The 56374-nt window shown below is 67.3% G+C and carries 53 protein-coding genes and 1 pseudogene (1 of these 54 cut by a window edge); 22 read left to right on the top strand and 32 right to left on the bottom strand.

What is annotated here, in order from left to right:
* The 8 genes from Q0X16_RS01395 to hslU form a co-directional block, all read left to right on the top strand.
* A protein-coding gene (locus Q0X16_RS01395; RefSeq protein WP_297829855.1) for a S9 family peptidase crosses the window boundary here: on the top strand, positions 1-1789 show its 3' portion. Its footprint begins 323 nt before the window's first position; only the last 1789 of its 2112 coding nucleotides appear in the window; the start codon falls outside the window, past its left edge; it ends in the stop codon at positions 1787-1789.
* Positions 1790-2152, top strand: coding sequence for a YbaN family protein (locus Q0X16_RS01390; RefSeq protein WP_297829853.1), 363 nt, complete (start codon positions 1790-1792; stop codon positions 2150-2152).
* 37 nt (positions 2153-2189) lie between these two features.
* A complete protein-coding gene (locus Q0X16_RS01385) occupies positions 2190-2354 on the top strand; it encodes a lipoprotein (RefSeq protein WP_297829851.1) in 165 nt (54 codons plus the stop codon).
* Positions 2355-2361: 7 nt separating this feature from the next.
* A complete protein-coding gene (dapF, locus tag Q0X16_RS01380) occupies positions 2362-3195 on the top strand; it encodes a diaminopimelate epimerase (RefSeq protein WP_297829849.1) in 834 nt (277 codons plus the stop codon).
* A 2-nt stretch (positions 3196-3197) separates the two neighbouring features.
* Positions 3198-3881, top strand: coding sequence for a DUF484 family protein (locus Q0X16_RS01375; RefSeq protein WP_297829883.1), 684 nt, complete (start codon positions 3198-3200; stop codon positions 3879-3881).
* 30 nt (positions 3882-3911) lie between these two features.
* A complete protein-coding gene (xerC, locus tag Q0X16_RS01370) occupies positions 3912-4781 on the top strand; it encodes a tyrosine recombinase XerC (protein ID WP_297829847.1) in 870 nt (289 codons plus the stop codon).
* An 81-nt stretch (positions 4782-4862) separates the two neighbouring features.
* Positions 4863-5414: an ATP-dependent protease subunit HslV gene (gene hslV, locus Q0X16_RS01365; protein ID WP_297829845.1), complete on the top strand. Its 552-nt coding sequence runs from the start codon at positions 4863-4865 to the stop codon at positions 5412-5414.
* 102 nt (positions 5415-5516) lie between these two features.
* Positions 5517-6890 carry an ATP-dependent protease ATPase subunit HslU gene (gene hslU / locus Q0X16_RS01360; RefSeq protein ID WP_297829843.1) on the top strand — a complete coding sequence of 458 codons (1374 nt, stop codon included), beginning with the start codon at positions 5517-5519 and terminating at the stop codon, positions 6888-6890.
* A gap of 20 nt (positions 6891-6910) precedes the next feature.
* On the opposite strand, the gene Q0X16_RS01355 is transcribed toward hslU, so the two are convergent.
* The 11 genes from Q0X16_RS01355 to Q0X16_RS01305 all read right to left on the bottom strand — a co-directional run bounded on the left by Q0X16_RS01355 (position 6911) and on the right by Q0X16_RS01305 (position 21194).
* Positions 6911-7519 (bottom strand): YbhB/YbcL family Raf kinase inhibitor-like protein, encoded by a 609-nt coding sequence (locus Q0X16_RS01355; RefSeq protein WP_297829841.1) that lies wholly within the window; start codon positions 7517-7519, stop codon positions 6911-6913.
* Between the two features lie 76 nt (positions 7520-7595).
* Positions 7596-8366: a lysophospholipid acyltransferase family protein gene (locus tag Q0X16_RS01350; RefSeq protein WP_297829839.1), complete on the bottom strand. Its 771-nt coding sequence runs from the start codon at positions 8364-8366 to the stop codon at positions 7596-7598.
* Between the two features lie 43 nt (positions 8367-8409).
* Complete coding sequence (locus Q0X16_RS01345; protein WP_297829881.1) at positions 8410-8787, bottom strand: hotdog fold thioesterase; 378 nt, start codon at positions 8785-8787, stop codon at positions 8410-8412.
* A gap of 82 nt (positions 8788-8869) precedes the next feature.
* Positions 8870-9484 carry a DUF1232 domain-containing protein gene (locus Q0X16_RS01340; RefSeq protein ID WP_297829837.1) on the bottom strand — a complete coding sequence of 205 codons (615 nt, stop codon included), beginning with the start codon at positions 9482-9484 and terminating at the stop codon, positions 8870-8872.
* Positions 9485-9596: 112 nt separating this feature from the next.
* Positions 9597-11585, bottom strand: coding sequence for a phospholipase D family protein (locus Q0X16_RS01335; protein ID WP_297829835.1), 1989 nt, complete (start codon positions 11583-11585; stop codon positions 9597-9599).
* A 4-nt stretch (positions 11586-11589) separates the two neighbouring features.
* Positions 11590-12063: a histidine phosphatase family protein gene (locus Q0X16_RS01330; protein ID WP_297829833.1), complete on the bottom strand. Its 474-nt coding sequence runs from the start codon at positions 12061-12063 to the stop codon at positions 11590-11592.
* 204 nt (positions 12064-12267) lie between these two features.
* The gene (locus tag Q0X16_RS01325; RefSeq protein WP_297829831.1) at positions 12268-14217 is read right to left on the bottom strand and encodes a cytochrome c/FTR1 family iron permease; all 1950 of its coding nucleotides are present in this window, start codon (positions 14215-14217) and stop codon (positions 12268-12270) included.
* 135 nt (positions 14218-14352) lie between these two features.
* Entirely contained in the window at positions 14353-16476 is a 2124-nt protein-coding gene (locus Q0X16_RS01320) for a hypothetical protein (protein WP_297829829.1), read from the bottom strand.
* Between the two features lie 166 nt (positions 16477-16642).
* Positions 16643-18478: an ATP-binding protein gene (locus Q0X16_RS01315; RefSeq protein WP_297829827.1), complete on the bottom strand. Its 1836-nt coding sequence runs from the start codon at positions 18476-18478 to the stop codon at positions 16643-16645.
* The gene (locus tag Q0X16_RS01310) at positions 18475-19128 is read right to left on the bottom strand and encodes a response regulator transcription factor (protein ID WP_297829825.1); all 654 of its coding nucleotides are present in this window, start codon (positions 19126-19128) and stop codon (positions 18475-18477) included. Before Q0X16_RS01310 ends, Q0X16_RS01315 begins: the two co-directional genes overlap by 4 nt.
* Positions 19129-19277: 149 nt before the next feature.
* Entirely contained in the window at positions 19278-21194 is a 1917-nt protein-coding gene (locus Q0X16_RS01305) for a hypothetical protein (RefSeq protein WP_297829823.1), read from the bottom strand.
* 129 nt (positions 21195-21323) lie between these two features.
* On the opposite strand from Q0X16_RS01305, the gene Q0X16_RS01300 reads away from it, so the two are divergent.
* On the top strand, positions 21324-21620 hold the full coding sequence (locus Q0X16_RS01300) for an I78 family peptidase inhibitor (RefSeq protein WP_297829821.1): 297 nt from the start codon (positions 21324-21326) through the stop codon (positions 21618-21620).
* A gap of 9 nt (positions 21621-21629) precedes the next feature.
* Here the strand turns inward: Q0X16_RS01300 and Q0X16_RS01295 are convergent, their stop codons facing one another.
* Positions 21630-22223, bottom strand: a complete 594-nt coding sequence (locus tag Q0X16_RS01295; protein ID WP_297829819.1) for a DUF2239 family protein — start codon at positions 22221-22223, stop codon at positions 21630-21632.
* A 30-nt stretch (positions 22224-22253) separates the two neighbouring features.
* Positions 22254-22856 (bottom strand): GTP cyclohydrolase I FolE, encoded by a 603-nt coding sequence (gene folE, locus Q0X16_RS01290; protein ID WP_297829817.1) that lies wholly within the window; start codon positions 22854-22856, stop codon positions 22254-22256.
* Positions 22857-22952: 96 nt separating this feature from the next.
* Between folE (Q0X16_RS01290) and Q0X16_RS01285 the strand changes: the two genes are divergently transcribed.
* Positions 22953-24470 carry an acetyl-CoA hydrolase/transferase family protein gene (locus tag Q0X16_RS01285; RefSeq protein WP_297829815.1) on the top strand — a complete coding sequence of 506 codons (1518 nt, stop codon included), beginning with the start codon at positions 22953-22955 and terminating at the stop codon, positions 24468-24470.
* 9 nt (positions 24471-24479) lie between these two features.
* Here Q0X16_RS01285 and Q0X16_RS01280 read toward each other — a convergent pair whose 3' ends face one another.
* From Q0X16_RS01280 to Q0X16_RS01265, 4 genes are all read right to left on the bottom strand, one after another.
* The gene (locus tag Q0X16_RS01280; RefSeq protein WP_297829814.1) at positions 24480-26108 is read right to left on the bottom strand and encodes an acyl-CoA dehydrogenase family protein; all 1629 of its coding nucleotides are present in this window, start codon (positions 26106-26108) and stop codon (positions 24480-24482) included.
* 110 nt (positions 26109-26218) lie between these two features.
* Complete coding sequence (gene rmuC / locus Q0X16_RS01275; RefSeq protein ID WP_297829812.1) at positions 26219-27730, bottom strand: DNA recombination protein RmuC; 1512 nt, start codon at positions 27728-27730, stop codon at positions 26219-26221.
* Between the two features lie 68 nt (positions 27731-27798).
* Positions 27799-28509 carry a VIT family protein gene (locus tag Q0X16_RS01270; RefSeq protein ID WP_297829810.1) on the bottom strand — a complete coding sequence of 237 codons (711 nt, stop codon included), beginning with the start codon at positions 28507-28509 and terminating at the stop codon, positions 27799-27801.
* A 52-nt stretch (positions 28510-28561) separates the two neighbouring features.
* A complete protein-coding gene (locus Q0X16_RS01265) occupies positions 28562-29731 on the bottom strand; it encodes a class I SAM-dependent rRNA methyltransferase (RefSeq protein WP_297829797.1) in 1170 nt (389 codons plus the stop codon).
* A gap of 209 nt (positions 29732-29940) precedes the next feature.
* Here Q0X16_RS01265 and Q0X16_RS01260 point away from each other — a divergent pair, with 209 nt between their 5' ends.
* Positions 29941-30900, top strand: a complete 960-nt coding sequence (locus Q0X16_RS01260; RefSeq protein WP_297829795.1) for a TerC family protein — start codon at positions 29941-29943, stop codon at positions 30898-30900.
* Between the two features lie 19 nt (positions 30901-30919).
* On the opposite strand, the gene Q0X16_RS01255 is transcribed toward Q0X16_RS01260, so the two are convergent.
* A complete protein-coding gene (locus Q0X16_RS01255) occupies positions 30920-31780 on the bottom strand; it encodes an ion transporter (protein ID WP_297829794.1) in 861 nt (286 codons plus the stop codon).
* Positions 31781-32042: 262 nt separating this feature from the next.
* Here Q0X16_RS01255 and Q0X16_RS01250 point away from each other — a divergent pair, with 262 nt between their 5' ends.
* The 3 genes and pseudogenes from Q0X16_RS01250 to Q0X16_RS01240 form a co-directional block, all read left to right on the top strand.
* Positions 32043-32840 (top strand): rhomboid family intramembrane serine protease, encoded by a 798-nt coding sequence (locus tag Q0X16_RS01250; RefSeq protein ID WP_297829792.1) that lies wholly within the window; start codon positions 32043-32045, stop codon positions 32838-32840.
* Between the two features lie 458 nt (positions 32841-33298).
* On the top strand, positions 33299-33610 hold the full coding sequence (locus tag Q0X16_RS01245) for a hypothetical protein (RefSeq protein ID WP_297829790.1): 312 nt from the start codon (positions 33299-33301) through the stop codon (positions 33608-33610).
* Positions 33611-33778: 168 nt separating this feature from the next.
* Positions 33779-34681: pseudogene (locus Q0X16_RS01240) on the top strand (patatin-like phospholipase family protein); the annotation flags it as partial.
* A 204-nt stretch (positions 34682-34885) separates the two neighbouring features.
* On the opposite strand, the gene Q0X16_RS01235 reads toward Q0X16_RS01240, so the two are convergent.
* Genes Q0X16_RS01235 through folE (Q0X16_RS01220) form a run of 4 tightly spaced genes read right to left on the bottom strand, consistent with a single transcriptional unit; the run spans position 34886 to position 37034 of the window.
* Positions 34886-35314 carry a DUF2231 domain-containing protein gene (locus Q0X16_RS01235; RefSeq protein ID WP_297829788.1) on the bottom strand — a complete coding sequence of 143 codons (429 nt, stop codon included), beginning with the start codon at positions 35312-35314 and terminating at the stop codon, positions 34886-34888.
* Positions 35311-35655 (bottom strand): hypothetical protein, encoded by a 345-nt coding sequence (locus tag Q0X16_RS01230; protein ID WP_297829786.1) that lies wholly within the window; start codon positions 35653-35655, stop codon positions 35311-35313. Before Q0X16_RS01230 ends, Q0X16_RS01235 begins: the two co-directional genes overlap by 4 nt.
* Before the next feature lie 33 nt (positions 35656-35688).
* Complete coding sequence (locus tag Q0X16_RS01225) at positions 35689-36387, bottom strand: RNA polymerase sigma factor (protein ID WP_297829784.1); 699 nt, start codon at positions 36385-36387, stop codon at positions 35689-35691.
* Positions 36384-37034 carry a GTP cyclohydrolase I FolE gene (folE, locus tag Q0X16_RS01220; RefSeq protein ID WP_297829782.1) on the bottom strand — a complete coding sequence of 217 codons (651 nt, stop codon included), beginning with the start codon at positions 37032-37034 and terminating at the stop codon, positions 36384-36386. Before folE (Q0X16_RS01220) ends, Q0X16_RS01225 begins: the two co-directional genes overlap by 4 nt.
* Positions 37035-37185: 151 nt before the next feature.
* On the opposite strand from folE (Q0X16_RS01220), the gene Q0X16_RS01215 reads away from it, so the two are divergent.
* Positions 37186-38685, top strand: a complete 1500-nt coding sequence (locus Q0X16_RS01215) for an FAD-dependent oxidoreductase (RefSeq protein ID WP_297829780.1) — start codon at positions 37186-37188, stop codon at positions 38683-38685.
* 21 nt (positions 38686-38706) lie between these two features.
* On the opposite strand, the gene Q0X16_RS01210 is transcribed toward Q0X16_RS01215, so the two are convergent.
* Positions 38707-39183, bottom strand: a complete 477-nt coding sequence (locus Q0X16_RS01210; protein WP_297829778.1) for an Lrp/AsnC family transcriptional regulator — start codon at positions 39181-39183, stop codon at positions 38707-38709.
* A 131-nt stretch (positions 39184-39314) separates the two neighbouring features.
* Here Q0X16_RS01210 and phhA point away from each other — a divergent pair, with 131 nt between their 5' ends.
* From phhA to Q0X16_RS01175, 7 genes are all read left to right on the top strand, one after another.
* Positions 39315-40205 carry a phenylalanine 4-monooxygenase gene (phhA, locus tag Q0X16_RS01205; protein ID WP_297829776.1) on the top strand — a complete coding sequence of 297 codons (891 nt, stop codon included), beginning with the start codon at positions 39315-39317 and terminating at the stop codon, positions 40203-40205.
* Between the two features lie 133 nt (positions 40206-40338).
* Entirely contained in the window at positions 40339-41379 is a 1041-nt protein-coding gene (locus Q0X16_RS01200) for a class 1 fructose-bisphosphatase (RefSeq protein ID WP_297829774.1), read from the top strand.
* 30 nt (positions 41380-41409) lie between these two features.
* On the top strand, positions 41410-43224 hold the full coding sequence (locus Q0X16_RS01195; RefSeq protein WP_297829772.1) for an SLC13 family permease: 1815 nt from the start codon (positions 41410-41412) through the stop codon (positions 43222-43224).
* A 162-nt stretch (positions 43225-43386) separates the two neighbouring features.
* The gene (gene cls, locus Q0X16_RS01190; RefSeq protein ID WP_297829770.1) at positions 43387-44826 is read left to right on the top strand and encodes a cardiolipin synthase; all 1440 of its coding nucleotides are present in this window, start codon (positions 43387-43389) and stop codon (positions 44824-44826) included.
* 72 nt (positions 44827-44898) lie between these two features.
* Entirely contained in the window at positions 44899-45153 is a 255-nt protein-coding gene (locus Q0X16_RS01185; protein ID WP_297829768.1) for a hypothetical protein, read from the top strand.
* A gap of 10 nt (positions 45154-45163) precedes the next feature.
* A complete protein-coding gene (locus tag Q0X16_RS01180; RefSeq protein ID WP_297829766.1) occupies positions 45164-45922 on the top strand; it encodes a pyridoxine 5'-phosphate synthase in 759 nt (252 codons plus the stop codon).
* Between the two features lie 48 nt (positions 45923-45970).
* Entirely contained in the window at positions 45971-46255 is a 285-nt protein-coding gene (locus tag Q0X16_RS01175; RefSeq protein WP_297829765.1) for a hypothetical protein, read from the top strand.
* Between the two features lie 11 nt (positions 46256-46266).
* On the opposite strand, the gene Q0X16_RS01170 is transcribed toward Q0X16_RS01175, so the two are convergent.
* The 9 genes from Q0X16_RS01170 to dnaA all read right to left on the bottom strand — a co-directional run.
* The gene (locus Q0X16_RS01170; RefSeq protein WP_297829879.1) at positions 46267-46647 is read right to left on the bottom strand and encodes a biopolymer transporter ExbD; all 381 of its coding nucleotides are present in this window, start codon (positions 46645-46647) and stop codon (positions 46267-46269) included.
* Positions 46648-46679: 32 nt separating this feature from the next.
* Positions 46680-47111, bottom strand: a complete 432-nt coding sequence (locus Q0X16_RS01165; RefSeq protein ID WP_297829763.1) for a biopolymer transporter ExbD — start codon at positions 47109-47111, stop codon at positions 46680-46682.
* 25 nt (positions 47112-47136) lie between these two features.
* Positions 47137-47889, bottom strand: coding sequence for a MotA/TolQ/ExbB proton channel family protein (locus Q0X16_RS01160; RefSeq protein WP_297829761.1), 753 nt, complete (start codon positions 47887-47889; stop codon positions 47137-47139).
* Positions 47890-47991: 102 nt separating this feature from the next.
* Complete coding sequence (locus Q0X16_RS01155) at positions 47992-48660, bottom strand: energy transducer TonB (RefSeq protein WP_297829759.1); 669 nt, start codon at positions 48658-48660, stop codon at positions 47992-47994.
* A gap of 151 nt (positions 48661-48811) precedes the next feature.
* Positions 48812-49945 (bottom strand): hypothetical protein, encoded by a 1134-nt coding sequence (locus Q0X16_RS01150; RefSeq protein ID WP_297829757.1) that lies wholly within the window; start codon positions 49943-49945, stop codon positions 48812-48814.
* A gap of 246 nt (positions 49946-50191) precedes the next feature.
* Positions 50192-52645, bottom strand: a complete 2454-nt coding sequence (gene gyrB, locus Q0X16_RS01145) for a DNA topoisomerase (ATP-hydrolyzing) subunit B (RefSeq protein WP_297829878.1) — start codon at positions 52643-52645, stop codon at positions 50192-50194.
* Between the two features lie 144 nt (positions 52646-52789).
* Positions 52790-53872, bottom strand: coding sequence for a DNA replication/repair protein RecF (recF, locus tag Q0X16_RS01140; protein WP_297829755.1), 1083 nt, complete (start codon positions 53870-53872; stop codon positions 52790-52792).
* Positions 53873-53926: 54 nt separating this feature from the next.
* Complete coding sequence (gene dnaN / locus Q0X16_RS01135; protein WP_297829753.1) at positions 53927-55027, bottom strand: DNA polymerase III subunit beta; 1101 nt, start codon at positions 55025-55027, stop codon at positions 53927-53929.
* A gap of 276 nt (positions 55028-55303) precedes the next feature.
* A partial coding sequence (gene dnaA / locus Q0X16_RS01130) for a chromosomal replication initiator protein DnaA (RefSeq protein ID WP_297829751.1) occupies positions 55304-56374 on the bottom strand: 1071 nt, incomplete at its 5' end.

Below are 56374 nucleotides of genomic sequence, written 5' to 3'. Positions count from 1 at the left end.
CCGCAAGGACGGCCCGGACGTGGATGCATTGTCAATCCTGCAGGCCAACGACCGGGGCGATTTCGCGGGCGAACAGGTGCTGCTGGACGTCAACCGGCTTGCCGCCGGCAAGGACTACTGCAGCGTCGGCGGTTTCGAGGTTTCGCCGGACAACGCGATCCTGGCCTGGGCCGAGGACGACACCGGCCGCCGCCAATACACGATCCGCTTTCGCGATCTCGCCACCGGCGCCGATTTCCCGGAAACGATCCCCGGCGTCTCCGATGATCTGGTCTGGGCCGACGACAGCCGCACCCTGTTCTACATCGAAAACGATCCGGAAACCCTGCTGACCGTGCGGGTGAAAAAGCACGTGCTCGGCACCGACCCGAAGGACGATCCCGTCGTCTACGAGGAGCCGGACGACAACTTCTACCTGTCCATCGACCGCACCCGCGACGAGCGCTACATCGTCATCGCCATGAGCAGCACGGTGTCCGACGAACGACGCTACGCGCCCGCCGCCGATCCGCGCGAATTCAAGGTGCTGGCCGTGCGCGAACGTGACGTCGAATACGGCGCCGACCATTTCGGCGGACGCTGGGTGATCCGCACCAATGCCGACGGCGCCACCAACTTCAAGCTGATGACCGCCGCAGACGCGGCGACCACGCGCAGCGACTGGCGGGAATGGGTGGGCCATCGCGACGACGTGCTGATCGAGGATTTCGAACTGTTCGACACCTTCACCGCGATCGCGGAGCGCTCCGGCGGGCTGGAGCGCGTGCGCCTGCTGCGCGCCGACGGCAGCGAGCAGCACGTCCACGCCGACGAGCCGGCCTATTCGATGGGGCTGGACGTCAACAGCGAGCCCGGCACCGAGTGGCTGCGCTACGGCTACACCTCGATGACCACGCCGGCCACGGTCTACGAATGGAACACGCGCACCGGCGAGCGCCGCCAGCTCAAACAGCAGCCGGTGCTGGGCGACTTCCGCCCGGACCACTACGCGACCGAACGCCTGTGGGCAACGGCGCGCGACGGCACCCGGATTCCGGTTTCGCTGGTCTACCGCAGAGGCTTCGAAAAGAACGGCCGCGCCCCGCTGCTGCTGTATGGCTACGGCAGCTACGGGCTGTCGATGGACCCCGGATTTTCGATCAGCACGCTGAGCCTGCTCGACCGCGGCGTGGTCTATGCCATCGCCCACATCCGCGGCGGACAGGAGATGGGCCGGCGCTGGTACGAGGACGGCAAGCTGCGGAAGAAGATCAACACCTTCACCGACTTCATCGACGTCCGTGATTTTCTGGTTGGTGCAGGCTATGCCGCGCCGGATCGCGTCGCCGCGCACGGCGGCAGCGCCGGCGGGCTGCTGATGGGCGCGGTGGCGAACATGGCGCCGGACAAGTTCCGGGTACTCCTGTCGCAGGTGCCGTTCGTCGATGTCGTGACGACGATGCTGGACCCGACCATCCCGCTGACCACCAACGAATACGACGAGTGGGGCAACCCGGAGCAGCGCGCGTTCTACGACTACATGCTGTCCTATTCGCCCTACGACAACCTGCACGCCACCACCTATCCGGCGATGTACATCGGCACCGGGCTGTGGGACTCGCAGGTGCAGTACTGGGAACCGGCCAAGTACGTGGCGCGCCTGCGCGACCTCAATACCGGCACCGCGCCGGTGGTATTCCGCACCAACATGGACGCCGGCCACGGCGGCAAGTCCGGCCGCTTCCGCCGCTACCGCGAGCAGGCCGAGATGTACGCGTTCCTGCTGTGGCAGCTTGGCGTTTCGGAATAAATGACCCGTCACCTCTGGGCATTGCTGGCCTGGACCAGCCTGATCCTCGGCATCATCGGCGCCTTCCTGCCGATCATGCCCACGGTGCCCTTCATCCTGGTCTCGGCGTTCGCCGCCTCGAAAGGCTCGAAACGGCTGCGCGGCTGGCTGCTGGCGCATCCGAAGTTCGGTCGGGCCATCATCGAATGGGAGCGCGACGGCACCGTCCGTCGCGGCTCGAAATGGCTGGCGACGGCGATGATGGCCGCCTCCTTCGTCGGAATGCTGGTGTTCTCGCCGCTGTGGTGGGTGCCCGCCATCGCCGGAACGATCATGGCCATGACGGCGGTCTGGCTGTGGCTGCGGCCGGAACCGGCGTCCTGAGGGCGACGTAAGCGCGGGACGCGGGTACACTTCCGGCATGAGCAAACGCGTCTTTTATCGCATCGTCCTGACCGGCTTCGCGCTGGTCCTGCTCTCCGCCTGCGGCAACAAGGGGCCGCTGGTGATGCCGGACAAACCCGATGCGGCGACCGCGCCGGCACCCGCGCCCGCGGCGGACGTCCCACCCGATTCGCAGCCCTGAGCCGGCCATGCGTTTTTCCAAGATGCACGGCGCCGGCAACGATTTCGTCGTGCTGGACCTGCGCCACGGCGCGCCTGCGCCTACGCCGGCGCTGTGCGCGCAGATCGCCGACCGCCACTTCGGCGTTGGCTGCGACCAGATCCTGACAATCGAACCTGCGCGCAGCGCCGCATCGGTGGCGTCCTACCGCATCTGGAACGCCGACGGTTCGCCTTCCGGCCAGTGCGGGAACGGCGCGCGCTGCATCGCGGCCTGGCTGGTGCGCGACGGCAGCGCGCCGGCCGCCGGGGACTTCAGCATCGAAAGTCCGGCCGGCCTGCATCCGGTGGCACGCGCAGCGGAAGGCGGTTTCGTCATCGATATGGGCGTGCCGCGGTTCGAACCGCCCGAGATTCCGCTGGCCGGCCTCGGCCGCGCCCGGGACGAATACACGCTCGACGTCGACGGACGCCCCCTGCGCTTCGGCGCGGTCTCGATAGGCAACCCGCATGCGGTTCTGGAAGTCGAGGACGTCGATGCCGCCGACGTGGCGGGCATCGGCGCGCTGCTCCAGCGCAGCGCGGCATTCCCCGAATCCTGCAACGTCGGCTTCGCGCAGGTGCTTGCGCCCGACCGCATCCGCCTGCGCGTGTACGAGCGCGGCGCCGGCGAGACCCTGGCCTGCGGCAGCGGCGCCTGCGCGGCCGCGGCGGTGCTGGCCCGGCGCGGCCGTGTGAATACCATCGCCGGCGTGGCGGTCGAACTGCCCGGCGGCCAACTGCATGTCCGGCAGTCGCCCGATTCCGGAACCATCTTCATGGGCGGCCCGGCCGCCTTCGTCTTCGAGGGAGAGTGGCCTTGAGCATGATTCACGATGACGGCACCGAAAAACTCGGCGCCTCCCAGGTGGCGGCCTGGCTGCGCCGGCATCCGGATTTCCTGCTGCAGTTCCCGGACCTGGCGCAGTCGCTGGTGCTGCCGCGCGAGAACGGGCAGGCCGCCTCGCTGGCCAGCTACCAGCTGGAAATCCTGCGCGAGAAGAACCGCGAACTCGGCCGCCGCCTGCACACGCTGGCCGCCAACGCGCAGGACAACGAACGGCTGGCCGTGCGCACCCACCAGCTCGCGCTGGCGCTGATGAAACAGACCAGCGCCGCCGACACCCTGCGCGCGATGGCCGCCACCTTGACCGAGGATTTCCAGGGCGATCTCGTGCGCATCGTCGGCTTCCGGGAGATTCCCGGGCTGGAGGATGCCGACTGGTACCAGCACGTCCCCGCCGACAGCCCGCGCTTGGCCGGCTTCCGCGCGCTGCTGGACAGCGGCGAGCCAGTCTGCGGCCGGCTGCACCCCGACAAGAACGCGCTGCTGTACGGCATGCGTGCCGAAGAGGTGCAAAGCTCGGCGCTGCTGAGCCTGGCCGGCACCGGACTGGTCGCGGTGGGCAGCTTCGACGGCAACCGATTCTTCCCCGGCATGGGCACGCTGTTCCTGCAGATGATGGGCGATTCCCTGCGTGCGGCGCTGCAGCGGTACGACGGGAAGTAGCCGAGGACGATCGGTGGCAGGATAGGCCGCATGTCGCACGTCGTTGCCTTCCTCGACCATCTTGCGGTGGAGCGGCAGAACTCCACCCACACGCTGGATGCCTACCGGCGCGATCTGTCCGCACTCGCCGACTTCGCGCAGGAGCGCGATCTGCTGGATTTGCACAGCGACGACATCCGCGCCTTCATCGCCCGCGAGCATCGGCGCGGGCTATCGCCCAAATCCCTGCAGCGTCGCCTGTCGGCCTGCCGCAGCCTGTACCGCTGGCTGCTCAAGCAGGGTTTGATCCAGGCGCTCCCCACCGACGGCGTGCGCGCGCCGAAGGCGCCGCGCAAGCTGCCGCAGGTGCTCGACGTGGACGAAGCGTCGCAGCTGGTCGAAGTGGCCGCCGACGCCCCGCTGGGCCGGCGCGACCACGCCATGCTGGAGCTGTTCTATTCCTCCGGTCTGCGCGTCTCGGAAGTCTGTGCGCTGCGCTGGCGCGACCTGGATTTCGAGCAGGGGCTGGTCAGCGTCCTCGGCAAGGGCAGCAAGCAGCGGATCGTGCCGGTGGGCTCGCACGCGCGGCGCGCCCTGCAGGACTGGCGGCAGGAATCCGGCGCGGACGCCGCGGCCTTCGTGTTCCCCGGCCGCGCCGGCAAGCCGATCAGCGCGCGCGCGATCCAGCTGCGCTTCAAGCAGCTCGCGCTGCGCCAGGGCGTGCTCAAGCGCATCCACCCGCACCTTCTGCGGCACAGCTTCGCCAGCCACGTGCTGGAATCCTCCGGCGACCTGCGCGGCGTGCAGGAACTGCTGGGCCACGCCGACATCGCCACCACCCAGATCTACACGCATCTGGATTTCCAGCACCTGGCCAAGGTCTACGACGCCGCCCACCCGCGCGCGAAGCGCAGGCGCTGAGCGGAGCGCAATGGGCTCGGCGGGTGTCGGCTTGAACATCCCGCAGCGCATCCCCACATCGGAGATTCAACGGAGATTCCGATGGACCCCAGCCAGAACCCCAACGTCTTCCACGCCACCACCATCTGTTCGGTGCGCCGCAGCGGCCAGGTGGTGATCGCCGGCGACGGCCAGGTGACGCTGGGCCACACGGTGATGAAGGCCAACGCCCGCAAGGTGCGCCGGCTCGGCAAGGACGGTCGCGTGCTGGCCGGCTTCGCCGGTGCCGCAGCCGATGCGTTCACCCTGTTCGAGCTGTTCGAGGCCAAGCTCGAAAAGCACGGCCAGCTCGCCCGCGCAGCGGTGGAGATGGCCAAGGATTGGCGCACCGAGCGCCGCTTCGGCAAGCTCGAAGCCCTGCTCGCCGTCGCCGACGCCGACACCTCGCTGGTGATCTCCGGCACCGGCGACGTGATCGAGCCGGAGGATGGCCTGATCGCGATTGGTTCCGGCGGCATGTACGCACTGTCCGCCGCACGCGCGCTGCTGTCCCACAGCGAACTCGACGCCCGCACCATCGCCGTCGAGTCGCTGAAGATCGCCGGCGACATCTGCATCTACACCAACCGCAACATCGTGGTCGAGACGCTGTAATCCCGCAGGCGCCGTGCCGGGGACAGACCGATCAACAAAGCGAGTATCGGGGAGCGACTTGATCGGTCTGCCCCCGGTGCGGCACCGCCAAGGAACCAGACCATGACCGACTCCTCCACCATGACCCCGCGCGAGATCGTTGCCGAGCTCGACCGCCACATCGTCGGCCAGCAGGCCGCCAAGCGCGCCGTCGCCATCGCCCTGCGCAACCGCTGGCGGCGCGCGCAGCTTGCGCCCGAACTGCGCAACGAGGTGATGCCGAAGAACATCCTGATGATCGGCCCCACCGGCGTCGGCAAGACCGAGATCGCGCGCCGGCTGGCGACGCTGGCCAACGCACCGTTCGTGAAGGTGGAGGCGACCCGCTTCACCGAGGTCGGCTATGTCGGCAAGGACGTCGAGCAGATCATCCGCGACCTCGCCGATACCGCCGTCAAGCTCTATCGCGGCCAAGCCAAGGCCAAGGTGCGCACCCAGGCCGAGGAGCGCGCCGAAGAGCGCATCCTCGACGCCCTGCTGCCGCGCCGCGAGGCGCCGACCGGTTTCGGCTTCAACCCGGCAAGCACCACCACCATCGACATCGCCGCCGAACCGCCCTCGCAGGAATCGGCGACCCGGCAGAAGCTGCGCAAGCAGCTGCGCGCCGGCGAGCTGGACGAGCGCGAGATCGAGCTGGACTTCGCGATGAACGTCGGCGTCGACATCATGGCGCCGCCGGGCATGGAGGAAATGGGCCAGCAGCTGCGGCAGATGTTCTCGCAGCTCTCGGGCAGCAAGACCCACCGCAAGACGATGACCATCCGCGCCGCACGCCCGCTGCTGGTCGAAGAGGAGGCGGCCAGACTGGTCAACGAGGACGACGTGCGCGAGGCCGCGATCGAGGCCTGCGAGCAGCACGGCATCGTCTTCATCGACGAGATCGACAAGGTCGCCAAGCGCAGCGAGGGCATGGGCGCGGATGTCAGCCGCGAAGGCGTGCAGCGCGACCTGCTGCCGCTGGTGGAAGGCAGCACCGTGAGCACCAAATACGGCGCGGTGAAGACCGACCACATCCTGTTCATTGCCTCCGGCGCGTTCCACCTCGCCAAGCCCAGTGACCTGATCCCGGAGATGCAGGGCCGCTTCCCGATCCGGGTGGAACTGGGTGCGTTGGGCAAGGACGACTTCGTGCGCATCCTCACCGAACCCAAGGCCGCACTGACCAAACAGTACGTCGAGTTGATGCAGACCGAAGGCGTGACACTGGCGTTTGCGCCCGAGGCCATCGACCGCCTCGCCGAAATCGCCGCACACGTCAACGAACGCCAGGAAAACATCGGCGCGCGCCGCCTGCACACGGTGCTGGAGCGGCTGCTGGAATCGCTGAGCTTCGACGCCCCCGACAAGGGCGGCAGCGTGGTCATCGATCGCGCCTACGTCGATGCCCACTTGGGCGAGCTGGCGCAGGACCCGGATCTGAGCCGCTACATCCTGTAGCCGACGCGGCTGGCCGCGCCTCAGCCGTTCAGGCTGTAGGTGCCGTACAGGCTGGCCTCGTCCAGCACGTGGCCGTGCATGGCGCGTAGGACGTCGGCGGCGGTGAACGCCTCCGGCAGCGGCAGCCGATCGCAGTCGAGCGCGAACAGGCGGAAGAAGTAGCGGTGCACGCGCAGGTCGTGCGGCGGCGGGTAGGGGCCGTCGTAGCCGTGGTACTGGCCGGCCATCGCGGCATCGCCGGCAAACCAGCCGGTGTAGTCGTTCAGGCCGCGCTCCCCGCCGGCATCCTTGCCCGCAGGCTTGCCATGGACGGTCAGCCCGTCGCTGCAGCTGCCGGCGGCAATCTCGCGCACGGCAGCCGGGATGTTGGCCACCGCCCAGTGCACGAAATCGCCGCGCGGATGCGCCACCGGAATCGGGGTGGACGCGTCGGCCACCAGCGCGCCGTCGGTGGGGGCGTCGGTGTCGATGCACAGCAGGGCGAACGAGCGCGTGCCATCCGGCACCCCGTCCCAGGACAAGTGCGGGTTGTGGTTGCCGCCCAGCCCGTCCTTGCCGTCCCTGGCGCCGAGGGCGAACTCGGGCGGAATCGGTTGGCGGTGCTGGAAGCTGTGGCTGTGGATCTGCATGGCGTGCTCCGAAGGTGCTGTCGAATCGCTGCAACGCGAAGCGTACACGCCCGGCGGCGCCGACCAAAGCGCAGCCTCAGTCCGCCGTCATCGCCGCGCTGACCCGCGCCTGCGCCATGTCGGCGATCCCCCGCCGGCCATCGAATTGCTCCGGCGGGATCGGTTCGAGGAAACCCACCCGCACCGTGCGCGCCGGTTCGCCGAGCACGCGGAAGAAATTGCCGAGAAAGCGCTCGCGTGGCGCAAACGCCATCACCGCCTGCGCGCTGGCCTTCGGCCCGTACGCCACCGCCACCGGCTGCACCGTCGCCTGCGCCTCCACCGCCGCCGCGAAGATGCGGGCGTGAAACACGATCTCGCCCTTGCCGCTGCGGGTGCCGCCTTCCGGAAACACGCCAATCGCGCGACCGGCGCGCAGCCGCTGCGCCATCTCGGCCACGACCTGCCCCAGCGAATCGCCATTGCCGCGCTGCAGGAAAATGCTTTCGCCCTGCGCCGCCAGCCAGCCGATCAGCGGCCAGCCGCGAATCTCGGATTTGGCGATGAAGCCCATCATCCGCTGCGAATGCAGCACCACGATGTCCATCCAGCTGACGTGGTTGGCGACGAACAGGATCCCGCCCGGAAGCGGCGTTCCTTCGCGCCGCACCCGCAGGCCGAACACCCGAGTCAGCCCGCCCGCCCAGAAGCGGATGGCGGCGTGCGACAGCCGTCCGCCGCGACCCAGCGCGATCAGAACCAGGGTGATCGGCAGACCGATCAGCAGATGCAGCAGCAACAGCGGCAGCCGATAGCCAAGGCGCAGGCCGCGCAGCAGGGTTTCGACGGCGGGGGACGTCGTGCTCATGGGCCGGAGTGTGGGCGTTTGCGCTGGAGCAGTCAGACTAAAATCAGGGCCGCGACGACGCGGGAGGCTTCGGCAGCACCGCCAGGGTGATCCGCCCGACGCACACCGCCTTCCCCGCCTCGTCCTCGATTTGGTATTCCCAGACCTGGGTGCTGCGGCCAAGGTGCAGCGGCCGGGTGGTGCCGGTGACGGTGCCGCTGCGCACGGCGCGCAGGTGATTGGCATTGATTTCCAGCCCGACCACCGCCGCATCGCGGCCGGCCATCAGCGCACCGGCGCTGCTGCCCAGGGTTTCGCCCAGGGCCACCGAAGCGCCGCCATGAAGCAGGCCATAGGGCTGGTGGGTGCGGGCATCGACCGGCATGGTCGCGCGCAGGTAGCCGTCGCCCAGCTCGGTGAAGACGATGCCCAGGGTTTCCATCAGGGTGCCGGCCGAACGCGCGTTGAGCAGCTCGACCGTCGCCTCGTCCGGCCAACGGAACGCCGTGGCGGTCACGACTGCGTCAGCCGACCCGGAACGAGCCAGGACGCCAGGCGCGCACGTACGATTGGCGACGGTCGGCATAGCCGCTGCTGCGACCGTAGCCCATGCCGACGTCGCGCTCGCGGCGATCGTGCATGCGCTCGAACAGCTCTTCGCGGCGCCCGTCCATCCACGCCTCACGACCCAGCGTGCTGGGATCCACGCCGCGACGCTTGGCTTCGCGCGCGCGGAAATCGCAGAACTCGTCGTAGGCGTCGATTTCGTGGGACAGCTGGGCGACGGCCAGTTCGACCATCACCGCATCGTCGAAGAAGCCCAACGGCCCGGCGTCGTCGGGAATGATGTCGTTGGGATCGGCGAAATAGGTCAAGGTGTCGATGACCCGCTTGCGATCGCCCTCGGGCATGCTCCAGCCCTGGTCGCGCACCATCGCGATCATGTCGTCCAGGCGCAGCAGTCGATGCAGGATGAACTCCGGTACTCCGGCCTTCTGGGCCTTTTCGAGAATGCTGGTGGCGGCGGCGACGATTTCCTCGCCGCTCTTGCCCTCGGCCGCCTTGCGCGAACGCTCGGCTGCCGCGTGGAAGTGCTCGAGATCCTTGTCGTTGAGCTCGAAAGTCAGGGTGATCGGCATGAACGTGTTCCGTGGAATGGGTCGGCTGCAAACCCCCAGACTAGGCGGGTCGACGCGGCCCGTCAATCAGCACTCCGCGGCCGTCCAGCCCCCGTCCTTGGGGATCGCGCGCTCACAAGATCGGGGACAGTCCGGAACCGAAGGCGGTGAACAGGCGCACGCCCAGCCACTTCAGGCCGAGATCGACCTCGGGAAAATCGCCGGCCGGGTGGTTGCAACGGTGGAAATCGGGGTCGAACGGATCCTGTGCCTGGCCGGTCGCGGGGCAATCCGGCCCGACCCTGTAGTCGTAGCTGGTGGCGTATTTCATCGGCCACAGGTCGAAGATCGGCATGTGCTCGGACAGCCGCGCCAGGTGGTATTCGATGCGCGGCAGAATCGGCGACGGTTCGCGGCGGGCAATCGTCCAGGCGTTGCCCGGCGCCATGTCGCGGCGGATGCTGTCCGCCAGCGCCTCAGCAAAGGCGGGGTCGTCGATCACCACCGCGCTTTCGGTATTGAGGGCTTCGCCGCGCGGGTCGAAATTGTGGGTTCCCACCACCCCGATGCGCTCGTCGATCACCAGCGACTTGGCGTGCAGGCCAATGCGCATCCCGGCGCTTTTCAGCCGTACCGGCAACCCGCCCGAGGAAGCGAACGGCGAGGGCCGCCCCGATTCACTGCCCGGCTCGGTCGTCAGGCCACGCGCGGACAGCCTGCGTTCCCGCCGTGTCACGGCGGTCCGGCCATCCGTCGGGTTGTTCGAATCGGGGTCCGGCACGTCTCCCGTGGCGTCGTCCCCGCCCATCAGATCGGCGCCGGTGGCGCCCAGTTCGAACGGCGCATCGGCTGGAAACGGCTTGAATTCGTGAATCATGAAGCCGAAATCGCGCAGGTAGCGGCGCTTGTACTTGTACGACACCGCGTAGGCGATGAAGGCGTCGGTCGAAGCCAGGCTGTTGGTCGAAACCAGGACCTGCGGCGGCTCGTCCCGCTGATGCAATGTCCGGAACAGCTGCTGGGCGGGCTTGGACAGGACGAGATAGGGCGTTTGCAGCAGGATTTCCCGCTGCGCGCCGCCGATCAGGTCGAGCAGGCCGGTGCCGGTGCCGGTCGGACGATCCGATGCCGTCTCCGCGACGTCCGGCGCGTCGCGCCGATGCTTTGCCGGCAGATCGGCGAGGAAGCGCACGCCGCGCACGTCCAGCGCCGGATCGACGAAGCGCATGCGCATGGTCTGGGGATCGGCCACGTCGGCCAGAAGGGTGCGCACCCGCTGCGGACGCCGATAGGGATGGTGCGGCGCCGGCGGCGGCCCGTGCGCGCGCAGATAGCGGGCGACGTCGCCGACGCGCGCGGCGGGCACGCTGCGGCGGGCGTCCCAGAAGGCGTTGAAATTGGCCTGCATGTCGGCGACCACCGGGCCGGCGACCAACAGGTCGCGGTCGCGGAAATTGAAGTCTTCGCCCCAGTCGTAATAGTCGTCCTGGTAATTGCGGCCGCCGATGATGCCGATGTCGCCATCGATCACCAGAAGCTTGTTGTGCATGCGCCGGTTGAGCCGGCGCAGGCAGCACAGCGCCGCCACCGCGTACATCGGCGCCGACAGCCGGGCGCGGTCGAGCACCGGGCTGTAGAGGCGGATCTCGAAGTTGGCATGCAGCGACGACAGCGCGGCCAGCGTCTCCACCTTGCGCAGCGCGGCGAGCTGGTCGATCAACAGCCGCACCTTGACCCCGCGGAAGGCGGCCGCCTGCAGCTCGTCGAGCACCAGCTGGGCGGCATCGTCCTCGTCGAAGATGTAGGTCTGCAGTTCGATGCTGCGCCGCGCGCTGCGGATCAGGTGCACGCGCGCCAGCAGCGCGTCCGGGCCGTCGTCGAGGATCAGGACGCGGTGGCGCGGCTGCTGCGGGGTCGAGGCCGCCTGCTCGGCACGCGCCATTTCCATCAGCGGCGAATCCAGCGCGCAGGCATCGGCGCGGGTGCAATCGACGACCTCGCTGCGGGCCGCATTGGCGATCCGCTCCGCATCGTCGCGCTGGGCGTTGGGCAGACTGGCGCAACCCGCCAGCAGCAGGGCAAGCAGGATTCCCGTCAGGCGTGCCGTGACGCCTTCCGCCATCGCCTCAAGGCCACCAGAACCGGGACAGGCGCGCGGACCCGGGCTCCGGGGTGGCACCGTCCTCGAACTCCAGCACCGCGACTCCGGCCGGCGGCATCCCCCGGTACTGGCCGGAGCTGCCGCTGTGCAGCAGGGCGACCAGCTGCTCCAACCCCGGATTGTGACCGACCAGCAGCAGCCGCGACGCATCGCGGTGGGCGTCGACCAGCTCGATCAGGGTGCCCGGCGTCGCCTCGTAGATCGCGGCCTCCTCGCGCACGTCGCAACAATCCAGCGCGCCCAGCGCGTCCAGCGTCTGGCGGGCGCGCACGGCCGGCGAACACAGCACGCGGCTTGGCTGCAGCGCGTGTTCGCGCAGCCAGTCTCCGGCCGTCGCGGCTTCGTCGCGTCCGGTGGCGGACAGCGGGCGATCGATGTCCGCCTGCCCCGGTTGCCCGGATTCGGCGTGCGCGTGTCGCAGCAGCATCAGTTGGCGCATGTGCCCTCGCTTCCTTTGTCGTGCTCAATCCGCGCGCCGCAGCCAGTACGACAGTGGTTCCAGTCGTCCTGATGCCCCCGGACCTGCGTCGAATGGCGGTCGAACAGACGATCCAGCCCGGCCGACACAGGACAACCCGATTGCAGGGTACACGCGAAACAGTGCCATCGCACCGGGATTCCGGCGGCGTGTTCGCGAAAGGCTTCAGACGCGACGCGCCACGGCCCTGCCGCCGCGTAGGTTGATCCAGAACCCCAGCGCAGCCACCGCGGCCACCACCAGCTGCGCCAGCAGGGTCTGCCACGAAGGATAGACGCCGAGCAAGTCAATGCGCGGCGCCTGCACCATGCCCAAGCCGATCCAGCCGGCTTCCTGCAGCGCCGCCACGCCCTTGCCGACCAGCACCACCGCCAGCACCGCGATCAGCGCCGAACTGATCGCGAAGAACTTGCCGATCGGCAACCGCATGCCCAACCGCAGCAGGGCGAAGGTGACCAGCGCAAGCCCCGCCGCGCCGACGGCCAGCCCGGCGACAATGGCGCCGGCGTCGCGCGGGTTCCACATCGCGGCGTAGAACAGGATGGTCTCGAACACCTCGCGGTAGACCGCGACGAACGAGAGCACGAACAGGAAAACCATCGAGCCGCGCCCCAGCGCTGCCGACAGCCGTGCGTTGAGGTACTGCTGCCAGCGCCCGGCCAGGCTCTTCTGGTGCATCCAGATGCCGACGCTGAGCAGCACCACGGCGGCGAACAGCGACGACAGCCCCTCGGTCAGTTCGCGGTTGGCGCCGCTGATGTCGATCAGCCAGGTCGCCGCCGCCCAGGTCAGGCCACCGGCGGCCAGCGCGCCGACCCAGCCGGCGTGCACCCATTTCAGCGCCTCGCGCCGTTCGGCCTTGCGCAGGAAGGCGATGATGCCGACCACGATCAACAGCGCCTCCAGCCCTTCGCGCAGCAATATGGTGAGACTGCCGACGAAGGCGGCCATCCAGCTGCCGCTGCCGCCCTGCAGGGCGGCATCGGCGCGCTCGAACAGCGCCAGGGCCTGATCCGCATCGGACTCGACCTGCGCCAGCGGCACGCCATTGCCGATGTCCGAGCGCAGTTTGGCCATCGCCGATTCGATCGCCCGCAGCAGTTCGGGATCGCGCGCGGTGATCCCGGGTTCCACCGGCTCGACGCCATCCAGGTAGGTTGACAGCGCCAGCGCCGCCGCCTGCCTGCGATCATGGTTCGCGTAGGCGGCCAGCGTGTCGCGCAGCTTCGACCGCGCCAGATCCAGCGAGGCCGGAGTGGTCGCCGACGCCGCGTCGGCCAGCGCCTGCGGACTGGCGCGCAGGTAGGCGAGGATGGCCTGCGCCTGCTGCATGTCCATCTGCTGGGCCAATTGCGCCGGGCTGGCGTGCGAAAGCGCTTCCAGCGTCGGCAGCGTCGCGTGCAGGCTCGGGGTGGCGTTCCACAGCCGCTCCCCTTGCGCGCGCTGGGCATCGCCCATCGCCAGTCCGCCGACGTAGAACGCCAGCGCCCAGCGCTCGTCCTCGGACAGCTGCGGGAAGCCCGGCATGGCGGTGCCGGCCACGCCCTGGCTGATGGCCTCGTACAGCGCCAGCGGGCTGCGCTGGGCGGCGCGCACGGCGTCGGTGAAGGCGATCGGCGGAGGATCGAGCGCGGCCGCGTGCGGCCCGTCGGCGCGTCCGGCCGCGCCGTGGCAGGCGGCGCAGTCACGTGCGTAGAGCCTCTTTCCGACAGCCAGATCCGGCGTCTTGAGCGGCGCGGCGGCCACACCGTAGGCGGCGAGCAGCGCCCCTGCCAGCGCATGCGCGCGGTCGGCCACCTCGCCCGCGCCGGCCTTGCGCTCCACCAGCGCGATCAAAGCTTCGGCCTGCGCGAGCAGATTCGCCCGCTGCGCATTCTCGGGCAGCGCCGCGATGCGGCTGCGGGTGGTCGCGGAAAACTCGCGCATTTCGGCATATTCGCCATCGCTGATCACTTTGCCGCCCTGCACAGCGCCGGCGTAATCCACGCCGATGTAGTCGAGCAGCTGCCAGGCCTGGCGAACCTCCGCCTGTGCTCCGGGCGCGGCGGCCGTGGCCAACCCGCTGCAGGCCAGCAGGAAAATCAGTGCAAGGTGTCGAAAACAGCGCAGGGCCATGCGGGCGAGTCGGAAGGCGGGTGGGGCAGTTTACCGCATTTCTTGCGGATGCGAATCATTCGCGGCTGAGCCCCCACCTGCAACAATATCGAACCTCCATGCCTTCAGCCGTGCGCCGTACTTCCGCTCCCAGGCTTACAGGTCGATGCCGAAACCGCCACCGACGCTGCTCTCGCCGTGGGCGAAGCTGGCGCCCAGCGAGAACGAGCCACGATCGCCGATGCGCCGACCGTAGCCGATCGACACCGCACCCTGGCCACCCTGCGCGCCGACGCCAATCGCGATCCGTCCGCGCCGGCTGTTGCTCATTGCCGCATTCACCGCCATCTGCGTCATCGCCGTGCCCATCGCCCCGATCCGGTCGATCCGCTGGTCGGTCTGCGCAAAGCGCCGGTCGACCTGCTGCTGGTACTGGCTGAAGGTGTCGTTCCAGGCCGCGAAGCGCTGGTCGGTGTAGGCGTTGGCCGAAGCCAGCGTGGCCGCGTCGCCTGCCGCCATGTCGCTGCGGATCGCCGTCTCGCGCTGGTCGGTGTAGGCGTTGGCGCTGTCCACCGCCGCGCCGGCCGCCGCCAGCGCGGTGTCCGCCGTCGTCTGCGCCGTCGCGGCATTCGCGAGCGCGGTGTCGGCGGTGTCCTGCGCTGCCTCCGCCGTCGCCTGCGCCGTGGCGGCATTCGCCAGGGCGGTATCCGCCGTCGCCTGCGCATTCGCCGCCGCCGTGGCCGCGCCGTCCGCCGTCGCCTGCGCATTGGCCGCATCCGCAACCGCCTGATCGGCGGTGGTCTGGGCGTTGGTCGCCGCCGTGGCAACGCTGTCCAGCTGGCCCTTGTTCACCGCGTCGCTCGCCGCCACGCCGTCGGCCACACCACCCACCACGTTGCCGCCCATGTTGATGATGGTGTTGTTGACGATGGTGAAATTGCCGCCGCCGCCACCCACGGTCAACCCGAAGAAGGTCGGGGTGTTGCTGAAGCCGTAGGTGATGGTGTTGCCGGTGCGCGTGACGGTGAGGTTGCCGTTGGGGTCGTCGGCCTCGAAATCGACGGTTTCACCGTTGCTGATCGCTTCTGCCGCACCGCCGTTTGCGCTCAGGTTCCAGCCGCTGTCGGCGATGGCGGACTGGAGCTGGCGCAGGTTCACGGCATCGAAATCCTCGGTGCCGTCGGCGACGTGGATCAGCTGGCGCTCGCTGCCGGCGCTGCCGATGGAAACGCTGTAGTCGCGGTCGGCAACGGCCTGGAAGCCGATGGCGGTGCTGCCCACGTTCAGCGCCGCCGATCCGTATCCAAACGCATTGCTGAAAATGCCGACGGCGGAATTTCTGTAGCCAAACGCGCTGCTGTAATCACCGCTGGCGATGTTGGCGATGCCGAACGCACTGCTGGCGTAGCCACCGGACACATTCAGGAGTCCGAATGCGTTGCTGGCCCTTCCGTTGGAGACGTTTCTGCGGCCGATCGCGTTGCTGTCCATGCCGGAAGCCGTGTTTTCCATGCCCATCGCGCTGGACGAGCTGCCGCTGGTGGTATTGCCGTTGCCCACGGCAACGCCGTTGAAGGCGCCTGCGGCGACCGTGTTCCGGTAGCCGAAGGCAGTGCTGGCATCCGCCAGGGCACTATTGGTAAACCCGACCGCGGAGGCATTGATCGCATCGACCATGTTGCGCAGACCGAACGCGCTGCCGCCCTGGCCGAGGGCGGTTACGATGTTTTCGAATCCGAACGCGGTGCCGGCGTAGCTGTCGGCCGTGTTGTAGAGTCCGAAGGCGCTGCTGTATTGGCCGCCGGCGTGGTTGCTCATGCCGAATGCCGCGCTTATGTACCCGGAAGCCGTGTTGTCCCGCCCGAAGGCGTTGGTGAAATCGCCGCTGGCGTGATTGCCCTGGCCGAACGCCGCGCTGCCGATCCCGGTGGCCGTGTTGTCGCGTCCGAAGGCATCGCTGGCCCTGCCGCTGGCCGTGTTGAGATAACCAAAGGCGTTGCTGTCCATCCCCGAGGCGACGTTCAACATGCCGAATGCGCTGCTCCAGCTTCCGCTGGCATTGTTCCTCCATCCGAACGCGGTTGCCGTGGTTTCACAGGTCGCATTCTCCTGACCGTTCTCGGTGCCGACATCGGTGCTGCCGGCTTTCGGGCTGCCGTCCGGATTCACGCACCCCGGATCGGCTGCCCAGACCGGCAGGGCGGTCGCACCGAGCAGCAGGGCGAATGCAAGCGCCAGCGGGCGGCGCTGCAACTGACGTGATGTGGATGGGTGGCGCATGACGGTGTCCCCTTGTGGATGGATAGGAGCACGCTATGCACCACGCTGCGGTTTGGGTATCCACGAAATCAGGTAATGGGCGGCCTGAACAACCCCGCCGTTTCCGCAAAGGCGGAGCCGGCCGGGGTTGGCAATGGTCGTGGCGGCAGGGCGCGCTCGCACCGCCCTACGCCGCCAGCGGCATGTCCAGCAGTAGGCGGGTACCGGGAGCGGCGGATTCGATGTACAGTTCGCCGCCCAACCGCTGCGCGCGCAGTCGCATGCTGGCGAGGCCCGCGCCGCCGCCTCCGAGGCGCAACACGTTGTCGGTGGCGAGCGGCAGGCCCACTCCGTCGTCGGCAATGTGCAGGCGCAACCGCTCGCCTTCGCGCGCAATGTGCACGTCGACGCGCCGCGCGCGGCTGTGCTTGAACACATTGGTCAGCGCTTCCTGCAGCAGCCGCAGCAGGTCGAGGCTGCGCGCCGGCTCCAGATGCAGGCCGTCGAGCCCGTCCATCCGCCAGTGGGCGTCGATGTCGGCGGCTTCCAGCAGGCGGCTGGTGCGATGCCGCAGCGGTGCCATCAGCGCGGCCAGGTCGGCCTGCTCCTGCGCGGTGGTGTCGATCACCAGCCGCAGGTCGTCGCGCATCTCCTTGAGCACGTCGATGATCTGCGCCTTTGGCGTGTCCTCCGGCGCCTGCTGCAGGCGCGCGATGGTGCCGACCAGGGTGCCGCCGAAGCCGTCGTGCAGGTCGCGCACCAGCTGCAGGCGCTCGCCGGCGCGGCTGTGCGCCAGCTCCAGCGCATGCTGCCGGTTCAAGGTCGTGGCCAGCTGCGCGGTGGCGGCCTGCACTTCTTGTTTCAATTCGGCGTTGAACCCTTCCACCCGGCGCATGGTGGTGGCAAAGCGGTGGGCGAGCACGAACCCCATGCCCAGCAGCACCAGCGGCGAGCCGAACGAACCGATGAAGGCATTGGCGTGGATGTAACCCAGATAGGCTCCGGCATCATGCAGCGCGGTCAGCAACGGTACGAAAATGCACAGCCCCAGCACTTTCTGGTCGAGCCGACCACGACGCAGCGCCCAGAGCACGAAGCCCACGCTGGCGGCATACGACAGCGCCATCATCGGCAACAGGTAGAGGTTGCGATGCGGGCCCATCCAGTCCGGGAACAGCAGGGCCATCACGAAAGTCAGGCCGGCCATGGCCAGCAGGACGCGCTCCGCGCGCGGCCAGCGGCGATCGGCGAAGCGCAGCAAGAAGACCTGATAGCAGGACACCATGGCGACGAAACTGCCGCCGATGAAGGCCTGCCAGCCATCGGTGGTGGGAAACGGCCACGGACTGTCGTGCACCCAGTTCAGTCCATACAGCAGCCCGAACAGGCCGTTGAGCGCATACCAGCCGTACACCGTGTCCTGGCGTCGCAGCAGCCAGAACATGCCGAACAACGCGGTGAGCACCGCGCCGATGGCGGTGTCCAGCATCTGCAGATCGAAGCGGTGCAGGCGTTCGCGGCGGTATTGCGCCTCCACCTGCAGCGGGTCACCCACGCGCACTGCGCCCAGCCCGGGCTGGTAGGCGGCCCGGCCGGAGACGCGCACCAGCAGATGGTTTTCACCGGGCTGGAGCAGGGATGCCGGCAACAGGACGTAATGCGGCATGATCCAGGCCCGCGACAGCGGTTCCACCAGCGAGCGGTCGCGCGCCACCAGCTGCCCGTTGACGTACACCGCGCCGGCCAGGCTCAGGTATTCCAGCAGCAGGCCAACCGGCTGTCGCGCATCGGCCTGCTGCCAGCGCAGGCGATACCAGACCACGCCGTCGTGATCCGGCCAGCGCGCCTGCCACAGGTCCATCAGGGTCACCGGCGCCCAGCCCTCGCGGGGCGGGGCGGCGTCGTGCCACTGGCCGCGCACGGCCTCCGCCTGGGTGATGACCAGCGGCGCCGGCTGCGCAACGGCGCGCCCGCACAGCAGCAGGCCGAGTACGAACAGCAGCGCGGCAACCGATCGCCTCAATGCAACAGGCCCAGCGAATGCGCCTCGAACACGGCTTCGGTGCGCGAGCCCACGTCCAGCTTGCGGTAGATGTTCCGGGTATGGGTTTCGATGGTGAGCCGCGACAGGCCGGTGCTGCTGGCGATCTCACGATTGGTCAGCCCGCGCGCCACCATCTGCAGGACCTCGGTTTCACGCGCGGACAGGTGGATCGCCTCGTCCGCAGGCGGAGCCGGCTGCGCCTGCGGCAACAAGGCCAGCAGGCGGCGGGCGATCACCGGATCGATGGCCGCACCGCCGCGCTGCAGGCAGCGCAACTGCATGGCCAGTTCCGCATCTTCGGCGCTCTTCAGCAGATAGCCGATCGCGCCGTTGCGCAACGCGGCCAGGATGGTGCCCTCCTCCGCCCAGCTCGACACGATCACCGCCGGCAGCAAGGGCCGGGCGACGCGCAGCCAGCCGATGAATTCGACGCCGTTGCCATCGGGCAGCTGCACATCGATCCATGCCAGTCCATAGGCAGCCCCCCGTTCGACCAGCCGGCGGGCGTCGCCGAGGCTGCCGGCGACGTCGATGCGCAGATCGCCTGCAATGCTACCCCGCAGCAGCCGACAGGCGCGCTTCTGCGCGGCGCTGTTGTCTTCCAGCACAAGTACGGCATCCGGCGTCATTCGTGCCTGCTTTCAATCAGTCCAGAGCATGATACGCAGGAACGCCTGCCCGGTAGAACACTGCGGCGACACCGCCTCCGGGTTCCTGTTCGCCCGGCACGGGCAGCAACGCCCGCTTGCGCGGGCGTCGTTGCGCTCGGTTGTCGCGCTTATTTTCTCGCAGTCAGGATCGGCGTCAGATAGTCGGGCCTGCCTTCGATGCGCTCCAGATGCGGGTAGCGCAGGCCGTCGTGGTAGTCGATTCTCACGGTGCGGTAGCGGTCGAATTCCTTGACCAGCAGCTCGATCGGCGCGGTCGTTCCCTTGGCCGCCTTGACCGCATCTTCCAGCACCTCCTGCGAATAGGCCTGGCCGTTGACGGCGATCACGCTGGTGCCGCTGCCGAGGCCGGCGTTGAAGGCCGGGCTGTCCCAGCGCACGTCCATGATGCTGCCGTCCTTGCCGATCATCAGGCCCAGCGAATAGACGAAATCGGCGCCGCCCCAGCGCGGGCTGGCGCTGCCCTTGGCATAGGGGCTGGGCGTGTCCTTGAACACCAGCCGCCAGCCGGCCGCCTCGATGCCGCCGGTCAGGCCCTTGCGGCCGTCGAGCCGTTCGCGCAGGAAGCTTGCCCAGTCGTGCGGATAGATGCCGTTGAGGGTCGCGACCACGTCGTCGAAGGTGTAGGTGGCTTGCACCTTCCATTCGCCGTCGTTGTCGCCGAAGAAGGCGCGCGCGAAGTCGTCCAGCGACTTCCGGTTGCCGGTGCCGGCGCGAATCAGGGCGTCGGCTTCCAGCCAGATCATCTGGCCGCCGGAGTAGTAGTCCTCGCTCATCTGGTAGTTGCGGTAGGCGCGCGGGGCGCGGCTGGCGATGATCGGATCGTTGGTGGTGTCCTGGATGCTGCGCCAGTCCAGGCCCGGACGGTTTTCGGCATAGGTCGCCGCCACCAGCGCCAGCGCGTCGAGCGAGGCCGGCAGCGGGCGCATGCCGCTGCGCGCGGCCAGCACGTTGCCCCAGTACTGGGTCTGGCCCTCGTACACCCACAGCAGGCTGTCCTGCATCGGCACGTTGAAGTTCGGCGTCCACAGGTCGGCCGGACGGCGGTACTTGCCGTTCCAGCTGTGGGTGAATTCGTGCGCCAGCAGGTCGGTGAAACCGATCTTTTCCTTCCAGTCGGTGAAGTAGCCGGTGCCGACGCCGTTCTCGCTGGAGCGCTGGTGTTCCAGCCCGTTGCCGCCCATCTGGTCGGACAGCGAGAACAGGAACTGGTAGTGGTCGAAGTGCTGGGCGCCGAACAGCCTGAACGCCTGCTCGACCATGACCTTGTGGACCTTGACCTGCTCCGGCTTGGCTTCCAGATACTTGGCCGCGTCGGCCACGACGCCCAGCCGCACCGGGCGCTGGCTGCCGGCCGGGGTCAGGTCGATCTGGCGGGTGTAGCGTCCGGCATATACCGGCGAATCGGCCAGGATGTCGAACGGCACGTCTTCGTAATTGACCGTGTTGCCGCTGCGGCCTTCTTCACTGAGCGCGGTGAACGCGGTCCAGCCGGCCGGATAGGTCACGCGGGTGTCGAACATGATCCGGTGCATGTAATGCCCCGCCGGATACAGCGCGGTCGAGATGAACTGCAGGTTGAGCATGTTCGGCGTCATCACCACGCGGCCCTGGCCCGGCGCGGTCGGGGTGAGGAAATCGAATTCGACCACGACCTCGGTGGCGCCTTCCGGCACCGTGACGTGGAAGGCGGACACGTCCAGCGGATCGCGCTTCCAGGTCAGGCGCTGGCCGTTGGCATGGAAGGTGATGCCGGCGACCTTGTCGATCGCGCCGCGCGGCGTGTGCCCGCCGGGGATCCACATCGGATACAGCAGGGTCAGCTCGCCGGGCTGGGCCGGGATCGTCTCGCGAATCTTGAAGATGCGCTGGTTGAGGTTGGTGGCATCGACTTCGAGCCGGATCGTGCCCGGATAGGGGGTGTCCTGCGGCGGCTGGATGCCGCTGGACGCATGCTGGGCATGGGCACCGACGCTGCCGGCCATCAGCAGCGGCAGGGCAAGGGGCAGCAGGCATTGGCGAATCATGGACGGCTCCAGGTCAGACTCAGGCCTCCATCCTAACCGCAGCCCATCCGGCGCCCCTCTGCCGAAAGCCATGCAAGCGCGGTTCACGTTGGCGCCGGCAGGATGGGACACCCCACTCAGGAGATGTCCGTGCGCGCCCTGTCGCTGTGCCTCCCGATCCTCCTGCTGTCGGCCTGCGCCGGGCAGCCTGCGGCGGATTCGCCGGCCGTCTCACCCGAGCGGCAGGCCTGCAACGCCGACGCCGCCAGCAGCCTGATCGGCCAGCCGGCCACGCCCGCCAATGTCGAAGCGGCCCGGATCAAGGCTGGCGCCGCCAGCGTCCGCGCCTACGGCCAGAACGATCCCGTCACCATGGACTACCGCTTCGACCGCCTGAACGTCGTCAAGGACGCGGGCGGGAAGATCGCGCGGATCAGCTGCGGATAGATTGCCGGCTCACGCCGCAAACGCATCCGTCGCCAGCCAGAGGGCGTGTTCGCGCACGTCTTCCGGCCACCGCAGCAGCAGGCTTTCGAAGCGACCGGCTTCGCCGGCGTAGAGGGCGCGGGCGATGTCCCCGAATGCCGGCCCGCAGTCGGACAGGGTGTCGAGGAAGCGATAGGTGGCCTCCTGCGCCGCGTGCCTTCGATCCAGCGATGGGTCGGCAAGGCGCGCCGCGTCGATCAGGCGCCGCAGCGCCAGCGAGGCGCCGCCGGGCTGTACCGACAGCCAGTCCCAGTGCTGCGGCAGCAGGGTCACCTCGCGCGGCACCACGCCCAGCCGCGGGCGGCCCGGACGGCGCCTGGGCCGCGCCGCGGCCACGCCCTCCGCCGACGGTTCGGACTGTTCGATCAAGCGCAGCAGATCGGCCGCCGGCAGATCCAGCGGCAGTTCGATCAAGGCCGCACCGGCGTCCCCGAACACCCGCAGCGGCCGCCCCGGATGGGCGTCATGCGCCTGCTTGGCCTTCATCGCCACATGCCGCAACTCGCCGCTGGCGATGCGGGTGACGCCGGAAAAAGCGGTACAGCGCAGGGACGGGTTGAACATGATCGCGATCGCGCCGGTTGCCGCCGCCGCTCAGCCGACGCGGCCGGACTCGACCGCGATGAACTGCAGGAATTCGGTGCGGGTGCGCGCATCCTCCTGGAAGCTGCCGAGCATGCGCGAGGTCACCATGCCGACGCCGCGCTTGTGGATGCCGCGGGTGGTCATGCACTCGTGCGAACCGATCGCCACCACGCCCACCCCCAGCGGCTGCAGCGCGCGCTGGATGCAATCGGCGATCTGCGCGGTCATCTTCTCCTGCACCTGGAAGCGCCGCGCGTAGGCCTCGACCACCCGCGCCAGCTTGCTGATCCCGACCACCTTGCCGTTGGGCAGGTAGCCGATGTGAACCCTGCCGATGATCGGCGCCATGTGGTGCTCGCAGTGGCTTTCAAACTGGATGTCGCGCAGCACCACCATGCCGTCGTAGCCGCCGACGTGCTCGAAGGTCCGCCGCAGGTAGTCGTCCGGGTCGAGCTGGTAGCCGGCGAACCACTCGCCGTAGGCATCGACCACGCGGCGCGGGGTGTCCAGCAGGCCTTCCCGCGCCGGATCGTCGCCGGCCCAGCGCAACAGGGTACGCACGGCATCTTCTGCCTGCGCGCGGGTGATGTCGTGGCGGATCTCGTCGGACATGGTGACTCCGGAAAACGTTGAAAGGCGATCGAGGCACGCGCGCAACCGCGCCCGGGGTGGACAATAGCAATTCCAGCCGCAACGGCGCGTGGTGGCATGAACAACGATCGAATCCAACCGGCTTTCCTGCGTCGGCGCGTGCTGGACGCCGCGCCGGCGGCAGCCTTGATCCAGCCTGGCGAAACCGTGGCGATGAGCGGCTTCACCGGCTCCGGCTACCCGAAGGCGGTGCCGCAGGCGCTGGCCGCCCACATCGCCCAGGCGCACGCGCGCGGCGAAGCGTTCCGCATCCAGCTGCTCACCGGCGCGTCCACCGCGCCGGAGCTGGACGGCGCGCTGGCGCAGGTGGACGGGCTGGCGATGCGGATGCCGTTCCAGAGCGACCCCAACGCGCGCAGGCAGATCAACGCCGGCAGGCTGGATTATCTGGACATCCATCTCTCGCACGTGGCCCAGCACGTCTGGTTCGGCTTCTACAACCAGATCGACACCGCGGTGGTGGAAGTGGCGGCGATCCTCGAAGACGGCTCGCTGGTGCCCACCACTTCGGTCGGCAACAACAAGACCTGGCTGGACCTGGCGAAGAAAGTCATCATCGAGGTGAACGCGTGGCAGACGCCCGACATGCTGGGCATGCACGACATCTACTACGGCACCGCGCTGCCGCCGCATCGACAGCCCATTCCGATGCGGCATGGCGACGACCGCATCGGCCAGACCACGCTGCGCTGCGACCCGGACAAGATCGCCGCGGTGGTGCTGACCGACGCGCCCGACCGCAACAGCCCGTTCAATCCGCCCGACGCCGACAGCCGGCGCATCGCCGGCCACCTGATCGATTTCCTCAGGCACGAAGTGGCGCGCGGCCGCCTGCCGGCCAATCTGCTGCCGCTGCAGTCGGGCGTGGGCAATATCCCCAATGCGGTGCTGGCGGGGCTTGGCGAGAGCGGTTTCCGTGGCCTCGAGGCTTACACCGAGGTGATCCAGGACGGCATGCTGGACCTGCTCGAATCCGGCGTGCTGCGCTATGCCTCGTGCACCGGATTCGCGCTGAGCCAGGAAGCCAACGAAGAGTTCCGCCGCAACCTCGACTTCTATCGCTCGCGGATCATTCTGCGCACGCAGGAAATCTCCAACCATCCGGAACTGGTGCGCCGGCTGGGCTGCATCGGCATGAACGGGATGCTCGAAGCCGATCTCTACGGCAACATCAACTCCACCCACGTGATGGGCTCGTCGATCATGAACGGCATCGGCGGTTCCGGCGATTTCGCCCGCAACGGCTTCCTGTCGATCTTCCTCAGCGCATCCACCGCCAAGCGCGGCAGCATCTCCACGATCGTGCCGATGGTCAGCCACGTCGACCACACCGAACACGACGTGGCGGTGATCGTCACCGAGCAGGGCCTGGCCGACCTGCGCGGGCTCTCGCCCAAGCGGCGCGCGCGCGAAGTGATTGCCCGCTGCGCCCATCCCGACTACCGCGATGCCCTGCAGGATTATTTCGACCGCGCCTGCCGCGACAGCTACGGCAAACACACCCCGCACCTGCTGCCGGAAGCGCTGTCCTGGCACCAGCGCTGGCTGGACACAGGAACGATGCGGATTCCCTGAGCCGGCAGGTCAGGTGCCTGCGCGCGCCAGCGCAGCTTCGATCGTTGCCGCGGACGCCAACGTGCCAAGTGTGGACGCATGCGCAAGATCGAGACGGCTGGCGCACCAGTCGGATGCCAGGGGATGGTCGGCACGGAGCAGGGTGGCGCCTTGCAACAGCAGGGCCAGGCGCTCGGCGAGGCGGCGCGCGTCGGCCTGCTCCACGCTGCCTTCCAGCATCGTCATGCCGGTTTCGAGCGCGGCATCGAAATGCGCGTCCAGGCCTTGCGCTTCCTGCAGCTCGGCGCGCAGCGCCGTCACGGTGTCCGGTTCGCGCGACAGCGCGCGCAGCACGTCGAGGCACTGGATATTGCTGCAGCCTTCCCAGATCGCATTGAGCGGCGACTGCCGGAACAGCCTTGGCATCAGCGATTCCTCGATGTAGCCGATCCCGCCAAAACACTCCTGCGCTTCGGCGGCCACCAGCGAAGCGCGCTTGCACACCCAGAATTTGCCGATCGCGGTGGCCACCCGCGCCAGCGCGGCCGAATGCGCGTCGCGCGGCGCGCGATCGACCGCCCCGGCCACGCGCAGCGCCAGCGCGGTCGCCGCCTCGGATTCCAGGACGAGATCCGCCACGACGTTGCGCATCAGCGGCTGTTCGACCAGGCGCTTGCCGAACGCGCTGCGATGGTTGACGTGGTGCAGCACGCGACGCAGCGCCATCCGCATCAGGCCGGCCGAACCCAGCATGCAATCCAGCCGGGTGAACATCACCATTTCCAGAATGGTGGCCACGCCGCGACCTTCTTCGCCAATCCGACAGGCCCACGCGTTTTCGAATTCGACTTCGGACGAGGCGTTCGACCAGTCGCCCTGCTTGTCCTTCAGCCGCAGCAGGCGCAGCGCGTTGACGCTGCCATCCGGCCGCCAGCGCGGCAGCAGGAAACAGCTCAAACCGCCGGGCGCCTGCGCCAGCACCAGAAAACCATCCGACATCGGCGCCGAGAAGAACCACTTGTGCCCGACCAGCGCGTATTCGCCGTCCGCCGCCAGCGACGTGGCGCGCGTGCTGTTGCTGCGCACGTCGCTGCCGCCCTGCTTCTCGGTCATGCCCATGCCAAGGGTGATGCCCTGCTTCTGCGCTGCCGGAACGAAGCGCGCGTCGTAGTGCGGCGCGGCGGCCTTCGCGGCCCATTCGTGCAGCGCCGGCTCGCGCTGCAACACCGGCACCGCGGCATGAGTCATGGTCAGCGGGCAACTGCTGCCGGGTTCGGCCTGATAGTGCAGATAGCTCAGCGCCGCCCGCGCCACGTGCGCGCCAGGCTGCGGCTGGGCCCACGACAACCCGGCCACGCCGTGCGCAATCGCGCTGCCCATGACCTCGTGATAGGCGGCATTGAATTCGACCCGATCCTGCCGGCGGCCATAGGCGTCATAGGCAACGAGGCGCGGCCGATCGCGGTGGGCGTCGTCGCACAGCCGCAGCAGGCGACCGCCGGCCAGCGCGCCGTAATCGTCCAGTCGATCGGCGAAGGCCAGACCGCCTTCGCGCACCAGCGCTTCCCGCAGGCCAGTATCGTCCGCCCAGAGGTTGCATTCCGGAAGGAGCGGTGGCTGGTTGTCCACATGGTGGGTTTCGAAGTTGGCGACAGGCATCGCGGACCTCCCATTCTTCCAAGGCATTGTGCCCCGTTCATGCGAGTGCCGCTGGCAACGTCCCGCCGTGCGCCAATCCTGGCGGATAGCGCGAACACCTACGCCCGGTTTCAAGATGCGCTGGGGAACTCGTCTTGATCCGGCTGCAACTCGGCGGGAAGCGCTTTCTTGCCCCTTGCTCCCAGCTCGACCAGACGGCGCGCACGTGGAAAAAGTGCCCGGTTGGACTCACTCAGTTTGCCACGGGCGTCATTGAAAGCCGTCCGCGCGTCATCCAGCTGGCGGCCAACCCGATCAAAATCCTCCTTGAAGTTGATTAACGCATCCAGCACCAGCCCGCCGGTTTTGGCGATTTCCGACGCCTCGCGCTGGATCTTGTCTCGGGTCCACAGCCGTTCGACCACCCGCAGCAGCGCCATCAGGGTGTTCGGCGAAGCAAATACGATTTTCTGTTCGAATGCGTAGGTTTGCAGGGAAGCATCGAACCCGAGTGCAGCCGACAGGGCCCCTTCGATCGGAACGAAGGCGATGGTGATTTCCAGTGCGTTTTCACCAATCGTCTTGGGATAGTTCTTGCCGCCCAGATCCTTGACGTGCTGGCGCAAACCGACTGCATGGCGGCGCAGCGCATCCTGCTGGGCTTCAGGAGTCTCGGCGTTCATCGCTTCCTGCCAGGCAATCAGGTTGACCTTGCTGTCAACCACGATTCGGCGCTCGTCCGGCAGGTTGATCACGATATCGGGGCGCTGGCGCTCGCCTTCGTCAGTCGTTCCCGTCTGTTGTCGTTGATAATGCTCGCCTTCGACCAGTCCGGAGCCTTGCAGCACGTTTTCCAGCATCAGCTCGCCCCAGTCGCCGCGCACCTTTGCATTGCCACGCAAAGCCGTTGTTAATTCATTCGCGCTCTGCGCCATGTTTTGGTTGAGCGTCTTGAGCTCATCGATCTTGCCGACGAGAGTCGCTCGTTCTACGGACTCCTCCTTGTGCAGGACATCCACCCGCTGCCGGAATTCCGCCAGCGTTTCCGCAAACGGCTTCAGCAGCAATTCCATGCTGTTTTTCGACTGCAGCGCCGCCTGCTGCGTGCGTTCGTCAAACGCCTTGCCCGCCAGTTCCGCAAACGCGCCAGCAAGCTGTGTCCGGGCATTCTCAAGAAATTGCCGCATCTCCGCTTTGCTGCGTTCACTGTGGCTCAAGTTGGCGGCAAGATTGGCGCGTTCGTCCCGCAGCTGTTCCAGCAATTTGGCCAACGCATCGCGCTGGTCTTCTGCTTCCCGGCAGCGTTGTTCGGCCTGTTCTCGCGCTTTTGCTTGCACCGCAAGATCAGCCTGCAATCCAGCGGCAGCGCTTTGGCTCTCCTGAAGGGACATGCGAATCGTGGCTAATTCCTGCGCAGCCTTCTCCAATGCCACGACCCGCTCTTCCAAGCGCGCCGCCTCGGCCACGGCCATCTGGCGTTCGCTGCGTTCGCTCTCCAGCGCCATCGCCAGCCGGTCGCGCTCCTCTCGGAGCGCTTCCTCTGCGCGGCGGTCCGGCTTGCGCAGCAACAGCAGCATCAACACTGCCACGACGGCAGCCAGCAGCAACAGCAGCAACAGCAGCAAGAGGGTTTGCGTCTCCATTGCGCCAGTGTAGCCGCGCGCGTCGCAAATCCCGCGACGGGCGCACGGTGGATTGGGCCTGCGGCGCCCTAAACCACCGACACCCGGAACAGCCAGCCGATCAGGGCGGTGCCCGCCTGCGCCAGCGTTCCCCAAAGCAGCACGCGCGCGGCGCCCTTCCAGCCACCGCCGCCGGCCACGCGCTCGGCGACATAACCCAGCACCGCAAGCAACACCAGGGAACTGGTCACCATCGTCGTGGCCATGCCGGGCCCGCGCCACAGCCAGCCCAGCAGAACCGGCGGCAACGCGCCTACCGTGAAGGCGGCGGCAGAAGCCAGCGCCGCCTGCACCGGCCGCGCGCGATGGTTGTCGTGGATCCCGACCTCGTCGCGCAGATGCGCGCCCAGGTCGTCGTGCGCGGTGAGCTGCACCGCCACCTCGTGCGCCAGTTCCGCGGTCAACCCGCGCTGAACGTAGATGTTGGTCAGTTCCTTCAGCTCCAGGTCCGGATGTTCCCGCAGCGCGCGCGATTCGATCCGCATGTCCGCATGTTCGGCATCGACCTGGGAACTGACCGACACGTATTCGCCCGCCGCCATCGACAGCGCGCCGGCCACCAGCCCGGCCAGTCCGCTGAGCAGGATGGTGGAAGAGTGCGTCTGGGCCGCCGCCATGCCCAGCATCAGGCTGCTGGTGGAAATCAGGCCATCGTTGGCGCCCAGCACCGCAGCGCGCAGCCAGCCGCTGTTCTGGCTGCGGTGGGGCTCGTGGTGGTGGTAATGGTCGTCGTGGTTCATGGGTATCGCCTTTCGCTTCGAGAGAGCAGGAACCGCGCTTGCCGCGCGCTCCTCAATCCAGCACGCGGCAGAACACCGCCTTCAGGTAGCGCGATTCCGGCACCTGCGCCAGCCACGGGTGGTCCGGGCCGGCGCCGGCCACTTTGAGCACCTGCACGGTGCGGCCGGCGTAGAACGCGGCGCGACGCAGCATGTCGAGGAACTGTTCCTCGCTGACCAGACCGGTGCAGCTGAACGTCGCGAACAGCCCGCCCGGCTTGACCACACCCAGCGCCAGCTTGTTCATGTCGAGGTATTTCTTCAGCGCGTTGATGACCTGCTCGCGGTCGCGGGTCATCTTGGCTGGGTCGAGGATGACCACGTCGAACCGTTCGCCGGCCGCCGCGGCGTCGCGCAGCCACGGGAAGATGTCGGCCTGCACGAAGCGCGGCTTGACGTGATTCAGATACGCATTCTGCCTGGCGATCTCGATCACCGCCGGATCGATGTCGATGCCCACCACTTCGCTGGCGCCGCGCGCCGCCGCATACACGCCGAAGCCGCCGGTATTGCAGCACAGGTCGAGCACGCGCTTGCCTTCGCATTGCAGCGAAAGCCACTGGCGGTTTTCGCGCTGGTCGGCGAAGAAGCCGGTCTTGTGCGCGCCGGCCGGATCGGCGCGGAACTTCACGCCGTATTCGGTGACGATGGCCGGCTCGGTGCCCTGGGTGTCCTTGTAGTCGAAGCTTTCCTGCTTCTGCACGTGCTCGTCGGCGAAGCTGTGGAAGCGGTAGCCGGGGAAGTGCGCGCGCAGCGCATCGAAGATGCTGCTGCGGTGGCGCCAGGCGCCGGCGCTGAAGAACTCGACCACCAGCAGGTCGTCGTAGCGGTCCACCACCAGCCCGCTGATGCCGTCGCCCTCGCTGTGGACCACCCGCCAGGCGTTGCTGACTTCATCCAGCTTGAGGATCTCGCGGCGCAGGCGCACCGCCTCGCCGATCTTGCGCACGAACCAGTCGGCATCCACCGCCACGTCGGGGTCGCGCTCCAGCATCCGCAGGGCGATCCGCGAATGGCCGTTGTAGAAGCCTCGGCCGATCCAGACCCCATCGACGCCGACCACATCGACGATGCTGCCGGGCTTGGGCCGCTGCGCGGGCTTTTCTACCAGGCGCTGGAAGATCCACGGGTGGGTGGAATTCCAGGCGTTTTTCAGGTGGACTTGCGGCAGGGGGGCGGCCATCGCGGCGTTCATCTTTTTCGCGGAATATTCGTGTATTGTCGCCCAAGAAGGGGAGTAACCCCACGCGCAGGCGTCGTCATCACGGGCCACCGGCCCCGGCGCTGCGGCAGGCCGACCGCCTGCGGGTGAGACCTTCGCCGACTGGCGAAGCGCGCTTCCCTTCATGCGTCCTGCATGAACGCCTCCGTCGCTCGAATGGAGAGCGCAGCTTGGAAACGATCGGAACCCCTTCACTGTGGCTGGTTTTCGCGGGCGTGGTGATCCTCGCGCTGCTGGCCGATCTGGTGCTGATGCGCCACGGCGGCCCGCACAAGGTCGGCTTCAAGGAAGCGGCATGGTGGAGCCTGGGCTGGGTCGCGCTGGCGCTGACCTTCAATGCCTGGCTGTGGTGGCACACCGGCCAGCGCTTCGGTGCCGAGGCCGGCAATGAAATCGGCATGGAGTTCCTGACCGGCTACCTGGTCGAGAAGGCGCTGGCGGTCGACAACATCTTCGTGTTCCTGATGCTGTTCGGCTATTTCGCGGTGCCCGAGGCACAGCGCCAGCGCGCGCTGGTGATCGGCATCCTCGGCGCCCTCGCGCTGCGTGCGCTGCTGATCTTCGCCGGCGCCCTGCTGCTGGCGAAGTTCCACTGGATCCTCTACCTGTTCGGCGCGTTCCTGCTGCTGAGCGGCATCAAGATGTGGCGGTCGGCCGGCGAGGAGCCGAACCTCGACGACAATCCGGTGTTGCGCTGGCTGACCGCGCACGTGCCTTTCCTGCGCCGCTATGTGGGGAGCGCGCTGTGGGTCGGCAGCGGCAGTCGGCGCAAGTTCACGCCGCTGTTCATCGTCGTGGTGATGCTCGGCATCATCGACGTGATCTTCGCGGTGGATTCGATCCCGGCGATCTTCGCCATCACCACCGATCCGTTCGTCGTGCTGACCTCCAACGTGTTCGCGGTGCTGGGCCTGCGGGCGATGTTCTTCCTGCTGCAGGGCATGGCCGAGCGTTTCCACCTGTTGCCCTACGGGCTGGCGCTGGTGCTGGCGTTCATCGGGGCGAAGATGCTGCTGATCGACCTCTACAAGATCCCGATCCTGGTTGCGCTGGGCGCGGTGGCCCTGATCATCGGTGCCACGATCGCACTCAGCCTGCTGCAGCCGGCGCGGCGGGAAGCCGACAGATAGCTGTCCTGGCTGCCCGGACTCACTCCGATCCAGACCGGTGCGTCGCCAGAGCGCCGATCAGATCCGTGCGCAGGCCGGCGATTTCGTCGCGCAGCCGGGCAATCTCGGTGCGGACTTCTTCGATCTGCTCCCTGTTGGCCTCGATGCCGGCTTCGGTCTCGCTGGTGATGTTCGTCTCCAGGCCGTTGACCAGCACGCCGACGAACAGGTTGAGCATCATGAACGAGGTCAGGAGGATGAAGACGACGAAATAGACCCAGGCGTAGGAGTTTGCCGCCTCCAGCGGCTCCGCGACGTCCGGCCAGTTTTCCAGCGTCATCACCTGGAACAGGGTCAACAGGCTGGCGCCGATGCTGCCGAAACGCTCGGGCGAGACCTCGCCGAACAGGTGCGTGCCCATCACCGCGCTGATGTACAGGATCAGCAGCAGCAGCACCGTCACCGAGCCCAGGCCGGGAATGGCGCGCAGGAACCCTTCCACCACGCGCCGCAGCGACGGCACGCTGGACAGCAGCCGGCTGACGCGCATGACGCGCAGCGCGCGCAGCACCTGCAGCGGGCCCTGGGTGGGCAGGACGGTCAGGCCGACCACGATGAAGTCGAACCAGTTCCAGCCGCCGCGGAAGAAGGCCAGCCGGTGCGCGGCGATGCGCAGCGCCAGTTCCACCACGAACACCCAGACGATGATCCGATTGGCGGTCCGGATCGCGCCCAGCCATGTCGGGGGCAGGGCGTCGATCGTTTCGACGCCGAGCAGGATCGCGCTGATGACGATCAGTGTGGTGATCGTTCCCTTGAACTTCGGGGCTTCGACCAGTGTCTGGAGGGCGGCCTGAAACGGTGGGGGCGTGCGCGTCCCCGTGCCTGCGTCAGGTGTCATCGCTAATCGTTTCCGAAGAAGAGGCAAAGCCATGCCGGTAATCGAATCCTGCCGAGGATGACGGCGCCGGACAAGCATTGCGGTCTTGACCAGCGCTTCGCTACCGGTCTTGCAAGGCGGCATTCCACCTGTGCCCGGGAGCGTGTCCACCACGCCATGAACGAGGCAAACATGTGCTCGTGGGCCGTGAATCGTGCCGAACAAGACCTTGAAACAGCCTGCCAAGGCTTGCATTCGGCCCCCATCCCCCTACCTTGGAACGATGCAGGAACTTCCTTCCCGCGAGGCCCAGCGACAGCTTGACCGCATGCGGCTGCGCCGTGCGCTGGCCTCCAGCGCGGGTTTCGTGCTGCTGCTGTGGGTGTGCTTCGGGCTCCAGCAAACGTTCGATTGGCGCTCGCTCACCGTCACGCCGGGCAGCACGGAAGGCCTGCTCGGCCTTCTGACCGCGCCGCTTCTGCATGGCTCCGTCCAGCACATCCTCGCCAACAGCGGCGCGTTGTTGCTGCTTGGAACGCTGGCGGGCATGGCCTATCCGCGCGCCGCGCTGCGCGCCCTGCCGCTGCTGTGGCTGGGCTCGGGGCTGGGCGCGTGGCTGCTGGGCGAGCCCGGATCCCACCACCTGGGCGCCAGCGGGATCGGCCACGGACTGATGTTCCTGGTCTTCGCGCTCGGCCTGCTGCGCCGCGACCGCGCGTCCATCGCGGCGGGAATGATCGCGTTCTTCCTTTACGGCGGCATGCTGCTGACGGTGTTTCCGCGCGAGGCCGGGGTGTCCTGGGAATCGCACCTGGGCGGCGCGCTTGCGGGAATCCTGGCCGCCTTCCTGTTCCGCCGCAGCGACCCCATGCCCGAACGCAGGAAATACAGCTGGGAACTCGAGGAGGAAGTGGAGCAACGGCGTGTGCAGGACGGATTCGATACCTACGAAACCCGGGCGCCGGATGACGTGCCCGTGCTTTGGCAGCGTGATGACGGACCTCGGGAAGAACGCGCCAAGGTGCTGCCGTTCCGGCCCCGCCGCGGCGACGATGTGCCGCCGCCGGCGGACGGGCCCTGAGCCCGGGAACCTTTTCCGCATCCCCGCTTCTGCCTTGGCAAGGCCGGTTTCGCCGCGCCTTCCATCCAATCCGAAGGGACAACGACCATGAACAGCCACGCCCGCACGCACACACTTGCCAAGGCTGCCGCGCTCGCCCTGCTGTCGGGGCTCGCGTTCGCCACCATCCCTGCGCTGGCCCACGACGCGCCCACACCGCCCACGCCCAGCATGCGCCCGCCCTGCGCAGCGCCAGCGCCAACGCCCTGCACGACGCCATGCGCGCGCTGTGGGCACAGCACATGGAATGGACCTACGCCGCCGTGACCGCCTACGCCACCGAAGCGCCGGCCTTCGACGCCACCGCCGCCCGCCTGATGCAGAACTAGGTCGACATCGGCAATGCCATCAAGCCGTTCTACGGCGAGGCCGCCGGCAACGAGCTCACCCGCCTGCTGCAGGCCCACATCACCGGCGCGGTGGCGGTGGTCAAGGACGCCAAGGCCGGCGACAAGGCGGCGCTGGACGCCTCGGTGGCCGCCGCCTACGCCAACGCGCAGGAAATCGCCGATTTCCTCGCCAAGGCCAACCCGAACTGGCCGCAGGCCTCGGTGCGCGACATGCTCAAGGGCCATATCGACACCACGCTGGTGTACGCCACCGCCCTGCTGCAGGGGAACTTCGCCGAAGGCATCAGCGCCTACGGCAAGGCCGAGGCGCACATGATGATGCTGGCCGACCAGCTCAGCGATGGCTTGGTTGCCGCGTTCCCGGATCGGTTCCGCAACTGAAGCCGGCACCCGGTGGTTTGCTTGCAGGCCGGCCGCGAAAGCGGCCGGTCTTTTCGTGTGCATCGTTCCGCTTCCGTTGCAACTGCATGGCTTAGCCTGTCACGCCTTCCGGGTCACCAGATCACCATGCGTTCGTTCCGCCACCTTTGGGTTTTCTTGCTGGCCGGCATGCTGGCCGCCTGCGCCTCGTCGCCGAAAGCGCCGGAGGCGGCGGCGCCTGCGCCTGCTCCAACCCCCACGCTGCCGCCGCTCCGCATCGGGCTGGCGCTGGGCGGAGGCGCGGCCAAGGGCTTCGCCCACATCGGCGTGATCAAGATGCTGGAAGCCAACGGCATCAAGCCGGTGGTCGTGACCGGCACCAGCGCCGGAAGCGTGGTGGGTGCGCTCTATGCCAGCGGGATGGACGCCTACGCGCTGCAGGAGCGCGCGGTGGCGCTGGACGAGGCGCAGATCCGCGACGTCAGCCTGTTCTCGGGCGGGCTGGTGAAGGGCCAGAAGCTGGAGGACTATGTCAATGCGCAAGTCGACCACCGACCCATCGAGCGCCTCCCCGTTCCGTTCGCCGCCGTGGCCACCCGTCTTGAAGACGGCCAGCGCACGGTATTCCGGCGCGGCAACGTCGGCCAGGCGGTGCGTGCATCCAGCTCCGTACCCGGCGTGTTCGAGGCGGTGACGATCGGACGCTGGCACTACGTCGACGGCGGCGTTGTCAGTCCGGTGCCGGTCGATGCCGCGCGCGAACTGGGTGCCGACTTCGTGATCGCCGTCGATATCGGCAGCAAGGCCACCGGTGACGGCTACGACCCGCGCAGTCTGCTCGGCAACGTCAACCAGAGCATTCGCATCATGGGCCAGCGACTGGCCAGCGAAGAACTCCAACGCGCCGACGTGGTGATTCGGCCGGCGGTCAACGATATCGGCCCAACCGATTTCAGCCAGAAACAGCGCGCCATCCTCGAAGGCGAACGCGCCCTGCAAGCCGCCCTGCCGCAGATCCGCGACCGCCTGTCCGCCGTCCTGTCCGCGCGCGCCGAAACGGCGCGTGCGCAGGAAGAAGCACGGCGCCAGCGAAACGCACCGCCACCGCCGGTGCCCTGCATGACCGAACGGCGCTGGATCACGCCCTGGAAACGCAGCTGCAAGGGCAACTGAAGAGCAAACGCACTCGCATCGACCGGTAGCCTGCTTTCAAAGTTCGAACGGACGCACCAGGGCCAAGTCAGGCCCCTGGGGATTGCGTTTCTTCGCGTCGGATCGTGCCCGAGGACCAGATCGCTAGCCTTCGCGCCTGCCCACCCCGACGCCATGCACATAGACCAGCGTGCCGCCCAGCCAACCGGTTGCAAGTACGCCGACCAAGCCTGCGCCATCCAGCGCGAGCACCAGCGCGTCGGGGGGCAATGGCGTAACGCCGCGCATGCGCACGACAAGACTTCCGGCAAACAGGCACCAGGTCGTCAGCGCCAGCGTCATGTGCCACATTGCCGTCCTGCCGGCCGGGTGCTCGCCGTCGAGTTTCGTCAGCTCGAGCATGCCGGCGCCTGCCGCCAGCAGGCCCAGGATGCAGCCCAGTGCAGCCAGGCCCGCCGATACGGGCCACAGCCATTCCGGATGCCATCCCAGCCCGCCAAAATCCGCGAGCGACGCCAGCACCCAGCAAGCGATCGGGAAATGCACCAACGCCGGATGCAGCGGGTGCTTCATTGCCATAGCACCGCAATCAGGAGCACGACCACGCTGGTCACCGCAAAGCTGGCGTGGGCCAGAACGCACTTCTTCATAGCCACCTTCTGGTCGAAGTGCAAGGAAGCAAGGAAGAAACCGAGCATCGCGGTGATCAGGAACAGGCCCAGCGCCACCAGCGGCAGCGCGCCGAGGTTATCAATCAGCACCGCGACGGCCAGCAGCACCAGGCCGGTCGCGCCCAACATGGCATGCAGCAGCGACACCGCCCACGGCGCGAAACGCCCGCGCAGCACGAACGAGGCCAGCACCAGCCCGCCACAGGCTCCCACCAGGAACACCAGTAGCGCGTACAGCAACATCGAACACCCCCTTGTCGGTCGATCAGGAACAACTCACGGCAGGCGGCCGATGCGCGCCATCACCTCGGCGGTGATTCGCGCGCAGCGCTCGCCCATGAAGCTGAAGGCGTCACCGCTGGCCGCGCAGATTTGCTCGGCCAGCGCTGCGCGCAGCTGTTTGCGCGCGCGGTGCAGGCGGGTCTTCACGGTTTCCTCGCGCAGCGACAGGGTGCGCGCGGTCTCTTCGACCGAGCAGCCTTCGACCTCGCGCAGCAGGTAGACCAGGCGGAAGCCTTCGGGCAAGGCATCGATCGCACGTTCCAGCAGGCGGCGGAGCTGACTGCGTTCGGCGCTCGCCAGCGGATCCTCGCCAGCGCCCGGGCCGGGGAATGCCACCACGTTGCTCACGACGTCCTCCGTCAGGTCCATGTCGTCGATATCCACGGTCGCGCGCCGACGGCGCAGGCGACCGTAGGCCTCGTTGAGGGCGATCCGCCCCAGCCAGGTCGCCAGCGAGGCCTCGCCGCGGAAGCGCGCCAGGTGTTGGTAGCCGTGCACGTAGGCTTCCTGCAGCACGTCCTCGATGTCCGCCTCGTCGCGCAGCACGCCGCGCACCACCCGGTAAAGGCGCTGGTTGCAGCGCTGGGTGATCTGGCGGAAGCCCTCGCGGTCGCCGGCCAGCACCCGCGCCACCAGCGCCGCGTCGTCCAGTGCGGCGTAGTCCACCGCGGCGCTTGCACTCTTGCCGTTCATCGTGGGCCTCGATCGTCCGCCAGAAGCTCGAGGATATCGCTGCGGTACGGCTCGGTTCCGAAGGCGCCGAGCAGGCGGCGGGTGACCATCGCCCCGCCGTGCATGTTCACTCCGCGGCTGGTCATGCAGCCGTGGCTGGCGCGCACCACCACCGCCACGCCGCGCGGCTGCAGCTCGCGCTGCAGGGCGTCGGCGATCTCCACCGTCAGCCGCTCCTGGATCTGCAGGCGGCGACCGAAGGCGTCCACCAGCCGCGCCAGCTTGGACAGGCCCACCACCTCCTCGCCCGGCAGGTAGGCGACGTGGACGGAGCCGGTGATCGGCGCCATGTGGTGCTCGCAGGTCGAGCGCAGCGGGATGTCGCGCAGCAGCACGATGTCGTCGTAGCCGGAGCGCTCGAAGCGGCGGCCGAGGATCTTCACCGGGTCCATGGCGTAGCCGCCGAACCACTCTTCGTACGCGCGCGCCACCCGCGCCGGGGTGTCGCGCAAGCCCTCGCGCGCCGGGTTGTCGCCGGCCCAGCGGATCAGGGTGCGCACCGCCGCCTCGGCCTCGGCGCGGCTGGGACGCGATTCCGGACCGCTCCCGGTATCTTCGAAAGCGGCGCGGGCGATCGGGGTCACGCAGTGCAGAGCTTGTTCGAGCATCGTGGCGTCCTTTCTTGGTCTCACTGCGGCGGATGCATCCCGCGCAAAAAAGGTTCCCGTCTCGAAAAATCCTTCCGGGGAACCGTTTTCACGTCGAGTGCATCCCTGTCGTGTGCATCCTCGAACTTCGACATCGCATCCGGAGGGCCCCGTGTCCGCACTTACCGATACTGATTTCAGCCAAGGCATTGCCTTGACCGACATTCCCGAGACCGGCGTCGTGCGCGGCCATGTCGGCGACGCGGCCGTCCTGCTGGCGCGCGTGGACGGTCGATTGCATGCGGTTTCGGGCAGTTGCACCCACTACGGCGGCCCCCTGGCCGAAGGACTGCGGGTCGGCGATGAAATTCGCTGCCCCTGGCATCACGCCTGCTTTAGCCTGCGCACCGGCCAGGCGCTGAAGGCCCCGGCGTTCGCGCCGCTGGCCTGCTGGAAAGTCGAGATCGAGGGCGACAGGGCCTTCGTGCGCGGCGCCCAGGATCCGTTGCCGGCTCCGACTCCGGCTCCGGTCGCATCGGTTCCGGACCGCGTGCTCGTCATCGGCGGCGGTGCGGCCGGCTTCGCCTGCGTCCAGCGGCTGCGCGAACGCGGCTTCGCGGACAGCATCACCGTGCTCAGCGCCGACGGCGATCCGCCCTGCGATCGGCCCAACCTGTCGAAAGACTATCTTGCCGGCACCGCCGACGAAGAGTGGATTCCGCTGCAGGCGCCCGAGTTCTATTCCGAACAACGCATCGATCTGCGCCTGAATTGCAGGGTGACGGCCATCGATCCGGCCGCGCGGCGGGTGACCACCGCCAGCGGTGAGCATTTCGATTACGACGCCTTGCTGCTGGCCACCGGCTCGGAGCCCAATCGGCTGCCGCTGCCCGGCTTCGACGGGACCAACGTCTATTCGCTGCGCTCGCAGGCCGACTCGCGCGCGCTGCTGGCCGGCATCGAACACGCCCGCTCGGTTGCCCTCGTCGGCGCCGGTTTCATCGGGCTGGAAGCCGCCGGCGCGCTGCGTTCGCGCGGGCTGGAGGTGCACGTGATCGCGCCCGAGGCCCTGCCGCTGTCGCGCATCGTCGGCGAGGAGCTGGCCCGTAACCTGCTCCAGCGACATCGGGACCAGGGCGTGCAATTCCATCTGGAGGCCGGCGTCCAGTCATTCGACGGAAAGACGCTGTCCCTGGCCGACGGCAGCACGATTGCCGCCGACGTGGTGCTGGTCGGCGTCGGCGTCAAGCCGCGCACCGCGCTGGCGCAGGCGGCCGGACTGTCGGTGGAAAACGGCATCCTGGTCGACCCTTTCCTGCGCACTTCGGCCGAGGGCATCTACGCGGCCGGCGATGTCGCCAGCTATCCGCACGGCGGCGGCCGTGCGCGCGTCGAGCACTGGGTCCATGCCGAGCGCATGGGCCAGTGCGTGGCCGACAACCTGATGGGCGACGCCCGCGCCTTCGACGATCCGCCGTTCTTCTGGACCCACCACTACGGCACCGACCTGCGCTACCTCGGCCACGGCCGCGGCTGGAACAAGGTGCAGGTGGACGGCTCGCCCGCGGACAACGACTGCCTCGCCCGCTACTACAAGGATGGTGCACTGGTGGCCGCCGCGGCGATCGGGCGCGACCGCCAGCTGCTGGAGCTGCAATCGCAGCTGCAGTGACGCCAATTGCGGGCCGCCGGCCTACGCCGGCGGCATCCCTAGGGCGCGGGCGCGCTTGACCGTGCGCAGGACGAAGCTGGAGTTGACGTCGCCCACGTCGCCCTGCGCCAGCAGCTGGTCGAGCAGGAAGCGGGAGAAGTGTTCCAGCCCGCCAACGACGACATGCAGCAGGTAATCCATGTCGCCGGTCAGCGCATGGCAGGCCACGACCTCGGGCCAGCGGTTCACCTGACGCGCGAACGCGTCGACGCGTCTGGCGTCATGGCTTTTCAACTGCACCCGCACGAACGCCTGCAGACCCAGTCCCAGCCGTTCCGGATCCACCTCGGCGCGGTAGCCGACGATCACGCCCTCGCGCTCCAGCCGCTGCACCCGGCGCAGGCAGGCCGAAGCCGACAGGTGCACCTGTTCCGCCAGCTCGGCATTGGTCTGGCGACCGTCGCGCTGCAACAGCGCAAGGAGCAGCAAATCGGTGCGATCCAGCTCGGCAGCGGACATTTCAACCCCGTATTTAGGTATTGACGCAATGATATTGCGCTAATAGCCGCGATTCGAGCAATTTCACACGCAACTTGCGCCATCATGCGTCTATGCTGGCGGGTGCAGTCCGTCTTCCAAAGGCCCACGCCATGAACTCGCAGCCCCGCCGCGTCGAAAATATCCAGACCGACCGTGGTTCGGTCCCGGTTTACACCACCGCCGTCATCGAGCAGCCGTGGGAGGACTACAGCGACATCGACCACGACGTCTGGCGCCAGCTGTACGCCCGCCAGCGCAAGGTGCTGCCGGGCCGCGCCTGCGACGCCTTCCTGCGTGCGCAGGACACCATGCGGATGACGCCGGACCGGATCCCGAAGTTTTCGGAACTGAACAAGATTCTCGGCGATACCACCGGTTGGCAGATCATCGGCGTCGAGGGCCTGCTGCCGGAACTGGATTTCTTCACCCATCTGGCCAACCGCCGCTTTCCCGTCACCTGGTGGATCCGGCGCCCGGACCAGATCGACTACATCGCCGAACCCGACCTGTTCCACGACCTGTTCGGCCACGTTCCGCCGCTGATGGACAAGGATTTCGCCGACTACCTCGTCGCCTACGGTCAGGGCGGGGTCAAGGCGCACGGGCTTGGCCAGGACGCGCTGATGCAGCTGGCGCGGCTGTACTGGTACACGGTCGAGTTCGGGCTGATGCGCGAACACGGCCAGATGCGCATCTACGGCGCCGGCATCGCCAGCTCCGCGGGCGAGTCGGTTTACAGCGTGGAAAGCGCTTCCCCGAACCGGATCGCCTTCGATCTTGAGCGGATCATGCGCACCCGCTACCGGATTGACAGCTACCAGAAGACCTATTTCGTCATCGACAGCTACGAACAGCTGATCGAGGCCACCCGGCCGGACTTCACACCGATCTATCGGCAAGTTGCCCAGCAGCCCCTGCTGGCCGCCGGAAGCGTGCTGGACAGCGACACCGTCTACCAGCGTGGCACCGGCGAAGGCTGGCCCGACGACGGCGACGTCTGAGGTACGATCCGGTTATCGGCCGGCGAAGCCACGCCTCTGCGGCATCGCCTCGCCGTCACAACACCGCATGTGAACGGCGCCTTCCGCGTGCGCTTTGGGCGACAATGGCCCACGCCACGCCCGGGAGGCCTCCATGACGACCAACGCCAACATCGCACTCACCCGTTTCCTGATCGAGGCGCAGCGCGCCGGACACATCAACGCCGAACTGCGGCTGCTGGTCGAGGTGGTCGCGCGCGCCTGCAAGCAGATTTCCGTTGCCGTGGGCAAGGGCGCCCTCGGCGGCGTGCTGGGCGAAGCCGGAGCTCCGGGCCACGCCAGCATCAACATCCAGGGCGAGGCGCAGAAGAAGCTCGACGTCATCAGCAACGAGATCCTGCTGGAAGCCAACGCCTGGGGTGGCCACCTGGCCGGACTGGCCTCCGAGGAAATGGACACCTCCCAGCCGATCCCCGACACCTACCCGCACGGCAACTACCTGCTGCTGTTCGATCCGCTTGACGGCAGCTCCAACATCGACGTCAACGTCTCGGTCGGGACCATCTTTTCGGTGCTGCGCTGCCCCGAGGGCGTAAGCAACCCCACCGACGCCGACTTCCTGCAGCCGGGCACCGCCCAGGTGGCCGCCGGCTACTGCGTCTACGGGCCTCAGACCACCCTGGTGCTCACCGTCGGCCACGGCACCCATGCCTTCACCCTCGACCGCGAAGTCGGCAGCTTCCTGCTGACCTCCCGCGACATCCGCATTCCCGAGGAAACCCGGGAATTCGCGGTCAACATGTCCAACCAGCGCTTCTGGGAACCGCCGATGCAGGCCTATGTCGCCGACCTGCTCAAGGGCAAGGAGGGCCCGCGCGGCAAGGACTTCAACATGCGCTGGGTGGCTTCCATGGTTGCCGACGTGCATCGCATCCTCACCCGCGGTGGCATCTTCAGCTACCCCTTGGACAGCAAGTGCGCGGCCAAGGGCGGCAAACTGCGGCTGATGTATGAAGCCAATCCCATGAGCTTCCTGGTCGAACAGGCCGGCGGCGCGGCCAGCACCGGCCGGGTGCGGATGCTGGAAGTCCAGCCGAGCCAGTTGCACCAGCGGGTGCCGGTCTTCCTCGGCTCCCGCCACGAGGTGGAAGCCGCCGTGGGCTACCACCGCGATTTCGACGCCCGCCTGGCCTGACGGTCCGGCACCTGTCGCGTTCCGGCGTTCGTGCTGCTCAATCCCGCCCTCTGGTCGCAACTCCTGTTCGGGCTGATCCTGATCGGCGGCCTGTACCTGTTCATCACCGAAAAGTTGCGCATCGACGTGACGGCGCTGCTGATCCTGTGCGCGCTGGTGCTGACAGGATTGCTCAACGGCGACCAGGCGCTGTCGGGGTTCTCCAGCGAACCGGCGATCATCGTCGCCGCGGTGTTCGTGATCTCCGGCGCCTTGGGCACCACCGGCATCAGCGAGCGGATCGGCCGCTGGATCGAACGCGCCTCGGGCAATTCGGAAAGCCGCACGATCGCGGTGGTGATGCCGTTGGTAGCCCTGCTCGCCGCCTTCACCCACCACGTCATGGTGACGGCAATGATGCTGCCGCTGTTGCTGCGACACGCCCGCAACCGCCACTTGCCGGCCTCGCGCCTGTTGATGCCGATGTCGCTGGCGGCCTCGATCGGCACCACCTTGACCCTGTTCAGCGCGCCCGCCTTCCTGCTCGCCAACGACATGCTGCAGCGCACCGGCGAGCCCGGGCTGGGGATTTTCTCGATCACCCCGATCGGCATCGCGCTGGTGCTGATGAGCACCGCCTACATGCTGCTCACCCGCTGGCTGCTGCCCAAGCGCAGCGGCCAGCAGATCGACGATGCCTACCTGCGGCTGGACCGCTATCGCACCGAGCTGGCGGTGGTGCGGGAAGGCCACTGGTGCACGCGTCCCTTCTCGGATCTGGAAAAGGCGCTGGGCCAGCGCTTTCGCCTGGTGGGCTGGTTGCGCGACGGCAAGCGCCGCGACGACCTGGGCAGCAACAGCCCCCTGCTGGGCGGCGACATCCTGCTGGTGGAAGCCGCCGCCGACGAACTGCTGTCGCTGCACGACGATCCCGGCCTGGATCTCAACGCCATCGCCCGCTTCGGCGGCCTGGCCGACAGCGAGGCCGGCCACGCCCAGCTGGTGCAGGCGGTGGTGGCGCCAGGTTCGGAGTTCATCGGCCACAGCATCCGCGAACTCGATTTCGCGCGTCGCTTCCATACCGTCATCGCCGGATTGTGGCGGCGCGGCGAGCAGATGGCCGAGCGCCTGTCCGACGCGCGCCTGCGCGAGGGCGACCTGCTGGTGCTGTGGGGCACGCCATCGCACTTCGCCGACCTGGCCACGCACCACGGCTTCCTGCTGCTGGTGCCTTTTGCCGGCGAGGCCAAACGCCGCCTGCGCGCGCCGCTGGCGTTGATCATCCTCGGCGCCACCATCCTCGCGGCCGTCACCGAGTGGCTGCCGCCGCAGCTGGCGTTCCTGTTCGGCGCCCTGGCCATGGTCGTCACCCGCTGCATCGACGTCGAACAGGCCTACCGCAGCATCGACGCCCGCATCTTCGTGATGATCGCCGGCGTGATTCCGCTCGGGATCGCGATGGAACAAACCGGCACCGCGGCACTGCTGGCCGGCGGCCTGACCCACGTCATCGCCCACTGGCCCCCTCTGGCCATCCTGCTGGTGGTGTTCACGCTGGCGGCCCTGCTGACCCAGGTGATGAGCGATGCCGCCACCACCGCCCTGCTCGGCCCGATTTCGATCGCGATGGCACAGGCGCTGGGGTTGCCGCCGGCGCCGTTCGTGGTGTGCACCGCGCTCGGTGCGGTGGTGGCCTTCCTGACCCCGATCGGCCATCACGGCAACCTGCTCATCCTCGGTCCCGGCCAATACCGTTTCTCCGATTTCATGCGGATCGGATTGCCGCTGACGGTGCTCACCGGGCTGATCAGTGCCTGGATGTCGCGCTGGCTGTGGATGCACGGCCCGCTGCTGCCGTTCGGCTGAATTTTCGCACCGGTATTCCGCGGCGCTTGCGCCGGCACGGAAAAGTCCGGACAGTCGTGAGTGCGCCACGCCCGAGATCGACCCATGTCCGAAGGCTTCCCCATCCCGACGTTCGCACCGGTCGCGGCCCCGCTTCCGCAGGCGTGCCGCTGAGGCCGGCGGATGGAGCTCGTGCTGCTGCAACTGTGGAATGCGATGCAGGGAATTCCCCACGTGCGCGCCTGGCTGGCCGCCGGCTGGATGCTGTACCTGCTGGGGCTGGGCGTCTGGATCGTGCTGCAAAAGCGTGAGCCGGCCGCCACCTTGAGCTGGCTGATCAGCCTGGCGGTTCTGCCCTATCTCGGATTTTTCATCTACTACGTGTTCGGACCGCCGCGGCTGACCCGGCACCGCGCTCGCCGCCGGATCCGCGCCGGCCTGCCGGAACCGGATCCCGCACCGACACCGGTCGCACTGGAACTGCGCACCTTGGCAAAGAACACGTCCGGCTACGCGCCCACCACCGCCTGCAACACCGAGCTGCTGGTGGATGGTTGCGAAAAATATCCGGCGCTGCTCGATGCAATTGCGCGCGCGCGCCACCACGTGCACCTCGAGTACTACATCCTCGAACCGGACCGCACCGGCCAGGCGATCGTCGCCGCGCTCGCCGAACGCGCCAGAGCCGGGGTTGCCGTGCGCCTGCTGCTGGACGCGGTCGGTTCCAGCCGGGCCCGATCCGGTTTCTTCCGTCCGCTGCGCGATGCCGGCGGCGAGCTGGCCTGGTTCCACCCGGGCCGGATCTGGGTGCCCTGGCGACGTCCGTGGGTCAATTTGCGCACCCACCGCAAGCTGGCGATCGTCGACGGCGCGGTCGGCTTCATCGGCGGCATCAACCTGACCGACGAGGAAGACCCGCGGGTGCGTCCCGATGCCTACCGCGACCTTCATCTGCGGATGGAAGGCGAGATCGTCCGCAAGCTGCAGGATCTGTTCATCGACGACTGGGTCTATGCGACCGGCCGCCGCGAGTTCATCCAAGAGCTCGCCTGCGCCATGCCGAAAGCCTGCGACGGTGCCGCGCGCGTCCAGCTCCTCGCCTCCGGTCCGGACTCGCCGTGGGAAGCCATCCATCGCCTGCACGTCCACGCCATTCATGCCGCCGAGTCGCGGGTCTGGCTGGCCACCCCGTATTTCGTCCCCGGCGAAGCGGCAATGATGGCACTGACCTCATCGGCGCTGGGCGGCCTCGACGTGCGCCTGCTGGTGCCGAAAATGAGCGACAGCCGGCTGGTGACCTGGTGCGTGCGCTCGTACTACGACGCGCTGCTGGATGCCGGCGTCAAGGTTTACGAATACGGCCCGCGCATGCTGCACAGCAAGGCGCTGCTGGTGGACGACCACCTCGCCATCGTCGGCAGCGCCAATTTCGACCAACGCAGTTTCCGGCTCAATTTCGAAGCCTCGATGCTGATCGACGACGCGGTCTTCGCCGAAAAGCTTTCCACCCTGCTCGAGGGGGAGATCGCCACCGCGGCACCCGTGCGCGTCGACCGCGCCCAGCCCCTGCTCACCCGGCGCCTGCCTGAAGCCCTGGCGCGCCTGCTGGCGCCGCTGCTGTAGGCCGCCGCCACCTGCCAAGTTCGGCCGCGCCGTCGTACACTGCCGACATCGGACGGACAACGGGTCGTTTCCATGCACTGGCTGTTCCTGCTTCTGGCGATCGGCGCCTTCGTGTTCGGCTTCTTCACGACTTCGACGGCGATTCTGGCCGGCTGCCTTCTGGCGGCGCTGGTGTTTTTCATCCTGTGGGTGATGGGCATGTACCAGGCCCACGTCGCCGACGTGGGGCGCGACGCCTCGTTGATGATCGATCCGGCCGAGTTGAGGCGCTTGCGCGAGCAGGCGCAGGCGCGCCGCGCCGAGGAAGCACAGGACGACGCGCCCTGAATCCGGCGCAATGACCGCCCTCAGCGTCAACCTCAACAAGATCGCCCTGCTGCGCAACGCGCGCGGTGGCCGTGAGCCCGACGTCGTCCGCGCCGGCCGGACCTGCCTGGACGCCGGCGCGCACGGACTGACCGTGCATCCGCGCCCGGACGCGCGCCACATCCGCGCCGACGATGTGGCCGATCTGGCCGCGCTGTGCGCGCAGCACGGCGTCGAATTCAACATCGAAGGCAATCCTTTCGCACCGCCACGCCCGGGCTATCCCGGCCTGCTGGCGCTGTGCCAATCCGCACGCCCGGCGCAGGTGACCCTGGTTCCGGATGGCGACGGTCAGCTCACTTCCGACCACGGCTTCCATTTCCGTCGCGACGGTGCCGCGCTGCGTTCGCAGATCGCGGCGTTTCGCGCGCTGGGCTGCCGGGTCAGCGTGTTCGTCGATGTCGGCAATCCGGACGTCGGCATGGCCGCGACGCTCGGTGCCCAGCGGGTCGAACTGTTTACCGGCCCCTATGCCGAAGCCTTCGCCGCGGGCGCTCCGGAGGCCGCCCTGGCCGCGGCGGCGGCCACGGCAGCCGCAGCCCAGGCCGCGGGCCTTGCGGTCAACGCCGGCCACGACCTCGACCAGGCCAACCTCGGCCGCTTCCTCGCCGCCGTTCCGGACGTGCGGGAAGTGTCGATCGGCCACGCCCTGATCGGCGAGGCGCTGTACGCAGGGCTGGCGCCCACGGTGCGCGCCTACCGGCAGCTGGTGGACGCGCGGACGGCATAGGCAGGGCGGCATCCGGGGGAGAGCGTCTTTGGACGCGTATTGGCGCGGATGAACGCGGATAAAGCCGTTTCAATGGATTTGATCTGCCGCAATCCATGGAATCAGGCTGCCAATCGCGCAATAACCGCTCGTGGCCACAGGACACCGCACTACGGCCATCACTTCTGTCTGCGCGGGCGCGACAGTCGGTCGAACATGGATGATGTTCTCTCCGCGTTCATCCGCGCCAATCCGCGTCTAAGAAATAGCAACAGGAGTGAAAAAAACGCCGCCCTTGCTTTCGCCCGGGCGGCGTTCGTCATCCACGACGTGCCCCGCAGACCGGGGCGTTGAAAGTTTTGATATCAGTTCTGGACGAAGCCGATCTTGACCATTCGCGCATTCTTGGCGGCAACCAGCACCTTGGCCAGCACGCCGTACTGCGCGGATTCGTTGGTATCGATCTGCAGCTCGGGCTGGTTGCCCGGATCGCGCTGCACTTCTTCCGTCATCTTCGATTCCAGCTCGTCCACCGCGGCCGGCGAATCGTTCCAGAACACCTGTCCCGATGCGTCGATCCGCAGCTTGATCGGATCCGGCGGATTCGGCGGCGGTTCGACCGGGGTATCGGTCTTCTGCGGCAGATCGACGTCCACTGGAATCGACTGGATCGGCATCGTCACCATGAAGATGATCAGCAGCACCAGCAGCACGTCCACCAGGGGCGTGACGTTGATATCCGCCATTGCGCTAGCGTTGGAAGCCATTGCGAAACTCCTTACAGCCTGCGCTTGGGCGGGGTGGTGACGAAGCCGACCTTGGCCATGCCCTGGGACTGCGCGATCTTCACCACCTCACCCACCAAGCGATAGGGCGTGGTCGAATCGGCGCGGATCTGGACCGGCGGCTGTGGTTGCGCCTGCGCCGCCACCGACAGCCGGCTTTCGATCGCCGGCTTGGTCGAGGGCTCGTCGTTCAGGAACAAGTCGCCCGTTTCCGTAACCGTGATGGTGATCGGCGTCTGCTGGACTTTCTTCTCTTCGTTCTGCTTGTGAACCACCGCTTCAGGGAGCTGGACCTTGATCTTGTGGTTCATCAGCGGCGTGGTGATCATGAAGATGATCAGCAGCACCAACATCACGTCCACGAGGGGCGTGACGTTGATTTCCGCCATCGGCGCACCGTCTTCTTTGCCGACACTGGCTCCCATGGTCAGGGCTCTCCGTCAGTTGCGATCAGCGACCGTTCTCGCCCACGCGCGAACCGGTGGCGAAGAAGTCGTGCAGGTCGTGCGCGAACGTGTCGAACTGGTTGTTGGTGATGCGGTTGAAGCGCACGAAGGCGTTGTAGGCCAGCAGCGCCGGGATCGCGGCGAACAGACCGAACGCGGTCATGATCAGCGCTTCACCCACCGGACCGGCCACCGCCGAGATCGAGGCATCGCCCGAAGCGCCGATGCGGATCAGGGCGTTGTAGATGCCCCACACGGTGCCGAGCAGGCCGACGAACGGCGCCGCCGAACCCACGGTCGCCAGCACGGTCAGACCGTCCTCAAGGCGCAGTGACTCGCGGGTGACGGCCTGACGCAGGGCGCGGTCGACGAACTCGGAGCGGCTGAGCGATTCGGCCAGCGGCGAGCCGTCCTGGCGCTGGTGGTGTGCGGTCGCCTGGGCGGCATCGAGGGCGATCTTGGAGAACGGCTCGGAACGCGGCTGCTCTTCCATGTAGCGGATCGCATCCTGCGCGTTGCTGGTTTCCCAGAACGTGGTGACCACGCGCTCGGCACGGCCCTTCAGGCGCGCGTTCTTGATGGCGTTGATGATGATCCAGTACCAGGACATCAGCGACATGATGAGCAGGGTCAGGAACACGATCCAGCCCATGAAGTCGAAGTTCTGGATCAGGTGGTCGAAGCCCATCTGCTGGAGCGCGGCGGCGTTGTTGCCTCCGGCGGCGGCAGGTGCGGCGGCAGCAGTTTCTTGCAACATACGCTTACCTTTGGGTGTCGTGGATGGGGTGTTTCATCAGGGTGACGCTGGGATGACGCGGGGTGGAAACGATGGATCTTGGATGCTATTGCCGACGTAGGGCTACTGCCTGAAGTCGACCGGAACGAGAACCCGACTGGCGACTTTCTGGCCGTTCCTGACTTCGGGGTTGAAGCGCCATTTGCGTGCCGCCTGCATGGCCGCACGATCCAGATTGCGGTTGCCGCTGCTACGCTGGACCTCGACGTCCAGCACGCCGCCGCTGGCATCGATACTGATGATCAACACCACGGTGCCGGTGATTCCGCGGCGGTTTTCTTCCGGCGGATAGCGCGGCGGGTTCATGTTCTTCGAGGAGGGATCGACGCTGCCGGCAATGTCGGCAACCGGCGCTGGCGGCGACGGCGGCGACGGCGGCGGCGCGACCGAATCGATCGGACGCGATTCGGTGAGCACCACCGGCGGCGCTTCCGGCGGCGGCGGGATCGGGGTCGGCCGCGGCGGCGCCAACTCCTTCGGCGGCGTCAGCGGTTTGGGCTGATCCGGCGGTGGTGGTGGTGGCGGCGGCGGCGGCGGCGGCGGTTCGATGAACGTCACGCTCACCGAATCGTTTTTCGCCGACTCCTGGGCCGGGGGCTGCAGCGGGGTCAGCAGCACCAGCACGATGGCCACGTGGATCGCTATGGCGAAACTGTAGCCGGCAATGCGCGGCCAGCTCATTCCATCTGCCCGGTTGTTCGCAAACTGGTGTTGGGGGAAATCTTCCGTCATGCGCACGGCTCTGGAATGGGGTTCCGCCGCGAAGACGACGGGAGATTTGCACTGTGGGGCGATTGCCGCCAGAACTTCCTAGCTTACACGAATTGCCTGCACTTGTTCCATGCCAAACCCGGCACGGGGACTCAACCGCGTGATGCAGTTCTCATTGCGCGATGATGCGATTGGCTTCTTCCGGCTTCTTGACGCCCTTGGCCAACGCCTGCCGAGCGGCTTCCCTGGCTTCGGCCTTGCGGCCAGCGTATGCCAGAACCTTGGCCAGGTTGAGATAGACCTCGCCATCCGGCGCCATCGGCAGCGCTCGGGTGTAGAGCTCGATGGCCAGCGGAACCTTGTCGGCGAAGAACGCATTCTGGGCCAGCAACTGGTACGCATTCGCCAGGTCGGGCCCGGGCTTGAGAATGCCCTTGGCGACGCCGTCTTCGATCACCCGCTGCGCATCGTCCCATCGTTGCGCATTCATGTAGCCCACGTAGAGCGAGCGCAGCTCGCGCTCCTCGGTCAGCATGCCGCGCTTGAAGGCTCCTTCCAGCAAGACGTTGGCCTGATCGAATTTTTCAGCGCCCTGCAGCGCGGCCACCGCGTTCATCAGCAGCCGTTTGTCGTCGGGATTCTTCGCCACAAGATCCTGGTAGACCACTGCCGCTTCGGCATCGCGCCCCATGTTGGCAAGAATGCCGGCACGGAACGACAGGTGCTCGGGTTTGTCCGACTTGGTTTCCGCCAGGAAGCGATCCATCGTCGCCAGCGCCGCAGGGTATTGCTCTTCCCCATATTGGATCACGGCAAGGTTGTACATGGTCGCGTAGTGGCTGTCGTTGTCGAGCCCGTTGGCCGCGATGGCCTTGGCGAAATACTCCGCCGCCTTGGCCTGCTGATCGGCGCTGGCGGCGGCATTGCCGGCCATCGAATAGGCAAAGGATTTGTCGTAGGCGCTGGCGTCGGACGAAGCGCCAATGGCATCGGCATCGGCCATGACGCCTGCCCAGTCGTCCTTCTCGAAGCGCTCCTGCATCTTCTTCAGCTTGGGCAGGAGTCTCGGCGAGGCCTTGCCGTCAGGCTGCTGGCGGGTTGCGTTCGGATACACCGCCGGCTTGTTCTGCTCGGCGGCCTCTTCATTGCCCCGGTTCAATTCGGCCTGCCGCGCAGCGCGCTGCTCGCGCATGGTCATGGGCCTTTGTTGTTGTTCCATCTGGGCCCACGCCTGAGGCGCGAGGGTGAGCGCACCCAGCCCCAGGGCCAGGGCAACAACCAGCGGACGATGATGGATCTGGGTCATGGGATCACCTCAATGGCGTGGTTTCCGCTACCGCTGCGGCAAGCGCAATGGTAGCCATGGCTGGTGGAGAGCGAAACCGTGCCGGATGGCCTGGATCGCTCCCGCGGGTTGTTGTGAGCGCACCTTCATTGCGTCCACGAGCCACTGGATTCTAGCGCGCGCTCCAACGATACGCCCGCCGCAGCGCAATAAGCGCCGTCCCGGTCATGGCGGTGCCGCACGATCCCGGACTTGTCCTGCGTCGCCTCAGATGTCGAGATTGGACACCTTCAGCGCATTGGTCTCGATGAAGTCGCGCCGCGGTTCGACCACATCGCCCATCAGCATGCTGAAGACGGCATCGGCGTCGGCCGCATCGTCGAGCCGGACCTGCAGCAGGCGTCGGGTTTCCGGGTTGACGGTGGTGTCCCAGAGCTGTTCGGGGTTCATCTCGCCCAGGCCCTTGAAGCGCTGGATCTGACGCCCCTTCTTCGCCTCATCCAGCAGCCAGGCCTGTGCCTGGGCGAAGCTGGCGACGTCCTGCGCGCTTTTGCCGCGGGTGACGCGGGCGCCGGGGCGCACCAGATCGTGCAGGAGGGCGGCCGCCTCGCGGATGGGCTTGAGTTCGCCATGCTCGAACAGCGCCTGCGGCAGGATCTGGGTCAGCTCTTCGCCCATATGCGCCCGGGTCACCAGCAGCGCGGCCGGGCGGCCGGCTTCGGCCGGCTGCCAGCGCAGCGCATAGCGCGGCTTGCCCAGTCCGGACAAATTCAACCGGCCCGCCAGCGCCTCCAGCGCCGCGTGCATGTCGCCGTGGCGGGCAATCGATTCGGAATCCAGCGGGATGAAGTCGATCAGCGCCTCCAGCACGCCCGTGTCGAACCGGTGCGCCTGGTGCGCCACGATTTCCCTGGCCCGCGCCCACGCCAGCAGCAGCTTCTCCAGGGCCAAACCCTCGATCGGAGGCTCGCCCGCGGCCGGGTACAGCGCCGCGCCTTCGACCGCATTGCCGGCGAGGTAGGCGTCAAGAGCCGCATCGTCCTTCAGGTACAGCTCGTTCTTGCCCTGTTTGACCTTGTACAGCGGCGGTAGGCCGATGTAGATGTGGCCGCGGTCGATCAGCTCGGGCATCTGCCGGTAGAAGAAGGTCAGCAGCAGGGTGCGGATATGGCTGCCATCGACGTCGGCGTCGGTCATGATGATGACGCGGTGGTAGCGTAATTTATCCGGGTTATATTCATCCTTGCCGATACCGGTCCCCAGCGCGGTAATCAGGGTGCCGACTTCGGCGCTGGCCAGCATGCGGTCGAAGCGCGCGCGTTCGACGTTCAAAATCTTGCCGCGCAGCGGCAGCACGGCCTGGGTCTTGCGGTTGCGGCCCTGCTTGGCGGAACCGCCGGCCGAGTCGCCCTCGACGATGAACAGTTCCGACAGCGCCGGGTCTTTCTCGGAGCAATCGGCCAGCTTGCCGGGCAGACCGGCCACGTCCAGTGCGCCCTTGCGGCGGCTCAGGTCGCGCGCCTTGCGGGCGGCCTCGCGGGCGCGGGCGGCGTCGACGATCTTGCCGACGATCGCCTTGGCCTCGTTCGGGTGTTCCTGCAGGAAGGCCTCCAGCTGGTCGGCCATGACGTTCTCGACGGCCGGCCGCACGTCGGACGAAACGAGCTTTTCCTTGGTCTGGCTGGAGAAGCTGGGGTCGGGCACCTTGACCGAGAGCACCGCGATCATGCCTTCGCGCATGTCGTCGCCGTTCAGGTCCAGCTTGGCCTGCTTGGCGATTCCGCTTTGTTCGATGTACTTGCCCAGGACCCGGGTCAGCGCCGAGCGGAAGCCCTGCAGGTGGGTTCCCCCGTCCTTCTGCGGGATGTTGTTGGTGAAGCAGAACATCGTTTCCTGATAGCTGTCGGTCCACTGCAGGGCCGCCTCCACCACGATGCCGCTCATCTCGCCCTTGATCGAGATCACCGCCGGATGCAGCGGGGTCTTGGTCTGTGCCAGGTGCTCCACGAAGCTGCGGATGCCCCCCTGGTAATGGAACAGGTCCTGCCGCACCTCGCCGCTGTCGTCGCCGCGCTCGTCGATCAGGGCGATGCGCACGCCCGAGTTGAGGAAGGACAGTTCCCGCAGGCGACGGGCCAGGATCTCGTAGTGGAATTCCGTGTTGGTGAACACCGCCGCCGCCGGCCAGAAGCGCACCAGGGTGCCGCGCCGCCCCTCGTCCGCGCCGACCCGGCGCAGCGGATGGACCGGCTCGCCCATCGCGTATTCCTGCTGGTGGTGGCCGCCGTCGCGCCAGATGTCCAGGGTCAGCTTGCCCGAAAGCGCGTTCACCACGCTGACGCCCACGCCGTGCAGGCCGCCGGACACCTTGTAGCTGTTGTCGTCGAACTTTCCGCCGGCGTGCAGCACGGTCATGATGACCTGGGCCGCCGAAACACCCTCTTCCTTGTGGATGTCGACCGGAATCCCGCGCCCGTTGTCGAGCACGCTGACGGAACCGTCCGCGTGGATCGTCACCCGGATTTCGTCGGCAAACCCCGCCAGCGCCTCGTCGATGGAGTTGTCCACCACCTCGAACACCATGTGGTGCAATCCGGTGCCGTCGTGGACGTCGCCGATGTACATGCCCGGCCGTTTGCGCACGGCTTCCAAGCCGTGCAGGACGGTGATCCGGCTGGAATCGTACTTGGAGGCGTTGGGAGTATTGGAGGATTCGGGCATCCCGCCCGCGATCTGATCGGTTTCTTGCATCAAGGCACCCGACTCCGGGGACGCGGCCTGCGCTGCGCCGGAACACATTAGCTATAGAGGTGCACATTATAGCAAGCGCATCGGGGTGTTGCCCGGACCGATTGCCGAAGCCGTTCAGTCGACCCGCTGGATTTGGCCCCGTTCCACGTGAAACACAGCCATTCCCCCGACACGCCCAGCCAGGGTTGCGGGAATCTCGGTTCCCGTGATCAATACCTGCGCACCGCTGCGTTCAATCACATCCAGCGTGCGCTCCTGGTGGGCGCGATCCAGTTCCGCGCCCAGATCATCCAACTGCAGGACGGGCCAATATCCGAAGGCTTTCGCCAGATACCGGGCTTGCGCCAGCACCAACGCCAAGGCCAGTTGCTTGGTCTGCCCGCGGGACAGGCATTCGGCCGTCACCCCATCCAGGGCGATCTTCAGATCGGCGCGATGCGGACCCACCGAGGTGTGCCCAAGCTGGAGATCCCGCTCCCGCGACAGCAGCAGGGTGTCCCCCAGACCAAGCTCGCCGGCTTTCCATCCGGGGGACAAACGAAGCGTGATCGCACCCAATTCGGGCAGCAGCAGCGCGATGCACTGCTCCAGATGGGGCTGCAATCCAGCAACATGGGCTTCCCGTTGATGGGTCAACAGCTCGCCGTGGACCGTCAGTTCACGTTCCCAGCCTTCCAGTTGGGCACTGGAGCCGCGTTGTCGCAGCAGGGCGTTGCGTTGTTTGAGCGCGCGCATGTAGCGCCGCCAGAACGAAAGGAAATCCTGTTCCACGTGAAACAGACCCCAATCGAGATAACGGCGACGGTTTTCGCTGCCTCCCTCGATCAGCGCATGGCTCCCGGGTTCGAAGCTGACCACGGTCAGCGCGGCCACGAGTTGCCCGAGCTGTTGCACCTCTTGCCCGTCGAGGCGAGCCTGCCATTGACTGCCGGCATGTCGCAGGCCAGCGCGGCGCGACACTTCGTCTCCGGCTTGCCAATCCACCACCACTTCAAGCGCCGCCCGACCGCGTTGGACCAGGCCGTCGCGAACACGACCACGAAAGCTGCGACCATGCGCCAGCAGGTGCAGGGCTTCCAGCACGCTGGTCTTGCCGCTGCCATTGGCTCCGGTCAACAGGTTGAAACCGGGTTCCGGACGGAACTCCGCCTGCTCGAAGCAGCGAAAGTGCTGCAAGCGCAGCCGTTCGATCCTCACCGAAGCCTCAAGCACGGCCGGACGACCGGAACCCGGCAATCGCGGCCGCAGCGGTCACAGCCGCAGCGGCATGACCACGTGGCGTGCACGCGCATTGTCGGCACCGCGCACCAGCGCCGAGGAATTGGCGTCGCGCAGCATCAGGATGACGTATTCGTCGCGCAGCGACCCCAGCGCATCCAGCAGATAGGTGACGTTGAACCCGATCGCCAGTTCGTCCACGGTTGTTTGCGCTTCGAGTTCTTCCTGCGCTTCTTCCTGTTCCGGGTTATGTGCGCTGACCCGCAGCAGGTTGCGGGACACCTCGACCCGAATCCCGCGGTATTTCTCGTTCGACAGGATCGAGGTGCGCTGCAGGGCCGCGCGCAGCGCCTCGCGGTCGACCTTGACCTCCAGCTTGGCGCCGATCGGGATCACCGCTTCGTAGTCCGGGAACTTGCCGTCGATCAGCTTGCTGGTGAAGGTGACGTCGTCGCGCTTGACCCGGATATGCCCCTTGCCGAGCTCCAACTCCAGCTGGCGATCGCTGCCTTCCAGCAGCCGCTGCAACTCCAGCACCCCCTTGCGGGGCACGATGATCTGGCGCTTGCCGGCGTGGCCTTCCTCCAGCGGGATTTCGCACAGGGCCAGGCGGTGGCCGTCGGTGGCCACGCAGCGCAGCAGACCGTCGCGCAGGTCGAACAGCAGGCCATTCAGATAGAACCGCACGTCCTGCTGCGCCATCGCGAAGGCGGTGCGCTCCAGCAGCTCGCGCAGGCCGGTTTCCGGCACCTGGACGCGATCGGTCGCATCCACCTCATCGAGCGACGGGAAATCGTTGGCAGGCAGGCAGGTCAGGGTGAAGCGGCTGCGTCCGGCCTGGACGGTCACCTTGTCGCCGTGCTGGTTGAGCGTCACCCGGCTGCCGTCCGGCAGGGCGCGCACAATCTCGAACAGCTTGCGGGCCGGAATCGTGGTTTCCCCGTCCTCGGCATCGTCCACCGCGATCCGGGACACCATCTCGACTTCCAGGTCGGTGCCGGTCAGCGCGAGCAGGCCCGCCTGCACCCGGACGAGAAGATTGGCCAGCACCGGCAACGTATGTCGGCGTTCGACCACGTTGGCCACTTGCGCCAACGGCTTGAGCAGAACCTCGCGTTGCAGGGAAAACCGCATGTGAGCCCCTCAATCCTGATTGAACGATCTGAATGGATACCGTGAATGCGCGATCCGGAGAGCCAACCTGCTGTTCTATGGATAAATATGGAAAACAGCGGTGGTGGGCTTTCGGAAACCTTGGGATAACTAATACATCTTGTTGATTTTAATGATATTTTCAACAAACAAACAGTCTGGACAAGCAGGCGGGTTGCCTGGGTACAAACTGTGGATGCTTTTCCGGAACCGGAACCATCCACCGATTATCCACAACCTGTCCCCAACCCCTCCGCCTCACTCGCTGAGTTTCCGGACCAGCTTTTCCCAATCCTCGTGCAGCTTGCTGTCGCTCTCCCTGAGTTCCTTGATCTTTCTGTGCGCGTGCATGACGGTGGTGTGGTCGCGGTTGCCGAACTGGTGCCCGATCTCCGGCAAGCTGTGTTCGGTCAACTCCTTGGCCAGCGCCATGGCCATCTGCCGCGGGCGCGCCAGCGAACGGGTGCGCTTGTCCCCCAGCATCTCCTTGAGCTGCAGCCCATAGTAGTCTGCCACGGCCTTCTGGATATTGGCGATGCTGATCGCCTGTTGTTGGGCGCGCCACAGGTCGCGCAGGGTTTCCTGGGCGAATTCCACCGTCACCGCCCGCCCGAGGAAGCCCGCCTGCGCCGTCAGCTTGTTGATGGCGCCTTCCAGCTCGCGCACGTTGCTGCGCATCTTCTTGGCGATCAGCTGGGCGACCGCGTCGGGAAGCACCACGCCGCGTTCGTGCGCCTTGGACAGCACGATCTGGGCGCGAGTCTCGAAATCCGGCGGATCGATCGCCACCGACAGGCCCCAGCCCAGCCGCGATTTCAGCCGCGGTTCCAGACCTTCGACTTCGCGCGGGTAACGGTCGCAGGTCATGATGATCTGCTGGCGGCCGTCGAACAGCGCATTGAAGGTGTGGAAGAACTCCTCCTGCGTGCGGTCCTTGCCGGCGAAGAAATGGATGTCGTCGATCAGCAGCGCGTCGATTTTCTGGAACTGGCGCTTGAACTGGTCGGTGGTCTTGTCCTGCAGCGCGCGGAAAAACGCCTCGTAGAACGTCGTCGATCGCAGGTAGAGCACCCGGGCGCCGGGATTGAGCCGGATCATCTCGTTGCCGGCCGCGTGCATCAGATGGGTCTTGCCCAGCCCGGTGCTGCCGTACAGGAGAACCGGATTGTGGCTGCGTTCGCCGGGCTTTTGCGCCGCGGCAAAGGCGGCGGCGCGCGCCAGCTGGTTGCTGCGGCCCTCGACGAAATTGTCAAAGGTGTAGTGCGGCTCGACGTTGCCGTCGAACCGCGCCGCCGGTGCGCGGGCGGCGGTGTCGATGGGGGCGGGCGG

It is taken from the genome of Thermomonas sp., assembly GCF_025993755.1.
Taxonomy (GTDB): Bacteria; Pseudomonadota; Gammaproteobacteria; order Xanthomonadales; family Xanthomonadaceae; genus Thermomonas.
Note: the sequence above shows the minus strand (reverse complement) of the source record. Positions and strands in the feature narration are given on the sequence as shown.

Excerpts from the sequence above, each read along its gene's own strand:
- Q0X16_RS01265 (WP_297829797.1), bottom strand. The coding sequence starts at position 29,731 with ATGGCCGCCCCCCTGCCGCAAGTCCACCTGAAAAACGCCTGGAATTCC.
- Q0X16_RS01200 (WP_297829774.1), top strand. The coding sequence starts at position 40,339 with ATGACGACCAACGCCAACATCGCACTCACCCGTTTCCTGATCGAGGCG.
- Q0X16_RS01345 (WP_297829881.1), bottom strand. The coding sequence starts at position 8,787 with ATGGAAACCCTGGGCATCGTCTTCACCGAGCTGGGCGACGGCTACCTG.
- hslV (WP_297829845.1), top strand. The coding sequence starts at position 4,863 with ATGGACCCCAGCCAGAACCCCAACGTCTTCCACGCCACCACCATCTGT.
- dnaN (WP_297829753.1), bottom strand. The coding sequence starts at position 55,027 with ATGCGGTTTTCCCTGCAACGCGAGGTTCTGCTCAAGCCGTTGGCGCAA.
- xerC (WP_297829847.1), top strand. The coding sequence starts at position 3,912 with ATGTCGCACGTCGTTGCCTTCCTCGACCATCTTGCGGTGGAGCGGCAG.
- Q0X16_RS01170 (WP_297829879.1), bottom strand. The coding sequence starts at position 46,647 with ATGGCGGATATCAACGTCACGCCCCTGGTGGACGTGCTGCTGGTGCTG.
- phhA (WP_297829776.1), top strand. The coding sequence starts at position 39,315 with ATGAACTCGCAGCCCCGCCGCGTCGAAAATATCCAGACCGACCGTGGT.
- Q0X16_RS01350 (WP_297829839.1), bottom strand. The coding sequence starts at position 8,366 with ATGAGCACGACGTCCCCCGCCGTCGAAACCCTGCTGCGCGGCCTGCGC.
- Q0X16_RS01155 (WP_297829759.1), bottom strand. The coding sequence starts at position 48,660 with ATGACGGAAGATTTCCCCCAACACCAGTTTGCGAACAACCGGGCAGAT.
- rmuC (WP_297829812.1), bottom strand. The coding sequence starts at position 27,730 with ATGGAGACGCAAACCCTCTTGCTGCTGTTGCTGCTGTTGCTGCTGGCT.
- Q0X16_RS01390 (WP_297829853.1), top strand. The coding sequence starts at position 1,790 with ATGACCCGTCACCTCTGGGCATTGCTGGCCTGGACCAGCCTGATCCTC.
- Q0X16_RS01385 (WP_297829851.1), top strand. The coding sequence starts at position 2,190 with ATGAGCAAACGCGTCTTTTATCGCATCGTCCTGACCGGCTTCGCGCTG.
- Q0X16_RS01305 (WP_297829823.1), bottom strand. The coding sequence starts at position 21,194 with ATGATTCGCCAATGCCTGCTGCCCCTTGCCCTGCCGCTGCTGATGGCC.
- Q0X16_RS01335 (WP_297829835.1), bottom strand. The coding sequence starts at position 11,585 with ATGGCGGAAGGCGTCACGGCACGCCTGACGGGAATCCTGCTTGCCCTG.
- Q0X16_RS01150 (WP_297829757.1), bottom strand. The coding sequence starts at position 49,945 with ATGACCCAGATCCATCATCGTCCGCTGGTTGTTGCCCTGGCCCTGGGG.
- Q0X16_RS01175 (WP_297829765.1), top strand. The coding sequence starts at position 45,971 with ATGAACGCGGATAAAGCCGTTTCAATGGATTTGATCTGCCGCAATCCA.
- gyrB (WP_297829878.1), bottom strand. The coding sequence starts at position 52,645 with ATGCCCGAATCCTCCAATACTCCCAACGCCTCCAAGTACGATTCCAGC.
- Q0X16_RS01355 (WP_297829841.1), bottom strand. The coding sequence starts at position 7,519 with ATGCAGATCCACAGCCACAGCTTCCAGCACCGCCAACCGATTCCGCCC.
- Q0X16_RS01285 (WP_297829815.1), top strand. The coding sequence starts at position 22,953 with ATGAACAACGATCGAATCCAACCGGCTTTCCTGCGTCGGCGCGTGCTG.
- Q0X16_RS01280 (WP_297829814.1), bottom strand. The coding sequence starts at position 26,108 with ATGCCTGTCGCCAACTTCGAAACCCACCATGTGGACAACCAGCCACCG.
- Q0X16_RS01325 (WP_297829831.1), bottom strand. The coding sequence starts at position 14,217 with ATGGCCCTGCGCTGTTTTCGACACCTTGCACTGATTTTCCTGCTGGCC.
- Q0X16_RS01160 (WP_297829761.1), bottom strand. The coding sequence starts at position 47,889 with ATGTTGCAAGAAACTGCTGCCGCCGCACCTGCCGCCGCCGGAGGCAAC.
- Q0X16_RS01210 (WP_297829778.1), bottom strand. The coding sequence starts at position 39,183 with ATGTCCGCTGCCGAGCTGGATCGCACCGATTTGCTGCTCCTTGCGCTG.
- Q0X16_RS01165 (WP_297829763.1), bottom strand. The coding sequence starts at position 47,111 with ATGGGAGCCAGTGTCGGCAAAGAAGACGGTGCGCCGATGGCGGAAATC.
- dapF (WP_297829849.1), top strand. The coding sequence starts at position 2,362 with ATGCGTTTTTCCAAGATGCACGGCGCCGGCAACGATTTCGTCGTGCTG.
- Q0X16_RS01330 (WP_297829833.1), bottom strand. The coding sequence starts at position 12,063 with ATGCGCCAACTGATGCTGCTGCGACACGCGCACGCCGAATCCGGGCAA.
- Q0X16_RS01340 (WP_297829837.1), bottom strand. The coding sequence starts at position 9,484 with ATGCCGATCACCCTGACTTTCGAGCTCAACGACAAGGATCTCGAGCAC.
- Q0X16_RS01255 (WP_297829794.1), bottom strand. The coding sequence starts at position 31,780 with ATGACACCTGACGCAGGCACGGGGACGCGCACGCCCCCACCGTTTCAG.
- Q0X16_RS01320 (WP_297829829.1), bottom strand. The coding sequence starts at position 16,476 with ATGCGCCACCCATCCACATCACGTCAGTTGCAGCGCCGCCCGCTGGCG.
- Q0X16_RS01180 (WP_297829766.1), top strand. The coding sequence starts at position 45,164 with ATGACCGCCCTCAGCGTCAACCTCAACAAGATCGCCCTGCTGCGCAAC.
- folE (WP_297829782.1), bottom strand. The coding sequence starts at position 37,034 with ATGCTCGAACAAGCTCTGCACTGCGTGACCCCGATCGCCCGCGCCGCT.
- cls (WP_297829770.1), top strand. The coding sequence starts at position 43,387 with ATGGAGCTCGTGCTGCTGCAACTGTGGAATGCGATGCAGGGAATTCCC.
- Q0X16_RS01185 (WP_297829768.1), top strand. The coding sequence starts at position 44,899 with ATGCACTGGCTGTTCCTGCTTCTGGCGATCGGCGCCTTCGTGTTCGGC.
- Q0X16_RS01235 (WP_297829788.1), bottom strand. The coding sequence starts at position 35,314 with ATGAAGCACCCGCTGCATCCGGCGTTGGTGCATTTCCCGATCGCTTGC.
- Q0X16_RS01270 (WP_297829810.1), bottom strand. The coding sequence starts at position 28,509 with ATGAACCACGACGACCATTACCACCACCACGAGCCCCACCGCAGCCAG.
- Q0X16_RS01230 (WP_297829786.1), bottom strand. The coding sequence starts at position 35,655 with ATGTTGCTGTACGCGCTACTGGTGTTCCTGGTGGGAGCCTGTGGCGGG.
- Q0X16_RS01295 (WP_297829819.1), bottom strand. The coding sequence starts at position 22,223 with ATGTTCAACCCGTCCCTGCGCTGTACCGCTTTTTCCGGCGTCACCCGC.
- Q0X16_RS01310 (WP_297829825.1), bottom strand. The coding sequence starts at position 19,128 with ATGACGCCGGATGCCGTACTTGTGCTGGAAGACAACAGCGCCGCGCAG.
- folE (WP_297829817.1), bottom strand. The coding sequence starts at position 22,856 with ATGTCCGACGAGATCCGCCACGACATCACCCGCGCGCAGGCAGAAGAT.
- Q0X16_RS01250 (WP_297829792.1), top strand. The coding sequence starts at position 32,043 with ATGCAGGAACTTCCTTCCCGCGAGGCCCAGCGACAGCTTGACCGCATG.
- hslU (WP_297829843.1), top strand. The coding sequence starts at position 5,517 with ATGACCGACTCCTCCACCATGACCCCGCGCGAGATCGTTGCCGAGCTC.
- Q0X16_RS01225 (WP_297829784.1), bottom strand. The coding sequence starts at position 36,387 with ATGAACGGCAAGAGTGCAAGCGCCGCGGTGGACTACGCCGCACTGGAC.
- Q0X16_RS01375 (WP_297829883.1), top strand. The coding sequence starts at position 3,198 with ATGATTCACGATGACGGCACCGAAAAACTCGGCGCCTCCCAGGTGGCG.